Here is a 55,723-nt window from a genome sequence, read left to right on the forward strand (position 1 = left end):
CGCCGAGTCGCGCACCCGCTGAGCCCCGGCCCGCGGCGCCCCCGCCCGCCGGCCGGTTTGTGCGAACGCCGCGCGGGCCGGCCGGCGCCCGCCGGCAAACCGCCCCGGAGCCTTCGCCCCTCGGCGCGCGGCGCCACCGTTGACGCCGCGCGCCGCAGGCGGGCAATTCCAGGCCGGGACACCACCGCATACGGGAAAGGGAGGGGCGCCGATGCCCGACAGCGACACGCTGATCGCGGTCAAGCCCGAGATCGCCGCGCGAGCCCATGTGGATGCCGCCCGCTACCGGGCGATGTACGACGAGGCCGCGCGCGACCCGGAGGGCTTCTGGCGCCGCGAGCTGCGCCGCATCGCCTGGATCGAAGAGCCGACGCGGATCAAGGACGCGGACTTCACCGGCGAGGTCCGCATCCGCTGGTTCGAGGACGGCGTGCTCAACGCCTCCGTCTCCTGTCTCGACCGCCACATCGCGGCCGGGCGCGGCGACCAGGTTGCCATCATCTGGGAGGGCGACGACCCCGGCACCGACGCGAAGGTCACCTACCGGGAGCTGCACGAGCGCGTCTGCCGCCTGGCCAACGCGCTGAAGGCGCTCGGCGTCAGGAAGGGCGACCGCGTCTGCATCTACCTGCCGATGATCGTCGAGGCGGCGGTCGCCATGCTCGCCTGCGCGCGCATCGGGGCGATCCATTCCGTGGTGTTCGGCGGCTTCTCGCCCGACAGCCTCGCCTCGCGCATCCAGGACAGCGAGTGCTCGATCCTGATCACGGCGGACGAGGGCCGGCGCGGCGGGCGCACCGTGCCGCTCAAGGCCAATGCCGACGAGGCGCTCGCGACCTGCCCCTCGATCCGGCACGTGGTGGTGGTGCGCCACACCGGCGCGCCGGTGCCGATGCGCGCCGGGCGCGACCTGTGGTGGCACGAGCTGTGCGCCGAGGCCGCGCCGCACTGCGCGCCGGAGCCGATGGGCGCCGAGGACCCGCTGTTCATCCTCTACACCTCGGGCAGCACGGGCAAGCCGAAGGGCGTGCTGCACACCACCGGCGGCTACATGGTCTGGGCCAGCTTCACCCACGAGCTGGTGTTCGACTACCACCCGGGCGAGATCTACTGGTGCACCGCCGATGTCGGCTGGGTGACGGGCCACACCTACATCGTCTATGGCCCGCTCGCCAACGGCGCCACCACGCTGATGTTCGAGGGCGTGCCGAGCTGGCCCGACAGCTCCCGCTTCTGGCAGGTGGTGGACAAGCACCGGGTGAACATCTTCTACACCGCGCCGACCGCGATCCGCGCCCTGATGCGCGAGGGCGAGGGACCGGTGAGGCGGACCAGCCGCAGGTCGCTGCGCATCCTCGGCACCGTCGGCGAGCCAATCAATCCCGAGGCCTGGCTCTGGTACTACCGCGTGGTGGGGGAGGAGCGCTGCCCGGTGGTGGACACCTGGTGGCAGACCGAGACGGGAGGGATCCTGATCTCGCCGCTGCCGGGCGCGACCGCGCTCAAGCCCGGCTCGGCGACGCTGCCGCTGCCCGGGGTGAAGCCCGGGATCGTGGACGGCGAGGGCCGCCTCCTCGAGGGCGCGGCCGAGGGCAACTTGGTGCTGCTCGACTCCTGGCCCGGCCAGATGCGCACGGTCTATGGCGACCACGCGCGCTTCGTGCAGACCTACTTCTCGACCTTCCCCGGCATGTACTTCACGGGCGACGGGGCGCGGCGCGACGCCGACGGCTACTACTGGATCACCGGCCGGGTGGACGACGTGATCAACGTCGCCGGCCATCGCCTCGGCACGGCGGAGATCGAGAGCGCGCTGGTGGCGCACCCCAAGGTGGCGGAGGCCGCGGTGGTCGGCATGCCGCACGACATCAAGGGCCAGGGGATCTACGCCTACGTCACGCTGAAGGCCGGCGTGGAGCCCTCGGAGGAGCTGCGCAAGGAACTGATCGCCTGGGTGCGCAAGGAGATCGGGCCGATCGCCACCCCGGACGCGATCCAGTGGGCGCCCGCCCTGCCGAAGACGCGCAGCGGCAAGATCATGCGCCGCATCCTGCGCAAGATCGCGGCCAACGAGACCGAGAACCTGGGCGACACCTCGACCCTCGCCGACCCGGCGGTGGTGGGCGAGCTGGTGGCGAACCGGGTGCGCTGAGCGCCGGCGCGGAGAGCCCCGGGGTCGCGGACGCGGGCGGGCCGGGGCTCCGCGCTGCCGGTGCCCGGTCTTCCCCGTCTGCCGGCGGACCGCGCGCGGGGCGGACGGGCGGGGGGCGGGCAAAGGGCGGCGGGCCGGCAGCCGTGAGCCGGGCGGCCGGCGTCCGCGCCCGGGTCAGGCGGCCCGCTGCGCCGCGGCCAGCGCCCGCCACACCGCCTCCGGCGTGGCCGGCATGTCCAGATGCCGCACCCCGTCGGCGGCGAGGGCGTCCACCAGCGCGTTGACCACCGCAGGCGTCGCGCCGACCGCCCCGGCCTCGCCCGCGCCCTTCACGCCGAGCGGGTTGGTGGTGCAGGGGATCTCGAGCAGCTCCACCTCGATGTTCGGGAGGTCGTCGGCGCGCGGCAGCGCGTAGTCCATGAAGCTCGCCGAGAGGAGCTGCCCGCTGTCGCGGTCATAGACCGTGCGCTCGAGCACCGCCTGGCCGATCCCCTGCGCCACCCCGCCATGCACCTGCCCGCGCGCGATCAGCGGGTTGAGGACATGGCCGAAATCGTCGGCGACCACGTAGCGCACGACGGCGGTGCGCCCGGTCTCCGGGTCCACCTCGACCTCGGCGACATGGCAGCCGTTGGGGAAGGTGTGGGCGGGGACCGGCGCCTCCTCGGCGGCGTCGAGCAGCGTCGCCGCCTCGCCGCGCGCCGCCTTCTCGCGCTGGATGCGGGCGAGGGTGAGGATGTCTACCGCGCGGTCGGTGCCGGCGACGGCGAAGCGGCCGACGCCGCCGGCGGTGGAGAACTCGATGTCCGCCACCGCCGCCTCGAGGTGCTCGGACGCCGCCTGCTTCCCCTTCTCCACCACCGAGGCGGTGGTGGCGAGGATCGCCTGGCCCTCGGAGTAGAGGCTGCGCGCCCCGCCGGTGCCGCCGCCGCTCGGCAGCGCGTCGGAATCGCCCTGGATCACGCGGATCCGCTCGATCGGGATGCCGAGCTCGTGGCTGGTGAGCATGGCGTAGGCAGTCTCGTGCCCCTGGCCGGTGCTCTGGGTGCCGACCACGACCTCGACCATGCCGTCCTCGGCGAAGCGCACGGCGGCGCGCTCGCTCGGGGCGCCCCCCGTGGCCTCGAGGTAGTAGGCGAGGCCGATGCCGCGCCGCCTGCCGCGCCGCGCCGCCTCCGCCCGGCGCGCCGGGAAGCCCGCCCAGTCGGCCCGGGCAAGGGCGGTTTCCATCACCCGCACGAAGTCGCCCGAGTCGTAGCGCTGCCCCATCGCGCTGACGTAGGGCATGGCGGAGGGCGGCACCATGTTGCGCCGGCGCAGCTCGATGCGGTCGAGGCCGAGCTCGCGCGCGGCGGTGTCGATCAGCCGCTCGACCAGGTAGTTGCTCTCCGGCCGGCCGGCGCCGCGGTAGGCGTCCACGGGGACGGTGTTGGTCAGCACGCCGATCACCCGCGCGTGCACCGCCTGGAAGCCGTAGACGCTCGCCAGCACCTTGGTTCCCGCCCCGGTCGGGATGAAGGGGGCGAAGGTGGAGAGATAGGCGCCCATGTTGGCGTAGTTGCGGGTGCGCAGCGCAAGGAACCGTCCGTCCTTGTCGAGCGCGAGTTCGCCCTCGGTGACGTTGTCGCGGCCGTGGGTGTCGGAGAGGAAGGCCTCGGTGCGCTCGGAGGTCCACTTGACGGGACGCCCGAGGCGGCGGGCGGCGAAACAGACCAGCACATGCTCGGGATAGAGGAAGAGCTTCATCCCGAAGCCGCCGCCGACATCGGGGGTGAGGACGCGGAAGCGGTCCTCGGGCAGCCTGAAGACGGCGTTGGCAAGCAGGCCGCGCACCAGCCACGAGCCCTGGGTGTTGGTGTGGAGGGTGAAGCGGCCCGTGGCCTGGTCGTAGTGGGCGAGCGCGGCGCGCGCCTCCATGCTGGCGACGACGACGCGGTTGTTGACGACGCGCAGCCGCGTCACGTGCGCGGCCTGGGCGAACAGCGCATCGGCCTTCGCCTTGTCGCCCACCTCCCAGTCGAAGCAGACGTTGTTCCTGGCCGCGTCCCAGACCTGCGGCTGGCCGGGCTCGGTGGCGGTGGCGAGGTCGGTGACGGAGGGCAGGACCTCGTAGTCCACCTCCACCGCCTCCGCCGCGTCGCGCGCCGCCTTGGCGGTCTCGGCGACAATGAAGGCGACCGGGTCGCCGACGTGGCGCACGCGGTCCTCGGCCAGCGCGTAGTGCGGCGTCTCGGCGCGCGGCGTGCCGTCGGCGTTCTTCAGCGGGACGGCGCAGGGCAGCTCGCCCAGCCCCTCCTCGCGCAGGTCCTTGGCGGTGAAGACGCCGAGTACCCCGGGCAGGGCGCGCGCCGCCGCGACGTCGAGGCGCAGGATCCGGGCGTGTGCGTGCGGGCTGCGCAGCACCACGCCGTAGGCCTGGCCGGGCAGGGCGATGTCGTCCGTGTAGCGCCCGCGGCCGAGCAGGAGCCTCGGGTCCTCGATGCGCCGCACCGGCTGGCTCAGGCCGAACTTCGCCATGTTCGCTCGCTCCCCGCGTTGGGCTCTGGTCTCTGTCGCGCGCATCATCCGCCAAGTCCGGCGGCGCCGCCAAGGGGGCATGCGGAGCGGACGGCACGCCGCCCGCGATTCGCGCGCCGCCCCGCAGCCGTTGCGCCTCCGCCGCGCGTCATTCGGCCGAGACGCGCCCGCGCCCGGGCCGCCGCAGCCCGCGCTTGACCCGTTCGCGTGCGGCCTGGAACGTCACGTAGAGCATGGGGATGAAGAAGATACCGACCAGCGAGGCGGCCAGCATGCCCCCGAACACCGGGGTGCCGACCGCCCGGCGCGACAGCATCGCCGCCCCCTGCGCGAGGACGAGCGGCAGCAGCCCCAGCACGAAGGCGATCGAGGTCATCATCACCGCGCGGAACCGGATCCGCGCCCCGGCCACGGCGGCCTCCCGGATGCCGAGGCCGCCGCGCTCCCGCGCCTCCTTGGCGAACTCCACGATCAGGATGCCGTTCTTCGCCGCCAGCGCGATCAGCACCACGAGCCCGATCTGGGCATAGACGTCGAGGCTGAGCCCGGCGGCGAGGATGGCGAGGAACGAGCCGAGCCCGCCCACCGCGACCGAGAGCAGCACCGGCACCGGGATGGTCCAGCTCTCGTAGAGGGCGACCAGGAAGAGGTAGGCGAACAGCACCGCGAGCGCGACCAGGATCCCGGTCTGCCCCGCCGCCTGCTTCTCCTGGTAGGCGGTGCCGGTCCACTCGAAGCCGTAGCCCGCCGGCAGCACGCGGGCGGAGATCTCCTCCATCGCCGCCAGCGCCTCGCCGGAGGAGACGCCCGGCCGCGGCGCGCCGTTGATCAGCACGGAACGGTAGTTGTTGTAGCGGCCGATCGTCTGCGGGCCCACCACGACGCGAACGTCCGCGAAGGCGCGCAGGGGCACCATCTCGCCGCTGCGGTTGCGCACGTGGATGCGCCAGATGTCCGGCACGTCGTCGCGGTCCTGCGCCTCGGCCTGGACATTGACCTGCCAGGTGCGGCCGAAGAGGTTGAAGTCGTTGACGTAGAACCCGCCGAGCGTCGCCTGCAGCGTGGTGAAGATGTCGGCGATGCGCACGCCGAGCGCCTGCGCCTTGTCGCGGTCGACCTCGAGGAACAGGCTCGGCGTGGTGGGCGAGAAGGTGGAGAAGACGGCGGTCAGGCGCGGGTCCTGGTTCGCCGCGACGATCACGCCGAGCATGGTGGCGCCGAGCTCGGCAGGGTCGCGCCCCTCGAAGTCCTGCAGCTGGTAGTCGAAGCCGCCGCCGGTGCCGAGGCCGATGATGGGGGGGATGTTGAAGGCGAAGACGTTCGCCACCCGGATCCCCTGCGCGGCGCCGAAGACCCGCCGGATCGCGGCGAAGACCGAGTCCTCCGCCCGCGTGCGATCCTCGAACGGCCTCATCCGGGCGACCATGAAGGCGGAGTTGGGCTGCGCGCCCTGGTCTATCAGGCTGAAGCCGACGATCGCGAGGATGTGCTCGATCGCCGGGTTCTGCCGGAGGATCGCCTCCACCTGCCCGACCGCGGCGCTGGTGCGCGCGACCGACGCGCCCTGCGGGAGCTGGACCTGGATGAAGAAGGCGCCCTGGTCCTCCTGCGGCAGGAAGCCCTGCGGCGTGCGGGCGGCGAGGCCCCAGATGCCGGCGCCGACCGCCGCCACCAGCAGCAGCGAGAGCGCCGCGGCGCGCACCAGCCGCGCCACGATCCAGGCATAGCCGTCGCGCACCGCGTCTATGCCGCGCAGCACGTAGCGTATCGGACCGCGCCGCGGTCCGTGGCTCGGCCGCAGCACCAGCGCGCAGAGGGCGGGCGAGAGAGTGAGCGCGTTGACCGCCGAGATCAGCATCGCCACCGAGATCGTCACCGCGAACTGGCGGAACAGCACGCCGGAGACGCCGGGGATGAAGGCCACCGGGACGAAGACCGAGAGCAGGACGAGGGTGATGGCGACGATCGGCGCCGTGATCTCGCGCATCGCCTGGCGGGTCGCCTCGGCCGGGGAGAGATCGGGACGCTCCGCCATCACGCGCTCGACGTTCTCGACTACCACGATCGCGTCGTCCACGACGATGCCGATGGCGAGGACCAGGGCGAGGAGGGAGATGGTGTTCGCCGTGTAGCCGACCAGGAGCAGCGCGGCGAAGGTGCCGATCAGGCTGACCGGCACCGCGATGGTCGGGATCAGCGTCGCGCGCAGGGTGCCGAGGAAGAGGTAGACCACCAGGACGACCAGCACGAAGGCCTCGAGCAGGGTCTTGAGGACCTCCCGGATCGTGTCGGAGACGAAGGTGGAGGTGTCGTACACGACCAGGTGGCGCAGCCCCGGCGGGAAGCGCTGCGACAGCCGCTCCAGCGTCTCGCGCACCGACCGCGCCACCTGCACGGCGTTGGCGCCGGGCGAGAGGTAGATGCCCATGGTCACGGTGGGGCGGCCGTTCAGGCGGCTCTCGGTGTCCATGGTGGCGGCGCCGAGCTCGACCCGCGCCACGTCGCGCAGGCGCAGGACGGAACCGTCGGGGTTGGCGCGGATGACGATCGCGCCGAACTGTTCCGGCGTGGAGAGGCGGCCCTGTGTCTGGATGTTGAGCTGGAACTGCTGGCCCTCTCCGGTCGGCCGCGCGCCGATGCGCCCGACTGCGGCCTGCACGTTCTGCGCCTGGATCGCCGCGATCACGTCCTGCGGCGTGACGTTGAGGCTGATCAGCCGGTCCACCTCGAACCAGATGCGCATCGAGTAGTCCATCGCGCCGAACAGGTTGACCTGGCCGACGCCGGGCACCCGCGCGATGGTGTCGAGGATGTTGATCGTCGCGTAGTTGGACAGGAACAGCCGGTCGTGCTCGCCGCTCTCCGAGTAGAGGGCGAGGAACTGCAGCACCGCGGAGGACTGCTTGCGCACCGTCACGCCGTTGCGCTGCACCTCCTGCGGCAGCTTCGCCATCGCCGCCTGCACCCGGTTGTTGACGTTGACGGTGTTGATGTCCGGGTTGGTGCCGAGGGCGAAGGTGACGGTGAGGGTGTAGCTGCCGTCGTTGCCGCTGTTCGAGCGCATGTAGAGCATGCGGTCCACGCCGTTGACCGCGCTCTCGAGCGGCTGGGCGACGGTCGCCTCGACCACCGCGGCCGAGGCGCCGGGATAGCGCGTGGTCACCGAGACCTGCGGCGGGACGATGTCGGGGAACTGGCTGACCGGGATGCGCAGCATCGCGATCAGGCCGGCGAGCGTCGTCACGATGGCGATGACGACCGCGAGCCGCGGCCGGGCAATGAAGACCGAGGAGAGCATCGGCGCGCCGCCTCAGCCCCGGCCGCCGCTCGCACCGGCGGGAGCGCCGGCCGGCCGCGGCCCGCCGCCGACGGGTGGCGCCGCGGCGGGGGCGGGATTGACCGGCTGGCCGGGGCGGACGCGCTGCAGGCCCTCGACGATCACGGTCTCGCCGCCCGCAAGTCCCTCCTCGATCACCGCGACCTCCGCCGGGCTGCGGCCGAGGCGAACGTTGCGGCGTTCGGCGCGGTTCCCCTCGCCGAGGACGAAGACGAAATTGCCGCCCTGGTCCTGCAGCACCGCCGCGCGCGGGATGACGACGGCCTGCACCGGCTCCGCGCCCTCGACGAAGACGGTGACGAACTGGCCGTCGATCAGCTCGCGGGCGCCGGCGGCCCGGACCGGCCCGGCCGGCGACGCCTGGTATGGCGGATTCGGGATCACGGCGCGCACCAGGATGGTGTCCGTGTTGCGGTCCACCTGGGTGTCGATGAAGTCGATCCGGCCCGCATGGGGATAGAGCGTGCCGTCGGCGAGCTGCACCCGCACCACCGTCGCCTCGATCCCGCCGCGCGCGTCGTAGCGGCTGCGCAGCTCCAGCGACTGGCGCTGGCTGACATGGAACGCCACGCGCATCGGATGCTGGCTGACGATGGTGGCGAGCGGTTCGCTCTGCGGCCCGACGACGTTGCCCACCGAATAGGTCGCGCGGCCGATCTTGCCGTCGATCGGCGCGGCGATCTCGGTGTAGCCGAGGTTGATCTCGGCGACGCGCACCGCCGCCTGGGCGCCGAGGACGCCGGCGCTGGCGGTACGCTCCTGGGCGATGGCGTTGTCGAGCTGGGCCTGGGTGCCGGCGCCGCTCGCGCGCAGCTCGCGCGCGCGGGCCAGCGCGACGCGCGCGTTCTCGAGCGTCGCCTGGGCGGAGGCGAGGTTGGCGCGGGCCTGCTCGAGCTGCGCCTCGTAGGGCGCGCGCTCGATGCGGAACAGCAGGTCGCCGGCCTGCACCTCCTGCCCCTCGTCGAACAGGCGCTCCTGGAGGAAGCCGGTGACGCGAGCGCGCAGGTCCACGCGGTTGATCGCCTCGATCCGGCCGACGAACTCGGCCCGCTCCGTCACGGGCTGGCGGATCGCGGTGACGACCCCGACCGCGGGCGGCCCTGCCGGACCGAACTGCGCCGCGGCGGGGAGCGCAGCGATGCCCGCGGCGCCGGCCAGGGCGGTACGGACGAGCAGCGCGCGAAGCAGGGCGCGTGGCGAAACCGGTGGCATGGCCCAGGCTCTCCGAGACTCTCCGGAGTACGTGCCGCGCCATGTTGCGGTGCGGCAGAAAAGGTCAAGCGCCCCCGCGCAACGGGGGGCGGCGCCGCCGCGCCGGCCGGTCAGTGATGCAGGAACAGCGGACAGGGCGAATCCTGCAGCAGCCGCCGGGTCGTCGAGCCGAGCAGCAGGCTGCGCAGGAGCCCGGCGTGGCCGAACGCACCGAGCACCATCAGCCCCGCCGGCAGGGCGCCCGCCTCGGCCAGCAGCCGCTCGGCCGGCGCGTCCCCGGCGAGGCCGCAGGGCTCGGCGCGGAAGCCATGGCGGTGCAGGAAGCGCGCCGCCTCCTCCGCGCGGCGCGCGGCCTCCGCCGGCTCGTCGGCGAGGGAAACGACCCGGGCCGGTCCTGCCGCGCACAGGCCGAGCAGCGCGAAAAGCTGCAGCGCCCGCATCGCCGGCCGCGAGCCGTCGTAGCCGACCAGCACCGACCCGGCGAGATCGGCCTGGGCGCCCGGAGGCACGACGAGGAGGGGCCGTGCGCCGTCGCGCAGCAGCACCTCGATCGCCGGCGCGACACCGTTCTCGGTCTCCTCGAAGCCGAGCGTCGAATCGCGGCCGATGACGACGAGGTCGTGCGCCGGCTCGGCGCGCAGCAGCGCCTCCTCCGGGGCGTCCTCCAGCCGCAGCGCCTCGAAGGCGAGATCGCCCGCCGCCGCGGCGAACTCGGCGAGGGCGCGCTCGGCCTCGGCCTCGGCCCGACGCAGCCGGGCCGCGTCGCAGCGCAGCTTGAACGCGCTGGCGCCGAGCGGCACCGGCTCGTGCTCGTCGGCCGCATGGGGGCGGTCCAGTACCACGGCGGCGGTCAGCGCCGCGCCGCAGCGCCGCGCCAGCGCGATGGCGAGGCCGCGCGCGGCGAGCGCCCCCGGCGTGTCGTCGAGCGCGAGCAGGAGGCTGCGGATCATCGGTGCGTTCCCTCGTTGGATGGGCGCGACAGCATCAGGAAGGCCGCCGTGCATAGCACGAGGGCGAGGACGAAGCTCGCGATCGCCGCGCCGGCCCCGCCCGCCGCAGCGGCCGCGCCCGAGACGGCCTGCAGCGCCGCCGCGCCGCCGAAATAGGCGATGTTCATGGCCGACAGCGCGCGCCCGGTCTGTTCCGGCACCACCGCCGCGCGCACCATCGGGAAGGCCAGAACCTGGAAGCCGATCGCCAGGCCGAAGGCGGCGAGCAGCGCCGCGTCGAGCGCCGCCGGGAAGGCGCCGAACGGCCCGCCCGGTCCGCCCAGCAGCAGCAGCGCGAGCAGCCCGGCCGCGGCGAGGTGCCCGCCGGCGAGCAGCGTCCGCTCGCGCCCGCCGGCCTGCCGCGCCAGCCAGCCGGCGAGGGTGGGGCCGAGGGTCAGGGCGAGGGTGCAGAAGAGCAGCAGGTTGCCGGCGGCGATGCGCGGCATCCCCTTCACCTCCATCAGCCACGGCCCGCCCCACAGGCCGCGCACGCCGAGCACCGCGGCGAAGCTCGCCAGCGCCAGCACCACCGGGGCGCGCAGCCGGCGCGACAGGCCGAGCGCGACCACCTCGCGCGCGTCGGTCCAGGCCGAGGGGGCGGGATCGCGCGGCCGCGGCGGCCGCTCGCGCACGATCGCCGCGACGAGCAGCGCGGCGAGGACGGCGAAGGCGGCGGCGACGGCGTAGCCGGCGCGCCAGCCGGCCGCCTCGACCAGCCAGGCGAGCGGGCTCGCCGACAGCAGCATCCCGGTGTTGCCGGTAGTCTGGATCAGCCCGGACCACAGCGCGAAGCGCGCCGGCGGCAGCGCCTTGGCGGCGAAGGTCATCGGGCCCATCAGCATGCCCGAGCAGCCGATGCCGAGCACGGCCTGGGCGAGCGCCATGCCGAGCGGCCCCGGCGCCAGCGCCGCCGCCGCCGCGCCCGCGCTCGCGATCGCGAGCAGGATCAGCGCCACCGGCTTCACGCCGTAGCGGTCGAGCGCCACCCCCACGGGGACCATCGCCGCCGCGAAGGCGAGGGGGAAGATCCCGGTGATCGCGGCCAGCTCGTCGGCGGCGAGGCCGAGGTCGCGCTCCAGCAGGTCCGCCGCCACCGCGGGCAGGGTGCGCACGGCGTTCGAGAACACATGCCCGAGAGCGAGGGCCAGGATGGCGGGAGCCAGCGCGCGCGTCGCCGGCGCCGCCGCCGCGGGCGGGGTCATGCGGGGCGTGCGCTCAGTTGCGGAACATCTTGCCCGGGTTGAGGATGCCCTTGGGGTCGAGGGTCGCCTTGAGGCTGCGCATCACGGCGAGCGCCTCCGGCCCGTGCTCCTGCTCGAGGAACTCGCGCTTGCCGAGGCCGACGCCATGCTCGCCCGAGCAGGTGCCGCCGAGCGCCAGCGCCCGCGCGACGATCTTGCGGTCGAGCGCCCAGGCGCGCTCGATCTCCGCCGGGTCGCCGGGGTCGACGACGATGCAGGTGTGGAAGTTGCCGTCGCCGACATGGCCGACGATCGGCGCCACCAGGCCGGACTCCTCGATGTCCCGCTTGGCGCCGAGCAGCGCCTCGGCGAGGCGCGAGATGGGCACGCAGATGTCGGTGGTGACGCTGCGCGCGCCGGGGCGGAGCGCGATCGCCGCCCAGTAGGCGTCGTGGCGCGCCTGCCAGAGCCGGTTGCGGCTCTCCGCGTCGGTCGCCCAGGCGAAGCCGGTGCCGCCCGCCTCGGCGGCGATCGCCTCGACCGCCTCGGCCTGCTCCTTCACCCCGGCCGGGGTGCCGTGGAACTCCAGGAACAGGGTCGGCAGCGTCCGGAAGCCCTCGAGCCTCGAGTGGCGGATGCAGGCGGCCATCTGCACCTCGTCGAGGATCTCGATCCGCGCGACGGGGATGCCGGACTGCATGGTCGTGATCACCGTCTCGACCGCCGCCGCCAGGGTGGGGAACTGGCAGACCGCGGCGCTCATCGCCTCCGGGATGCCGTGCAGGCGCAGCCGGACCTTGGTGATGACGCCGAGCGTGCCCTCCGAGCCGATGAACAGCCGCGTCAGGTCGTAGCCGTTCGCCGCCTTGCGCGTGCGCCCTCCGGTCCGGATCACCCGCCCGTCGGCGAGCACCACCTCGAGGCCGAGCACGTTCTCGCGCATGGTGCCGTAGCGCACGGCGTTGGTGCCGGAGGCGCGCGTCGCGCACATGCCGCCGATGGTGCAGTGGCTCCCGGGATCCACCGGGAAGAACAGCCCCTGGTCGCGCAGGTGGTCGTTGAGCTGCTGGCGCGTCACGCCGGGCTCGACCAGGCAGTCCATGTCCTCGGCGTTGACCTCCAGCACCGCCGTCATGCGCGAGAGGTCGAGCGTGATCCCGCCGCGCACCGGCGTGACATGGCCCTCGAGCGAGGTGCCCGCGCCGAAGGCGACGACCGGCACCGCGTGCTGGTGGCAGAGGGCGAGGATCCGGCTCACCTCCTCCGTGCTCTCCGCGAAGGCAACGGCGTCGGGCAGGTGCGGCGCGGTGGTGTCCTCGCCGCGGCTGTGCTGCTCGCGCACCGCGGCGCCGGTGGAGAGGCGCTCGCCGAGCAGCGCGCGCAGCGCCGGGATCACGGCGTCGGCGGGGCGCGGGGGGGCGGTGGGGGTCGTGCTCATCCGGGGTCGGGCTCCTCCCGCCTGAGCGGGCAGGTGAGGCAGTGCGGGCCGCCGCCGCCCGCGGCGAACAGCGAGAGGTCGGGGTCGAGGACCTCGAGCCCCTCGGCGCGCAGCGCGGCGTTGAGGCGGGCGCTGGCGCGGGCCGATACCACGCGGCCGGCGCCGAGGGAAAGGATGTTGCCGGCGAGCGCCATCGCCTCGCGGCAGGTGGTGGGCAGGACGCGGATCGCCCGCGCGCGCAGCCAGGCGAGGAAATCGTCCGGCAGCGCCTCGGTGCAGGCGACGGCGAGGCCGGGCGCGGCCATGCAGAAGAGCAGGTCGAGGTGGAGGAAGTGCTCGTCGAAGGGCTCGATCCGCACCTCCCAGCCCTCCGCGCGCAGCCAGCCGGCGAACTGTTCCGCGCCGGCGCGGTCCGTGCGCCCGCCGGAGGCGCCGACCACGGCGAGGCCGGGCCGGAGGATGTGCACGTCGCCCCCCTCCAGCGTGCCGGCCGAGGAGAGGCGCCACATCGCCGCGCCCCGCGCCTGGTGCCAGGCGAGCAGCGGCGCGTACTCGCCGCGCCGCTCCGGGCGCGCGAGCTGGCAGAGCACCGGGCCGCGATGCGTCACCACCAGCGGATCGCGCGTGTAGGCCATGTAGGGGAGGTGCGGCCGCGGCGGCAGCCGGTGCACCGTGACGCCGGCCTGCGCCAGCGCGTCGCACAGCTCCGCATGCTGCGCGGCGAGCGCGGCGCGGTCGGGCTGGCGGCCTTCCGCGAGGGTGCGGCGCGCGACGGCGTTGATCGGCACCCAGCGGTAGTGGTCGGGCGGGCAGACCAGCACCTCGGCGAGCCGGCCGGTCTCGGAAGCGACGGTCCAGTGCGGCATGGCGGCGCGCAGGGTGCGCCGCGCGGGGGGCGCCGTCCAGCGCCGCGCGGGGGCGGGGAGGGGATGGTGCCCGTCCCCGCCGTCAGCGCGCGCGCGTCCCGGTCGCCGGCGCGATGCCGAGCGCGGCGAAGGTCGCGTCCGCCGCCTCCGCCCAGCCGCGGTTGGCCGCCGGGCTGGCCGGACTCGGATGCAGGATCTGCCCGACCCGGATCGCGCGCGCGAGCGCCGGCGCCACCGCGCCGCGCGCCAGCACCGCGCGCAGCCGCCGCTCGGCGAAGCCGCCGACCCCGATCGCCCATTGCGGCGCCAGCGCCGCGAGCGCCGCGGCGAGGTGGCGGTCGCAGGCCTCCTCCACCGCCCGGAGCTCGGCCGCCGGGAGCCGGTCCGGCGTCAGGTTGCGCCCGGACTCCTCGAGGAAGGCGAGCGGGCAGTAGTTGAGCACGAACCATTCGGCGAAGAACGCCTCCGCCGTGCCGAAGCGCGCCGCCGCCCAGCCCCACAGCCGCCGCCCGCTCACCTCGGAGCGGGGGCAGGCGAAGCCTTCGATCGGCCGCCGCGGATGCTGGCGCCCCGGCGCCGCGACCGGGGCGCGGATGCCCATCCAGTCGCGCACCGCGGCGACCTCGCCGAACGGCACCCCGGTCTGCATCATGCCGAACGGGCCCGGGTTCATGCCGAGCAGCACCACCCGCTTGCGCGTCGCGCCGTAGCGGCGGACGTATTCCTCGTAGGGCGCCCAGGCGTAGCGGAGCGGGTCGTACACGTGCGCGACCGGCGGCGCGAAGGCGAGCGCGGCGAGGGTGTCGGACAGCGCGCGGGCCGCGCCGAGCAGCGCGGCGGCGACCGGCGTGGCGGGCGGATGGCCGCCGTCCGCCGCCCCGGCCTCAGCCGCCGGAGGGCGGGACGCCGACATTGTCGAGCAGGCGCACGCGGCCGAGCCGCGCCGCCGCAACCAGCCGCGCCGGCGCGTCGCCGGGCGCGGCGAGCGGCCGCAGCGACTCCGCCTCGACCAGAGCGAAGTAGTCCACGGCGAAGCCGGCCGCGGTCAGGGCCGCGACCGCCTCGGCCAGCACCGGCGCCGCCGGCGCGCCGCGGCCCGCCGCCAGCGCCGCCGCCGCCCGGTGCAGCTCCGCCGCGAGGCGCGGCGCCCGCGCGCGCTCCTCCGCCGTCAGGAAGCGGTTGCGCGAGGAGAGGGCGAGGCCGTCCGGCTCGCGCACGGTCGGCACCGGCTCGATGCGCACGGGGAGGTCGAGGTCGCGCACCATCCGCCGCACCACCTGGAGCTGCTGCCAGTCCTTCTCGCCGAACATCGCCACCGCGGCGCCGGTCTGCAGGAACAGCTTGGCGCAGACGGTGGCGACGCCGCGGAAGTGCCCGGGGCGGTGCGCGCCCTCGAAGCCCTCGGCCGGCGGCCCGGCGACCTCGACCACGGTGACCGAGCCTGGCGGGTACATCGCCTCCACCGTCGGCAGCCAGACGAGGTCGCAGCCGGCGGCGCGCAGCTTGGCGAGATCGCCCTCCTCGTCGCGCGGATAGGTGGCGAAGTCCTCGTTGGGGCCGAACTGCTTCGGATTGACGAAGATCGAGGCGGCGACGACGGGGGCCGCCCGCCGCGCCGCCGCGACCAGCGCGAGATGCCCCGCGTGCAGCGCCCCCATGGTCGGCACCAGCGCCAGCGCGCCGCCGCCCGCCGCCGCGCGCAGCGCCGCCACCTCCCGCCGCAGCGACTCGAGATCCCGGGCAATCCGCATGATGGGCCGCACTCCTGCCGAGCGCGGCTAGATTCCCCGGCCGGCGCGCGGCGGCAAGACGCCTCCGCCGGATGCGCGCGCGGCCGCGGGGCCTTTGCAAGCCGGCGCCGCCGTGCTCTAGCGTTGCGGGCGATATCCATCCGCGGGGGAAGCGATGCCGAACAAGCTCAAGGAGGCCTGGAAGGCCGGCAAGGCCGTGATCAACGGATGGCTCGCCATCCCCAGCGCCTTCAGCGCCGAGATGTATGCCCAGGCCGGCTGGGACAGCGTGACCGTGGACATGCAGCACGGCGTGCAGGACTACCTCTCCTGCGTCGCCTGCTTCCAGGGCATGCAGCGCGTCCCCGGCCTGGTGCCGATGGTGCGCGTGCCGTGGAACGAGCCCGGCATCATCGGCAAGGTGCTCGACGCCGGCGCCTACGGCGTCATCTGCCCGATGGTGAACACCGCCGCCGAGGCGCGCGCCCTGGTGCAGTACTGCAAGTACCCGCCGCAGGGCACGCGCAGCAACGGCCCGATCCGCGCCGCCCTCTACGGCGAGGCGACCAGCTACCAGGCGACCGCCAACGACGAGGTCCTCGTCATCCCGATGATCGAGACGCAGCAGGCGCTCGACAACCTGGAGGCGATCCTCGACGTGCCGGGGATCGACGCGATCTACGTCGGCCCCTCCGACCTCGGCCTGTCGCTCGGCCTGGCGCCGAAGCTCGACCGCGAGGAGCCGGAGGTGCTGCGCATCTACGAGCGGTTGCTGAAGGAGACGGGCAAGCGCGGCATCGCCGCGGGTCTGCACAACGGCACGGCGGCCTACGCGCACCGCATGATCAAGATGGGCTTCAAGCTGGTGACGATCGCCAACGACGTCGGCCTGATGGTGAACGCGGCGCGGGCGGCGGTGAGGGAGGCGCGCGGCGGATAGGCCCGGCCGGCGCCGGTCAGCGCGGCGCGAGGCCCCGCCCGCGCACCACCGCGCCCTCGCCGAATCGCGCCCGCAGCGCCTCCACGGCCGCCCAGCGCGCGGCGCGCCGCGGCGCCTCCGGGTCCGCGAGATCGCCGCGATCCGCCTCGGCCGCCGGCGCCAGCGGCTGGGCGCCGATGCCGACCAGGCGGAAGGCCGTCCCGTCCGCCTCCTTCCGCAGCAGGGGCCGCGCCGCCTCGAACAGCGTCTCCGGCAGCCGCGTCGGCGCGGGCAGGCGGGCGTGGCGCGTGCGCAGCGCGAAGCCCGCGGTCTTGAGCTTCAGGACGACGCCGCCCGCGGCCAGCCCCTTCTCCCCCAGCCGGCGGGCCAGCTTCTCGCACAGGTGCCAGAGCGGCCGCTCCAGCTCCGCCGCCTCGCGCAGGTCGCGCTCGAAGGTGGTCTCGGCGCTGATGCTCCTGGCCTCGCGCTCCGGGCGCACCGGCCGCGGATCCTCGCCGCGGGCGCGCGCCACGAGGCTCGGCCCCTCCTCGCCGAAGCGCGCGAGCGCGTCGCGCTCCGGCAGCGCCTGCAACTGGCCGAGCCGCGTGATGCCGGCGGCCGCCAGCCGCCGGGCCAGCGCCGGGCCGACGCCGGGCAGCAGGGTCACCGGCTCCGGCGCCAGCAGCGCCGCGGCCTCCGCCCTGCCGATCACGGCGAAGCCGCGCGGCTTGTCGCGCTCCGCCGCGATCTTGGCGAGCAGCCGGTTCGGCGCGAGGCCGATCGAGACCGTCACCCCGACCTCGCGCTCCACGGCCTGCGCGAAGCGCGCCAGCACCGCGGCCGGCGGGGCGCCGTGCAGCGCCGCGGTGCCGGCGAGGTCCAGCACCGCCTCGTCGATCGAGAGCGGCTCGAGGAGCGGCGTCAGCGCCTCCATCAAGGCGCGGATGCGGCGCGCCTCGGCGGCGTACTTCGCCATGTCGGGGCGGATCACCACCGCGTCCGGGCAGGCGCGCAGCGCCTGGAACATCGGCATCGCGGAGCGCACGCCGCGGGTCCGGGCGACGTAGCAGCAGGCCGCGACCACGCCGCGCCGGCCCCCGCCCACGATCACCGGGCGGGTCAGCAGCTCCGGCCGGTCGCGCTTCTCGATCGCGGCGTAGAAGGCGTCGCAGTCCACATGCGCCACGGTGAGACGGAGAAGCTCCGGGTGCCGCACCAGACGGGGCGAGCCGCAGGGGCAGGCCGGCACGTCTTCCGCCGTGACCCGCAGGCAGTCCCGGCAGAGCGTCGCCATGTCACGGCGAGTCCCAGAGCCGCGCCGCGCCGAACACGCCGCTCGAATCGCCGTGCTTGGCCTTCAGCACCGGCGTGCGCGCGACGTCGCCGAAGACATGCGGCGCCATCAGCGGCGGCAGCCGCTCGTAGAGGTGCTCCATGTTCGACAGCCCGCCGGCCAGCACGATCACGTCGGGATCGAGGATGTTGACGATGCCGGCGAGCGCGCGCGCGAGCCGGTCCGCGTGGCGCTCCAGCGCCGCCACGGCGCACGGATCGCCGGCGGCGGCGCGCGCGGGCACGCCGGTCGCGTCGCGCGCCTCCGGCCCGTCGCACTCGCGGGCGAGCGCCGGGCCGCTGACGAAGGTCTCGATGCAGCCGAGGCGCCCGCACCAGCAGCGGCGCCCCGGGAACTCCTCCGGCGTCATCCAGGGCAGGGGGGTGTGGCCCCACTCGCCGGCGACGCGGTTCGGACCGTCGTGCAGCCGGCCGTGCATGACGATCCCGCCGCCGACGCCGGTGCCGAGGATGACCGCGAACACCACCCCGTAGCCTGCCCCGGCGCCGTCGGCCGCCTCGCTCACTGCCAGGCAGTTGGCATCGTTGGAGAATCGCAACGGACGCCCCAGCCGCGCCTGCAGGTCCTCGGCCAGGGGCTTGCCGTTCAGGGCGAGCGTGTTGGCGTTGCGCACCAGGCCGGTCGCCGGGCTCAGGCTGCCCGGGATGCCGATGCCCACGCTCGCCTCCCCGGGGGCGACGCCGAGCTCGCGCTCGGCCGCCTCGACCATGGTGGCGATCCGCTCGATCACGCCCTCGTAGGTCTGCGGGGTCGGCTCGCGGCGGCGCAGCAGGACCTCGCCCGCCGGGCCGAGCACCGCGATCTCGGTCTTGGTCCCGCCCAGATCAATGCCGATTCGGAAGCGCCGCATGGCCGGAAGGTGCGGGCGGCGGGCGGGCGGGGCAAGAGAGCCGCCTCCGGCCGGCGGAGGCTGGACGGCGCGGCGCCCGGGTGGTGGAGTCCGGCCCGCCATGTCCGAGACCGTCCTCGACGTGCGGGGCCTCACCTGCCCGCTGCCCGTGCTCAAGGCCAACAAGGCGCTGCGCGGCCTGCCGCCCGGGGCGCGCCTCACCGTGCTCGCCACCGATCCCGCCAGCGTGAAGGACTTCCAGGCCTTCTGCCGGGAGACCGGCCACGCCCTGGTCGCGTTCAGCGAGGATGCGGGGGGCGTCTATCGCTTCACCCTGCGCCGGCGCGGCGAGGACGCACCGCCGCCGGCCCCGTCCCCCGCGGAACCGCCGCCGTGAGCGTGCTGCTGCTGACCCACCGCGCCTGCCTCGACCACGACCCCGGCCCCTACCATCCGGAATGCCCGGACCGGCTGCGCGCCGTGCTGCGCGCCCTCGACGCCGAGGAGTTCTCCGGGGCGATCCGCGGCGAGGCGCCGCGCGCCAGCCTCGAGCAGCTCTGCCGCGTGCATCCGCGCCACTACGTGGAGGCGATCCTCGCCATCCGCCCCGACCCGGACGACCGCGTCGCGCTCGATGCCGACACGGTGATGTCCTGGGGCTCGGCCGAGGCCGCGCTGCGCGCCGCCGGCGCGGCCTGCGCGGCGGTGGACGCGGTGGTGGCGGGCGAGGTGCGGCGCGCCTTCTGCGCCATCCGTCCGCCGGGCCACCACGCCGAGCCCGCCCGCCCGATGGGCTTCTGCCTGTTCTCCAACGCTGCCGTCGCCGCGCGGCACGCCCAGGCGGCGCACGGGGTCGCACGCGTCGCGGTGGTGGACTTCGACGTGCACCACGGCAACGGCACCCAGGCGGTGGCCGAGGCCGACGCGACCCTGTTCTACGGCTCCTCCCATCAGTGGCCGCTCTATCCCGGCACCGGCGATCCCGGCGAGCGCGGCGTGGCGGGCAACGTGGTCAACGCCACCCTGCCGCCCGGCGCGGGCGGCGAGGCCTTCCGCGCCGCCTGGCGCGACCGCATCCTCCCCGCGCTCGACGCCTTCGCCCCCGGGCTGCTGATCGTCTCGGCCGGGTTCGACGCCCATGCGCGCGACCCGCTGGCGCAACTCCGCGTGCGCGAGCCGGACTTCGCCTGGCTGACGGAGCAGTTCTGCGCCCTCGCGGAACGCCATTGCGGGGGGCGGGTGGTGTCCGTGCTCGAGGGCGGCTACGACCTCGAGGCGCTGGCCGGTTCCGTGGCGGCGCATCTCAGGGCGCTGCTCCGGGCGTGACGGCCCGCCCCCGCGCCCTCCTCGGCCGGCGCGCCTCGTGACCGGCGGCGCGGGCCGCGCTATGCCGCCTCGCGCCTTGGCCTCGCCCGGCCCATCCCGGTATCGTCGAGGCCGCAGACGGAGATTCGGATGCAGGAGACGCCGCCCGCAAGCGCGCCACCGCGCGAGCCGCCGGACATCGCCGGGCTCTCCTTCGAGGAGGCACTGGCCGAGCTGGAAGCGATCGTGAAGACGCTGGAATCCGGCCAGGGCCGGCTCGAGGAGGCGATCGAGGCCTATGAGCGCGGCGCCGCCCTGCGGCGGCACTGCGAACGCAAGCTGGCCGAGGCCGAGCAAAAGGTGCAGGCGATCGCCGAAGGTCCCTCAGGCCTGACCCTGCGCGAGGTGGAGTAGCAAGGGCGCGATGGAGGCCATCCCAGGGGGGGCGGAGCAGGCCGCCCTCCGCGCCGCGCTGGCCGAGGCGGCGGCGGAGATCGAGCAGGCCCTCGACGCCCTGCTCCCGCCGCCGGAGGGGGCCGAGGCGCGGCTGCTCGAGGCCATGCGCTACGCCGCGATGGGCGGGGGCAAGCGGCTGCGCGGCTTCCTCGTCCTCGAGGGCGCGCGCCAGTTCGGCGTCGCCCGCGCCTCGGCGCTGCGCGTCGCCGCGGCGATCGAGATGGTGCACGCCTACTCGCTGGTGCACGACGACCTGCCGGCGATGGACGACGACGATCTGCGCCGCGGCAAGCCGACCTGCCACAAGGCCTTCGACGAGGCCACCGCGATCCTCGCCGGCGATGCCCTGCAGGCCCACGCCTTCACCGTGCTCGCCGAGGAGGACACCCACGCCGACCCGGCGGTGCGCGCCGAGCTGGTGCGCTGCCTTTCCCGCGCCGCGGGGCCGCGCGGCATGTGCGGCGGCCAGATGCTCGACATGCTGGCGGAGGAGAGCGCCGCCCCGCTCGACGAGGCGGCGATCGGGCGGCTGCAGCTCCTCAAGACCGGCAAGCTGATCGAGTTCGCCGCCGAGGCCGGCGCGATCCTCGGCAAGGCGCCGGGGCCGCTCCGCCACGCCCTCGCCGCCTACGGGCGCGAGCTCGGCGCCGCCTTCCAGATCGCCGACGACCTCCTGGACGCGACCGCCACCGCCGAGGAGACCGGCAAGCGCACCGGCAAGGACGCCGGCGCCGGCAAGGCGACGCTGGTCGGCCTGCTCGGCCTGGAGCGCGCCCGCGCCCAGGCCGAGCGCCTGGCCGAGCAGGCGCGGCGGCATCTGGACGCCCTGGGGGAGCGCGCCGATCTTCTGCGCGCGCTCGCCGCCTACGCCATCCACCGGAGGAACTGACCGGATGACCCGCCCGGCGACCCCGCTGCTCGACCGCGTCCGCACCCCCGCCGACCTGCGCAACCTCTCCGCCGCGCAGCTCCGCCAGCTTGCGGACGAGCTCCGGGCCGAGACGATCGACGTCGTCAGCCAGACCGGCGGGCATCTCGGCGCCTCGCTCGGCGTGGTCGAGCTGACGGTCGCGATCCACGCCGTGTTCGACACGCCGCGCGACCGGCTGATCTGGGACGTCGGCCACCAGGCCTATCCGCACAAGATCCTCACCGGCCGGCGCGACCGCATCCGCACCCTGCGCCAGGGCGGCGGCCTCTCCGGCTTCACCCGGCGCAGCGAGAGCGAGTACGACCCCTTCGGCGCGGCGCACTCCTCGACCTCGATCTCGGCCGGCCTCGGCATGGCGGTGGCGCGCGACCTCAAGGGCGAGGACCGGCACGTCGTCTGCGTCATCGGCGACGGGGCGATGAGCGCCGGCATGGCCTACGAGGCGATGAACAACGCCGGGGCGATCCGGGCGAAGCTGATCGTCATCCTCAACGACAACGACATGTCCATCGCGCCCCCCGTCGGCGCCATGTCGGCCTATCTGTCGCGGCTGATCTCCTCGCGCCCCTTCCTCTCGATGCGCGACCTGATGGCGCGCCTCGCCCGCCGCTTCCCGGCGCCGCTCGAGCGCGCGGCCAAGCGCGCGGACGAGTACGCGCGCGGCCTGCTCACCGGGGGGACGCTGTTCGAGGAGCTCGGCTTCTACTACGTCGGTCCCGTGGACGGGCACGACCTCGACCACCTGCTCCCCGTGCTGCGCAACCTGCGCGAGGCGGACGAGTACGGCCCGGTCCTGCTGCACGTCGTGACGCAGAAGGGCAAGGGCTATCCGCCGGCGGAGCAGAGCGCCGACAAGTACCACGGCGTCGCCAAGTTCAACGTCATCACCGGCGAGCAGGCCAAGGCCCCGCCCGGCCCGCCGAGCTACACCAAGGTGTTCGCCGACGCCCTGATCGCCGAGGCCGAGGCCGACGAACGCATCGTCGCCATCACCGCCGCCATGCCCTCCGGCACCGGGCTCGACCTGTTCGCGAAGCGGTTCCCGAAGCGCACCTTCGACGTCGGCATCGCCGAGCAGCACGCCGTCACCTTCGCCGCCGGCATGGCGACCGAGGGGATGAAGCCCTTCTGCGCCATCTACTCCACCTTCCTCCAGCGCGCCTACGACCAGGTGGTGCACGACGTGGCGCTGCAGTCGCTGCCGGTGCGCTTCGCGATGGACCGCGCCGGGCTGGTCGGCGCCGACGGCGCGACGCACGCCGGCGCCTACGACATCGCCTATCTCGGCTGCCTGCCGGGCATGGTGCTGATGGCCGCCGCCGACGAGGCCGAGCTCGCCCACATGGTCGCCACCGCGGCGGCGATCGACGACCGGCCCAGCGCCTTCCGCTACCCGCGCGGCGAGGGGGTGGGGGTGCCGGTGCCGGCGCGCGGCAGCGTGCTCGAGATCGGCAAGGGCCGCGTGCTGCGCGAGGGCACGGCGATCGCGCTGCTCTCCTACGGCGCGCGGCTCGCCGAGTGCCTGAAGGCCGCCGAGGAGCTCGCCGCGCGCGGCCTCTCCTGCACCGTCGCCGACGCCCGCTTCGCCAAGCCGCTCGATGCCGCGCTGGTCGAGCGCCTGGCGCGCGAGCACGAGGTGCTGATCACGATAGAGGAGGGCGCGATGCTCGGCTTCGGCGCGATCGTGCTGCAGCACCTCGCGGCGCGGGGGCTGCTAGACCAGGGGCTCAAGATCCGCACCCTCTGCCTGCCCGACCGCTTCATCGACCACGACAGCCCGCGCAAGCAGTACGACGAGGCCGGGCTGAATGCCCCGCACATCGTCGCCGCGGCGCTCGGCGCGCTCGGGCGGGCCGAGGCGGCGCGGCCGGCACGGGCTTGAGGGGGCGCAAGCTCCGGGCCGACCAGGCCCTGGTCGCGCGCGGCCTCGCCGAGAGCCGCGCCCGCGCCCAGGCGCTGATCCTCGCCGGCAAGGTGTTCTGCGGCGGGCGCCGCGTGGAGAAGCCCGGCGAGGCGGTGCGCGAGGACGCCCCGCTCGAGCTGCGCGGGCAGGACCACCCCTGGGTGTCGCGCGGCGGGGTGAAGCTCGCCCACGCGCTGGCGCATTTCGGCCTGTCGCCGGAGGGCCGGGTCTGCCTCGACATCGGCGCCTCCACCGGCGGCTTCACCGACGTGCTGCTGCGCCACGGGGCGGCGCGGGTCTATGCGGTGGATGTCGGCCACGGCCAGCTCGCCTGGTCGCTGCGCAACGATCCGCGGGTGGTGGTGCTGGAGCGCACCAACGCCCGCCACCTCACCGCGGCCGAGGTGCCCGAGCCGGTCGGCGCGCTGGTCTGCGATGCGAGCTTCATCGGCCTGCGCACGATCCTGCCCGCGCCGCTCGCCCTGTGCGCCCCCGGCGCCTGGGCGGTGGCGCTGATCAAGCCGCAGTTCGAGGCCGGGCCGGAGGCGGTGGGCAAGGGCGGCGTGGTGCGCGACCCGGCGGTGCATGCGGCCGTCTGCGCCGCGATCGAGGCCTGGTGGTCCGGCCTGCCGGGATGGCGTGTGCTCGGCATCACCCCCAGCCCGATCCTGGGGCCGGAGGGGAACCGCGAATTCCTCATCGCCGCGCGCCGTGCGGGCGAGGAAGGGCAGTAGGGACGGGCCGCCCCGCGCGGGGGCGGTCGCGCCTTTGCGCCTGCGCCCGCGCTACCGCTGCGCCAGGCCCTGCGCCGCGGCGCGCGCCAGCGCCGGCCGCGGCGCCGAAGCCGCCATCGGCCGCAGCCGGAGCTCGTGCGCGCTCAGCTCCGCCAGCAGCGCCCAGATGCGGTGCGGGTCCAGTTGCACATCCGGGTCGTTCAGCAGTCGGTCGAGCTCGGCGAGCTTGCTCTCGAACTCCAGATCGGTCATCGGAGATCCTCGGAACGGTGCCGCACTGGTGCGCCGCGCTGCACAATTCTCCGGGGAAACGTGGCGAAAAGCCGCCGGTTGCGTGGCGCGTCCGGTTGCATGGCGGGGCCGGAACGGTCCGGACGACGGGCCCGAGAACCGTTTCCGCTCGGCCGCGCGCGCGGCCACGGCTCCGGCCTGGTGCCTGTCGAGCGGATTCTCGCTTCCGGCTGTTTCTCGCCGTCCGCGAGCCGGCCCTAGGCGGGGGGCTGGATCGCCTCGGCCAGCACCGGATGCCGCGCCGCCGGGTGCGCCGGGTTGCGGAAGCGCAGCTCCCCTTCCGGAACCGCATCCGGCGGCGGGAGCCCGAGGAGCTCCATGCGCGAGCAGCAGGTCACCGCCGCCACCGTCCGCGCCGCCGCGGTGGTGAGGAAGCGGCGGGCCGCGCCCTCCAGCTCCAGGCTTTCCCGCAGCGCGCGCCATTCCGCGCGGTCCACGTCCTCGACCAGGACGGCGAGGATGCCGGGCAGCCCTCGCCCCGCCTCGCCGAGCCGCGTCTCCGCCGCTTGCGCGAGGCGGTGGCGGAAGGCCTCGGCGATGGCGTCCTCGCGCCCGGCCCGCGCCGCCATGACGAAGACGCTGCCGCCCGCGCGGTCGGTGGTGACGGCGAGATGCGCCTCGGGGCCGAACTGCTCGCGCAGCCGTTCCGGCAGCAGCCGGCCCTGGCCCGCCGCCTGGGCCCCGGCCAGCACCAGCGGATCGAGCTTGAGCACCGCGTCGGCGCTGGAATCCTGCCGGCGCTGCGCCGCCAGCAGCCGGCTGATGCGCCGGTGCAGCTCGGCCAACCGGCCCGGACCGGCGAGGCCCTCCGGCAAGGTCATCTTCAGCACGTAGCGGCCGGGATGCGCCGCGAGCCAGGTCTGGAGCTCCGGATGGACGCGGTCCACCAGCGCGTACCAGTCGCCGCGATGCAGCGAGCGGCCCTCCTCAGCGGAGAAGGTCTCGCAGGCCACGACCGCCTCGGCTTCGCCCCGGCGGATCAGCAGGTCGAAAGGGGCGCCCTCGGCGAGGCCGGGAAATTCCACCGCGAAGCCGCGGGCACGATACACGGCGGCGCTGCGCAGCAGGTGGAACACGGGGACCAGCGTCGCCTCGCCCTCGAGTCCCGCGGCGAGGCGCTCGCGCAGCCGCGCGCGACCGCGCGGCGGCAGGGCGTTGGCGAGGTGCACGGCCTCGGCGGCGAAGGCGAGCAGCCGGCGCTCGCCCCGACCGGCCCGGGCGAAGGCGTCGGGGTCGCCGAGCCGCGCCAGGGCCAGTTCGAGCGCATGGCGGCGCTGCGCCGCGCGGCCGCGCCAGAGGCTTCCAGGGGAGGAGCGGGCGCGGCGGCCGAGTTCCGAGAGGCGGGCGTCCCAGCGCCTCCTACCCGCCAGCGCGGCGAAGGCCGGCAGCGCGGCCGGATCGGCGCCCGGTTCGGCGAGGGGCATGGCTCGGCTCATCCTGATGTTCTTGTTGCCGCCTGCCTAAGCCGGCCCGGAGGGGGCAAGTCAAGAACCAAGCCTGCCCGCTGTTCCCTCCTCTCCCGGCTGCGGCCGGTTCCGGCGGCCCGGGCGGCCGCCCGTCTCAGGCGCGCGGCAGCCTCGCCTCGGTCGGTGCGTCCGGGTTCTGCGCCCGGTGCCGCAGCAGGTGGTCGGCGAGGACGCAGGCGAGCATCGCCTCGCCCACCGGCACGGCGCGGATGCCCACGCAGGGGTCGTGCCGGCCCTTGGTCGCGACCTCGACCTCCTGCCCGAACCGGTCCACCGCGCGCCGCGGCGTCAGGATCGAGGAGGTGGGCTTGACCGCGAACCGCACGACGATCGGCTGGCCGGTGGAGATGCCGCCGAGGATGCCGCCCGCCCGGTTGGAGAGGAAGCGCACCCGCCCGTCCGGGTCCATGCGCATCTCGTCGGCGTTCTCCTCGCCGCTGAGGGCGGCCGCGGCGAAGCCGTCGCCGATCTCCACCCCCTTGACGGCGTTGATGGACATCAGGGCGGCGGCGATCTCGGCGTCGAGCTTGCCGTAGAGCGGCGCGCCGAGGCCGGGGGGCACGCCCTCGGCCACCACCTCGACCACGGCGCCGAGCGAGGAGCCGGCCTTGCGCGCGGCGAGCAGCCGCTCCTCCCAGCGCGCGGCGGCGGCGCGGTCGGGGCAGAAGAAGGCGTTCTCCTCGACCGCGGCCCAGTCCCAGTTGGCGCGGTCCACCGCATCGCCGCCCATCGCGACCAGGGCGCCGCGGATGACGACGCCCGCGCCCAGCACCTTGCGCGCGATGGCGCCGGCGGCGACGCGCACCGCCGTCTCGCGCGCCGAGGCGCGGCCGCCGCCGCGCCAGTCGCGGATGCCGTATTTGAGATGGTAGGTTAGATCGGCGTGCCCGGGGCGGAAGCGGTCCTTGATCTCGCCGTAGTCGCGCGAGCGCTGGTCCTGGTTCTCGATCAGGAAGGCGATGGGCGTGCCGGTGGTGAGGCCCTCGAACACGCCGGAGAGGAGGCGGACCTGGTCCGGCTCCTGGCGCTGGGTGACGAATCGCGACTGGCCGGGGCGGCGGCGGTCGAGGAAGGGCTGGATGTCGGCCTCGGCGAGCGGGAGGCGCGGCGGGCAGCCGTCCACCACGCCGCCGATCGCCGGCCCGTGGCTCTCGCCCCAGGTGGTGACGCGGAACAGGTGGCCGAAGGTGTTGTGGGACATGGGCTGGAAGCCTCCGCCCGCCGCGGGCCGTCGCGGGTCCGCCTGCCCGGGCGGGAGCGCGTCAGTCCTTCACCACCGTGATGTCCGGCGCGTCCACCGCCTTCATCCCGACCACGTGATAGCCGCAGTCCACGTGGTGCACCTCGCCCGTCACGCCCGAGGCGAGGTCGGAGAGCAGGTACATCCCCGCGCCGCCCACCTCCTCGATCGTCACGTTGCGCTTGAGCGGCGCGTTGTACTGGTTCCACTTCAGGATGTAGCGGAAGTCGCCGATCCCGCTCGCCGCCAGCGTCCTGATCGGGCCGGCGCTGATCGCGTTCACCCGGATCCCCCGCGCCCCGAGGTCCGCCGCGAGGTACCGCACGGAGGCCTCGAGCGCCGCCTTCGCCACGCCCATGACGTTGTAGTGCGGCATCACCCGCTCGGCGCCGAGATAGGTCAGCGTCAGCAGCGAGCCGCCGTTCGGCATCAGCGCCGCCGCGCGGCGGCAGAGCGCGGTGAAGGAGTAGCAGGAGATGTCGAGGGTGCGCAGGAAGTTCTCCCGCGTCGTGTCCACGTAGTGGCCCTTGAGCTGGTCCTTGTCCGACCAGGCGATGGCATGGACCAGGAAATCGAGCGCGCCCCACTCCCCGGCCAGCCGCTCGAACACCGCGTCCACGCTCGGGTCGTCGGTCACGTCGCAGGGCAGCACCAGGCGGGAGCCGACGCTCTCGGCGAGCGGGCGCACGCGCTTCTCCAGCGCCTCGCCCTGGTAGGTGAAGGCGATCTCCGCCCCCTGCGCGGCGCAGGCCCGGGCGATGCCCCAGGCGATCGAGCGGTCGTTCGCCACGCCCATGATGAGGCCGCGCTTGCCCGCCATCAGCGTTCCGGTGGCAACGGCGGACGTGACAGGCGTGACGTCGGGCATCGGATCGAGACCGGATGGATGGTTGGTTGCGGGGGCCGGGCCGTGGTGGCACACCCCCGCTGCCCGGGCAAGAGGGCCGCCGCCCCGCCGCCGGGCCCCAAGCCGCCACGAGGCCGCCGAGGATGTGCGCCGCCCCTACCAGCCAGACCGCCGCCGAGGACCCGATCGCGCTGTTCGAGTCCTGGCTCGCCGAGGCGCGCCGGAGCGAGCCGGCCGAGGCGGAGGCGGTCTGCCTCGCCACCGCCACGCCGGAGGGGCGGCCCTCGGCGCGCATGGTACTGCTCAAGGGCGTGGATGCGCGCGGCTTCGTCTTCTACACCAACCTCGAGAGCCGCAAGGGGAGCGAGCTTGCCGCCAACCCGCGCGCCGCGCTCTGCTTCCACTGGAAGTCGCTGGAGCGCAGCGTGCGCGTCGAGGGGCCGGTGGAGCGCGTCTCCGACGCCGAGGCCGACGCCTATTTCGCCTCGCGCCCGCGTCCCTCGCGCATCGGCGCCTGGGCCAGCGCGCAGTCCCGCCCGCTCGAGGGGCGCTGGGCGCTGGAGAAGCGCGTCGCCGAGTACGCGCTGCGCTTCGGCCTCGGCGAGATCCCCCGCCCGCCCTTCTGGTCCGGCTTCCGCGTCCTGCCCGAGCGGATCGAGTTCTGGCGCGGCATGCCCTTCCGCCTGCACGAGCGCCGCGTGTTCCACCGCGACGCGGCGGGAGAGGGCTGGCGGGAGGAGATGCTCTACCCGTGACCATCCCGCCCTCCCAGGCCGAAGCGGCGGCGCTGCTCGCGCGGCTCACGGGGGCGGCGCCGATCGAGACCCACATTTCCGCCGTCTTCGTCGGCCGTGACGAGGCGTTCAAGCTCAAGAAGGCGGTCGCGCTCGGCTTCCTCGACTTCACCTCGCTCGCCGCGCGCGAGCGCTTCTGCCGGCGCGAGCTCGCGCTGAACCGCCGCTTCGCGCCCGGGATCTACCGCGAGGTCCTGCCGCTCACCCGCGGCCCGGACGGCGCGCTCCGCCTCGGCGGCGAGGCGGGCGCGGCAGTGGAGTGGGTGGTGCGCATGGCACGCATCCCGGACGACGCCTTCCTCGACCGCATCGCCGCGCGCGGCGGCCTGACGCCGGCGCTGCTCGACGCCCTCGCCGACGCGGTGGCGGCCATGCACGAGGCGGCGGAGCGCGTCGCGGAGCCCGATGCGCCGGCGGCGATGCGCCAGGTCCTGGAGGGCAACCGCGCCGCGGCGCTCGCCGCCGGCCTGCCCGCGCCGCGCGTCGAGGCGTGGGCGGCGGCCGCCGGAGCGGCGCTGCAGCGCCTCGCCCCGGCGCTGGCGGCACGGGCGGCGGAGGGGCGGGTGCGCCGCTGCCACGGCGATCTGCATCTCGGCAATCTCTGCCTGTGGGACGGGCGGCCGACGCCCTTCGATGCGCTGGAATTCGACGAATCCCTCGCGCGGATCGACGTCGGCTACGACCTCGCCTTCCTCCTGATGGACCTCGAGGCGCGGGCGGTGGCGGGGGCGGAGCAGGCGGAGGAGGAGCGCCGCGGCCTCGGCGGGCGCGCGGCGGCGAACCGGGTGCTGAACCGGCTGCTCGCCCGCACCGGGGACTACGGGCTGCTCGCCCCGCTGCCACTCTGGCTGTCGCTCAGGGCGATGATCCGCGCCCATGTCGAGGCGGCGCGCGGCGGCGCCGATGCCGCCTCCTACCTCGCCATGGCCGAGGGCTATCTGCGCCCGGCCGCGGCGCGCCTCGTCGCCATCGGCGGGCTGCAGGGCACCGGCAAGAGCCGGCTCGCCCGGGCGCTGGCCCCCGCGCTCGGTCCGGCCCCCGGCGCCGTGATCCTGCGCACGGACGAGATCCGCAAGCGCCGCTTCGGCGTGCCCCCGGAGCAGCGCCTGCCGCCCGCGGCCTATGCCGAGACGGTGAGCGCCGCGGTGCACGCCGAACTCTTCGCCACGGCCGAGCGGATCGCCCGCGCGGGACACGCGGTGATCGCCGACGCCGTGTTCCTCGACCCCGACAACCGGGCGGGCATCGAGGCTGCCGCCCGTGCCGCCGGCGTGCCCTTCGACGGCTTCTGGCTCGAGGCGCCGCTCGAGATCCTGCGCCGGCGCATCGGGGCGCGGCACCACGACGCCTCCGACGCCACGGCGGCGGTGCTGGAACGCGCGGCGCGGACCGATCCCGGCCCGATCGCGTGGCGCCGGACGGACGCCTCCGGCGATCCGCTGCCGGCGGTGCGCGCCGCCCTGGGCCTGCATTGATTTCGCGTCCGCTCCGGAAGCTGTGCTAGAACTCGCGGCCTGGGAGACGAAGCACGGACCGGAGGAGCCGCGGCCATGGCCTATCGCCGCATTCTGCTGCCGCTTACCAGCACCGCCGCCGGCGAGGCGGCGCTCACCACCGCGCTGATGGTGGCGCGGATCTGGAACGCCCATCTTCACTGCCTGCACGTGCGCGTGGACGCGCGCGACGTCGCCCCGCTCGCCGGCGAGGGCCTCTCGGGCGCCATGATCGAGGAGATGATGGCCGCGACCGAGCGCGAGAGCGGCGAGCGCGCCGCCCGCGTGCGCGCCCTGTTCGAGCGCTTCGCCGCCAAGGCGGGCGACGTGACCATCGCCGAGAGCGCGGAGGCGGCGCTGAAGCACGACGGCCCGACGCTCTCCTTCGCCTCGATCCCGGGGCGGGAGGAGGACGTGGTGGCCCAGGAGTCGCGCCTCTACGACCTCGTCGTGGTGCCGCATCCGGAGGCCGACGAGGACGTCTCCTCCTCCGACGCGCTGCATGCGGTGCTGTTCGATTCCGGCCGCCCGGTGCTGGTCGCCCCGCGCGTCGCGCCGACCTCGATCGGCACCCGGGTCTGCGTCGCCTGGAACGGCACGGCGGAGAGCGCGGCGGCGGTGGCGGCGGCGCTGCCCTGGCTGCGCCGCGCCGAGCGGGTGCGCATCCTCTACGCCGACGAGTACCAGCGCCGCGGGCCGCCGGCCGAAGGGCTGCGGACCTATCTGCGCTGGCACGAGATCGAGGCCGAGGCGGTGCCGTTCAAGCCGCAGACGCGCGAGGTCGGGGCCGGGCTGCTCGGCGCGGCGCGCGACTTCGGCGCCGACCTTCTCGTGATGGGCGCCTACAGCCACTCGCGGCTGCGCCAGCTCATCCTCGGCGGGGTGACGCGGCACGTGCTGGAGAACGCCGACCTGCCCGTGCAGATGTGCCGCTGAGCGGCCGCCGGGCCGGCCGCGCCAGGGCGGGGGAGGCGGCGGAAGGCCGGGCGGCCGCGCCCGGACGGACGGCGATTGCCGGCGCCGATCGCCGTCATCACCCCGCCTGCTGGCCGGCCCGGCCGCGCCGCCCCATCTCTCCTCCGGGACGCGCCGCGGCCGCAGCGGCCGCGCGCAGGCAGGAGCGCCCGGCATGATCGAGATCCGACCCTTCGCCAGCCTCGGCGGCGGCGACCACGGCTGGCTCAAAGCCCGCCACCACTTCTCCTTCGCCGACTACCGCGACCCCGCGCGCATGGGCTGGGGCCGGCTGCGCGTCTGGAACGACGACGAGATCAAGCCCGGCAACGGCTTCGCCCCGCACCCGCATCGCGACATGGAGATCGTCACCTATGTCCGCGAGGGCGCGGTCAGCCACCGCGACAGCATCGGCAACGAAGGCCGCACCGAGGCCGGCGACGTGCAGGTGATGTCGGCCGGCACCGGCGTGGTGCACAGCGAGTACAACCACGAGCCGGTGGTGACGAAGCTGTTCCAGATCTGGATCCTGCCCGATCGCCGCGGCGTCGCGCCCTCCTGGGGCACGCGGCGCTTCCCTCCCGCGGGCCGCACGGCGCGCTTCGCGGTGCTGGCGAGCGGCCGCCCGCAGGATGCCGGTGCCGATGCGCTGCCGATCAACGCCGACGCCGCGGTGATGGCGGCCACGCTCGCGCCCGGCCAGACGCTGCGCCAGGCGCTGGCGCCGGGCCGCGTCGCCTATCTGGTGCCGGCGCGCGGCGCGATCACGGTGAACGGAGTTGCCGCCGGCGCCCGCGACGGCGTCGCCATCCGCGACGAGGCGGAGATCGCGATCACGGCGCGCGAGGAGGCGGAGCTGGTGCTGGTGGAGACGGCGGCGTAGCGGCCGCCGGCCCCAGCAACCGCCGCAGCAGCCGGCGCAGCACCGCGACCGGGTCGCGCCCCGGCGCCCGGCTGACCAGGGCGCGATGCCCGCCCCGCAGCACCACCGACGGCACCCCGGGCAGCGGCGCCGAGGCGAGCGGCACCAGCCCGTCGCTCGGCCCGGCGCCGTGGCGGTCCGGCCCGCGCGCCGCCTCGTCCACGACGGTCGCAGCGCAGAGCATGGGCAGGCGCCCGGCCAGCGCCGCCACCGCCGCCGCGTGCTCGCGCATCCAGGCCGCGCGCACCGGCGCGGTCAGATCCCGGAGCCCCTGACCGGAGCCGAGGCGCAGCAGGCGCAGCACCCGGTCGGCCGCCCCGAACACGGGCCGGGAGCCGCACACCGCATCCGCCACCGGGGAGCCGAAGAAGGGCGCCTGCAGGGCGAGGAAGCCGCGGCAGCGCGCCGCGGCCTCCGCGTCGAGCAGCGCCGCCAGCACCTCCAGCCCGCCCTTGCTGTGCCCGACCACGACCGCCGGCCGGGGGTCGCTGAGCAGCGCCCGGCCCAGCCGCTGTGCGTTGTCGGCCACCGGCGCCGCGGTCGGCAGCCGCGGCAGGGCGACCGCGCGCCGCTCGCCGAGGAGGCGACGCAGCCAGCCGGCCTGCTCGCCCATGTAGTCGAGCCCGATCGGCCCGAGCGCCGCCACCACCTCGCCGAACAGGCCGTAGGCGAGCAGGACGCGATGGCCCGCCAGCGCCGCGGCGAGCGCCGCATCCTCCGCGCCGGCGCCGGCGGCCGCCACCCTCAGTCCACCTTCACCACCAGCTTGCCGAAGTTGCGGCCCTGCAGCAGCCCGATGAACGCCGCCGGCGCGTTGCGCAGGCCCTCCACCACGTCCTCGCGCCACTTCATCCGCCCCTCGCGCATCCAGGCCAGCATCCGGGCGCGGAACTGCGGATAGCGCGGCCAGCCCGTGTCGCTGACGATGAAGCCCTGGATGCGCAGGCGCTTCCTCACCACCGGCCCGAGGTTCGGCCCCGGCGGCGCGCCCGCCGCGTTGGCGCCCGGCACCTCGTTGTACTGCGCGATCATGCCGCACATCACCATCCGGCCGAAGTCGCGCAGGCGGGGGAACACCGCCGCCTGCACCGGCCCGCCGACATTCTCCCAGTAGACGTCGATGCCCTCTGGGCAGGCGGCGTCTAGCTGCGCGGCGAGGTCGCCGCGATGGTCGAGGCAGGCGTCGAAGCCGAGCTCCCGCACCACGAAGTCGCACTTCGCCGGACCGCCGGCGATGCCGATCACCTTGCAGCCGCGGATCTTCGCGATCTGCCCCACCACCTGGCCGACCGCGCCGGAGGCGGCGCTCACCACCACCGTCTCGCCCGCCTTCGGCTGGCCGATGTCCTCGAGCCCGACCCAGGCGGTCAGCCCCGGCATCCCCAGCACGCCGAGCCAGGCGGAGAGCGGCGCCTCCGACTCGTCCACCTTGATCAGGCGCTCGCCGCCCACCGCCGAGTAGCGCTGCCAGCCGTAGCCGCCGGCGACCAGATCGCCGGGCTTGAAGCGCGGATCGCGCGAGGCGACGACCTCGCCCGCCGTGCGCCCCTCCATCACCGCGCCGACCGCGACCGGCCTGGCGTAGGAGGGGGCGTCGGACATCCGCCCTCGCATGTAGGGGTCGAGCGAGAGGTAGCGCGCCCGCACCAGCACCTCGCCCTCGCCGGGCGCGGGCGGCGGCGTCTCGACGATCTCGAAATCCTCGGGCGTGGGCGCGCCGACCGGGCGGCGGCGCAGCAGCACCTGCAGATTGGTTTCGCTCATCGCACGGACTCCCTGCTCGCGCGGCGAGGATCGCGCCCGGCGCCGCGCCGCGCCAGGGGGCCGGAGGCGCGCTTGGCGGCCGGCGCCGGGCGGGGTAGGAAGCGTCCATGCGCCTGATCGGCTTCGCCGGCTGGAGCGGGGCCGGCAAGACCACTCTGCTGACGCGGCTGATCCCCCGCCTGGTCGCCCGCGGCCTCACGGTCTCGACCATCAAGCACGCGCATCACCGCTTCGACCTCGACCAGCCCGGCAAGGACTCCTACGAGCACCGTGCCGCCGGCGCCGCGCAGGTGCTGGTCAGCTCGGCCCAGCGCTGGGCGCTGATGACGGAGCTGCGCGGCGCGCCGGAGCCCGACCTGCGCTTCCTGCTCTCCCGCCTCGCGCCGGTGGACCTGGTGCTGGTCGAGGGCTTCAAGCGCGACCCGTTGCCGAAGATCGAGGTGCACCGCGCCGCCAACGCCAAGCCCTGGCTGCACCCGGAGGACCCCGCCGTGGTCGCGGTCGCGGCCGACGTCCCCCCGCCTCCCGTCGCCGGCCGCGCCCTGCCATGGGTCGGGCTCGACGACGTGGAGGGGGTGGCGGAACTGGTGCTGCGCTTCGCTGCGGCCGCCGAGACGCTGTCATGGCCCAGCTGAGCGACGACTGCTTCGCGGTCTCCGGCCCGCTCCTGCGGATCGAGCAGGCGCAGGCGCTGATCGAGGAGCGCATCCCGCCACTCGGCGGCGAGGAGGCGGTGCCGCTCGCCGCCGCGCTCGGCCGGGTGCTGGCGCGCGACCTGGTGGCGCCGGTGCCGCTGCCGCCCTTCGCCAATTCCGCGGTGGACGGCTACGCCTTCCGCCACGCCGACCTTGCCGCTGCGGGCGAGACGCGGCTTGCGCTCGTCGGCCGCGTGACCGCCGGCGCGGCGGGCGCGGCGCCGCCGGGTCGCGGCGAGGCGCTGCGCGTGCTGACCGGCGCGCCGATGCCGCCCGGCACCGATACGGTGGTGATGCAGGAGGATGTGCGGCTCGAGGCGGGCGCGGTGGTCGTGCCCGCCGGCCTCGCGCCCGGCGCCAACGCCCGCCCGGCCGGCGAGGACGTGGCCGCGGGCGCGGTGGCGCTGCCCGCCGGGCGGCGGCTCGGCCCCGCCGAGATCGGCCTCGCCGCCGCGCTCGGCTACGCGACGCTGCCGGTGCGGCCGCGCCTGCGCGTCGGCGTCTTCTCGACCGGCGACGAGCTGGCCGAGCCGGGAACCGCGCCGCTCGGCCCGGGCAAGACCTACGACAGCAACCGCTTCACCCTGCTCGCCCTGCTCCGGCGCCTGCCGGTCGAGGCGAGCGACCTCGGCATCCTGCCCGACCGCGCGGAGGCGACGGCGGCGGCGCTCGCCGCGGCGGCGCGGGCGCACGACCTGCTGCTGACCTCGGGCGGCGTCTCGACCGGCGAGGAGGACCACGTGCGCGGCGCCATCGAGCGGGGCGGGCGCCTCGTGTTCTGGCGTCTCGCGATCAAGCCCGGGCGCCCGGCGGCGATGGGAATGATCGGCGGCACGCCGGTCATCGGCCTCCCCGGCAACCCGGTGGCGGCGGTGGTGACCTTCCTCCAGCTCGCCCGTCCGCTGGTGCTGCGGCGCGCCGGCGCGCTGCCCGAGACCCTGCCGCGCTTCCCGGCCGCGGCGGCCTTCGCCTACCGCAAGAAGGCCGGGCGGCGGGAGTATGTGCGCGTCTCGCTCGCGCCGGGCGAGCCGCTGCCGCTCGCGCGCAAATTCCCGCGCGAGGGGGCGGGACTGCTCTCCTCGCTCACCGGATCGGACGCCTTCGCCGAGATTCCGGAGGAGACGGTGGCGGTGACGCCGGGCGAGCGGCTGACGGTGCTGCCCTTCGCGGCGCTGTTCTGAGGGCCGGAGCGCCGCCGGTCCGCTCGAGCGGATCGCGGCCGGCTGCAGCGGTTGCCGCGCGCGCCGCCGAGCGGAAGCACCTGCGAGCCTGCCGCTGCGCCGCGCGCGTGCTCCGGGAACCGGGCCGCCGCCGGGCCGCCCCGCCGCGCTGCGATCGGCCGCTCGCGCAGGATCGGAGGCAAGGGGGCGCCGCTGAAGCGCCGGGCGCTACCGCCGGGAGAGGGCGCCCTCAGGCGCCGGCGTGCAGGAGGGCCTCGGCCTCCGCCAGCTCCTCCGGCGTGTTGGCGTTGAAGAAGGGGTCGCAGGGCACGGTCGGCCACTCCACCTCGGCGCAGCCGTGCCGCGCGGTCCAGCGGTCGATCTTGCGCTCGCCGGCAAGCAGCGCCGCGCGCAGGTCCTCGCGCAGCCCCACCGGCCACAGCCCGACCGGCGGATGGGCGAAGCCGCCCGAACGGGCGCAGGCGAGCGGCACCCCGGCCGCGGCGCGCGCCGCGTGCAGGCGCGCCGCCAGGTCGGGAGGGATGAGCGGCGAATCGCCCGGCACCGACACCACCCAGGCGCAGTCGCGCCGTTCCGCCGCGAAGTCGAGCGCCGCCAGCACGCCGGCGAGCGGCCCGGCGGGGCCGGCCGCGCCGGCCGCCCCCACCGCCAGGCCGCAGGCCGGGAAGCGGCCCGGGGCGCCGTTGGCGTTGATCACCACCGCCGCGACCTGCGGCGCGAGACGCTCCAGCACGTGGGCGAGCATCGGCCGCCCCGCGAGCGGCCGCAGCGGCTTGTCGCCGCCGCCCATGCGCCGTGCCAGCCCGCCCGCCAGCACCACGCCGAGGGTGTCAGGCCGCATCGCCGTCCGCCGCCGCCTCCCTGCTGTTCTTGCGCCAGTGCCTGGCACTCTCCTCCGCGACATAGCGGAGGTCGGCGTCGAACACGATGCGCTCCTCGCCGGCGAGCGCGACGAAGCGCTTGCCCTTGCAGCGCCCGATCAGGGTCAGCCCCGCCTGGCGCGCCAGCTCCACCCCCCAGGCGGTGAAGCCGGAGCGCGAGACGAGGATCGGGATGCCCATGCGCACCGTCTTGATCACCATCTCCGAGGTCAGGCGCCCGGTGGTGTAGAAGATCTTGTCCTCCGGCGTCTCGCCGTGGCGGAACATCCAGCCCGCGATCTTGTCCACCGCGTTGTGGCGGCCGACGTCCTCCATGTAGACGAGCGGCCATTCGCGCCAGCACAGCGCGCAGCCGTGGATCGCCCCGGCCTCGAGATAGAGCGTGGGCAGGGTGTTGATCCGGTGCAGCAGCCGGTAGAGCCAGCTCGTGCGCAGCTCGGCGGGCGGCAGCCGCGCGTTCTCGAAGTCCTCCATCAGGTCGCCGAAGGCGGTGCCCTGGGCGCAGCCGCTGGTCAGCGTCTTCTTGCGCAGCTTCTCCTCGTAGTCGGTGGTCCGCTCGGTGCGCACCACGACCACCTGCAGCTCGTCGTCGTACTCGACCGCCGTCACCCTGTCGTCCCGCCGGAGCATCCCCTGGTTCAGCAGGTAGCCGAGGGCGAGGTCCTCCGGCCGGTCGAGGATCGTCATCATGGTGACGATCTCCTGGCCGTTGAGGTAGAGGGTGAGGGGGCGCTCCACCGTCACGCTGGTCTCGATGCGCGCCCCGGTGTGGTCCACGCCGGCGACGCGGCGCGTGAGGCGCGGATCGGCGGGGTCCGGCTGCACGCGGAGCGCCGGGGCGGATGCGGGGGCCGTCTCGTCCATGGCGGGAAGGAGGTGGCGCCGCGGCGCCGCCGGCGCAACCCGCCGCCGCGGGGCGACGTTCCTCCGGGGGGGCGGAGCGGGCGAGGAGGCACGCCGATGCCGATCTACGTGTTCCGCAGCGAGGGCGACGATCGGCCGCTGCCCGGCGCAGCGCGCATCGCGGCCATCCTGGCGCGGCTCGGCCTGTCCCCGGCCGAGGTGCGGGCGGAGCCGGCCGAGACCGGCACGCTGCGCCTGAGCGGCGAGGTGCCCGACGCCGAGACGCATGAGAAGCTGCTGGCCGCCCTCGCCAGCCTGCCGGGCGTGGCGCGGCTGGACGACCGGCTGACCGAGCGCCGCGCGCCCTCGCTGCTCGACACCTTCGGCGCCTTCGCGCGGCTCCCGCCCGGGGCGGCGGCGACCGACATGGCGGAGGAGATGGTGCACGAGGCCGCGCCGGGCCGCCGCCATGCCGACCCGATCCTGGGCCCGGCCGGCTCGGCGCTGCATGTGGTGCAGCCCGGCGAGACGCTCGACGACATCGCCCGCCTGCATCATGGCGATGCGACGGCGGCGCTGCGCATCCTCTCCGCCAACCGGCCGATGCTGGAGCGCGCGGAGGCGCTGGCGCCGGGCATGGTGCTGCGCGTGCCGCCGCTGCCGCGCGGCTGAGCGGAGGACGCCCGGCGCGCGACGCCCGCCCTTTAAGCCTTCCGCAACGCCCGTGGCGGCAGGGTGGCCGCACCCGAACCGGAACGAGGGAGGCCCCCATGTCCATCGAAGCCCAGATCCGCCAGGCCATCGGCGCGCACGGCCTGTGGAAGGCCCGGCTGCGGACGGCGATCGAAACCGGCCGCAGCGATCTCGATCCCGCCGTGGTCGCGCGCGACGACGCCTGCGATTTCGGGCGCTGGCTGCACGGACCGACGCTGCCCGAGGCGGCCCGCCGTTCGCCGCATTACGCCCGGGTGCGCGCGCTGCACGGGCGCTTCCACCTCTGCGCCTGCGCGACGCTGCAGAAGGCGCTGCGCGGCGACCGCGCCGGGGCGGAGGCCGACATGGGCCCGAACGGTCCCTTCAGCGCCGCCTCGGCGGAGCTGACGCAGGCGATGATGGCCTGGCTGGGCGAGGCCGGCGCCGCGCCCCTGGCCCGTTCCGCCTGACGCACGAAGGAGCGGCGGGCGCTACCGCTCCCGCGCCAGCGCGCTCTCGTGCCAGCGGCGCAGCAGCCGGTGCTGCAGCAGGCCGAGCAGGGCGAACAGCGCGATGCCGCAGGCCGAGATCAGGGCGAGAGCGGCGAACATGCGCGGGATGCGGAGCTGGAACGAGGCCTCGAGGATGCGGAAGGCGAGCCCCGACCCCGACCCGCCGGCGCCGGCCACGAACTCCGCCACCACCGCCCCGATCAGGGCGAGCCCGCCGGCGACGCGCAGCCCGGCCAGGAAGAAGGGCAGGGCGGAGGGCAGCCGGAGCAGCCACAGCACCTGCCAGCGCGTCGCCCCGTAGAGGCGGAACAGGTCGGCGAGGTTGCGGTCGGCGGAGCGCAGGCCGAGAACCGTGTTGGAGAGGACCGGGAAGAAGGCGACGATCCAGGCGCAGATCAGCAGCGCCACCGTCACGTTGTCCACCCAGATCAGGATCAGCGGCGCGATGGCGACGATCGGCGTCACCTGCAGCACCACGGCGTAGGGGAACAGCGCCCGCTCCAGCCAGCGCGACTGCGCGAACAGCACCGCGAGCAGCCCGCCCACCAAGACGGCGGCGGCCAGCGCCAGCACCGCGACCTCGAGCGTCACCAGGAGCGAGGCGGAGAGAAGCGGCCAGTCGGCGGCCAGCGCGCGGGCGACGGCGAGCGGGCCGGGCAGCACGTAGTCCGGCACCGCATAGGCCCGCACCAGCCCCTCCCACAGCGCCAGCACGCCGAGGCCGAGCAGCGCCGGCGCCGCCCGGCGCAGCGGACCCTCGTCGCCCCCGTTCACGCCGCCCCCTCCGTCGCCGCGGCGAGCGCGTGCGAGGCCGCGCGGCACAGCGCGGCGTAGGCGGCGGAGGTGCGGTAGTCCGGCCCGCGCGGCAGCGGCGCGCCATCCTGGCGGAGCTCCGCCGCCACGCGGCCCGGCCGCGCCGACAGCACCGCGATGCGGGTCGAGAGATAGACGCTCTCGAACACCGAATGCGTCACGAACACCACCGTCACCCCGCTCTCCGCCCACAGCGCGAGCAGATCGTCGTTCAGCCGGTGGCGCGTCGGCTCGTCGAGCGCGGCGAAGGGCTCGTCCATCAGGAGCAGCGAGGGCCGCGTCACCAGCGCCCGGGCGAGCGAGACCCGCATGCGCATGCCCCCCGACAGCTCGCGCGGCCAGGCGCGCTCGAAGCCGGCGAGCCCGACGCGGGCGAGGGCCGCCGCCGCGCGTGCCTCCGCCTCGGCGCGCGGCACGCCGGCCAGGCGCAGCGGCAGCCGCACATTGTCGAGCGCGCTCGCCCAGGGCATCAGGGTCGGGTCCTGGAAGACGAAGCCGATCTCGCGCCGACGCTCCTCGTGCCCCGGCGCCCAGGCGACGCGGCCGGCGGAGGGCGCCGCGAGCCCCGCGAGCAGCCGCAGCAGCGTGGACTTGCCGCAGCCGGAGGGGCCGAGCAGGGAGAGGAACTCCCCCGGCGCGATGTCGAGGTCCACGCCTGCCAGCGCGAGCGTGCCGCTGGCGAAGCGCTTGGCGACCCCGCGCAGCGCGACCAGCGGCGCCGCGGCCGCCGGCGCGTCCCCGCGCGGCGCGGGGGCGGCGAGCGCGGTCACGCCCGGCCGATCCCCTTGTTGACGAAATCGAGCGCGAAGGCGCGCCGCCAGTCGAGGTCCTGCGGCAGCACGCCGACCGTGGCGACGGCGCGATAGAAGCGCTCCCAGCGCGCCTCCGTCATGGCGCCGATGCCGAGCGTCAGCGCGTCGCCGGAGCGCACGATGCCGGCTTCCTTCATCATCCGCGTGCCGTAGGCGATCAGGTCGTCGGTCATCTCCGGGTTGTCGCGCTTGATCAGCGCGTTGGCCCCGCTCGTGTCGAAGCCGCCCGCCGGGCCCTTGAGGTACTGGTCCCAGCCCTCGAGCGTGGCATCCATGAAGCGCGCGATCACCTCGCGCCGCTCCACCATGGTGCGGCGGCCGATGTGGATGGTGGTGCCGTAGTTCTCGAAGCCGGCGTCGTGGATCAGCAGCGTCACCGGCTCCACCCCGGCCTTGCGGATCGAATAGGGCTCGCTGCCCAGGTAGCCCTGCTGGATCAGCATCCGGTCGGCGAGGAACGGCTGCAGGTTGAAGGTGTAGGGACGCACCTGCTCGTCGCGCAGCCCGTACTTGTCGCGGAGGAAGGGCCACCAGGTGGCGCGCGCCTGCGTGCCGAGCAGCAGGGTGCGGCCGCGCAGCGACTCGAAGCCGGTCACGCCGGTGTCCGGGTGCGCGATCAGCACCTGCATGTCCTTCTGGAAGATCGCGCCGATGCAGAGGAAGGGCAGGTTCTCGCGCACGAAGTAGAGCGCCTCGATGCCGTTCGACATCGCCATGTCCACCCGCCCGCCGAGCAGGAGCTGCGCCGGGTTGAGCTGCGGTCCGCCCTGCCGCAGCTCGACCTCCAGCCCCCTGGCGCGGTAGAGGCCCGCAGCCTGCGCCTGGTAGAAGCCGCCATGCTCGGCCTGGGCGCGCCAGTTGGTGAGGAAGCTCACCCGGTCGCGCCGCGGCTGCGCCCGCGCCGGTCCCGCCGGCACCAGGAGCGGCGCCCCGGCGCCGAGCAGGCCGAGCGCCGCCCGGCGCGAGACCACGTAGCGGATGCGGCGGCCGCCTTGCGTCATCGTCGTTTCCCCCTTGCCCATGAGCGCCGCGACCGGCATGGCGCGCGCGGCGCGAGCCTTCAGCCCGCGCCGCGACGCCGGCGGAATGGCAGCAGCAGCACGCCGGTCCCGAGGCCCCAGGCGCCGTTGATCACGGTGCTGCGCCACCAGCGGTTCGGGTCCCAGCCGCCCATCAGCGGCTGGCCGCGCAGCGCCGCCACCACGGTGAAGCCCGCCAGCACGCACGCGACGGCGCCGACCAGGAATCCGACGAGCACCGGGTTCCAGGCCGGCCGCATCCACAGGATGGCGGCGACCGCCACGCCCCACACCCCGCCCCAGAAGGCGAGGCTGTAGATCTGCGGCACGCCGAGGGGCGGCACCGGACGCAGCGGGAAGGGCGCATTCGCCAGCACCCCGGCCGCGTGCAGCAGCCAGATCGCCCCCTGGTGGAACACCAGCACGGAGAGAAATCCCGCGGCGAAGCCGAGCATCAGGAACGGCCCGAGGCCGGCCCGTCCCCGGCCGCCGCGCGCCACGACCGCCTGTTGGCCCGTGCATGCGTCGTTCATGCCGCCGCTCCCGCGCCGCTGCCCGCGTCGGCGCGACGATGCCGAGCCCGGAAGGGGGCCGCAAGCGCCTCGCGGCGCCGCCCCGGCTTGCGGCCAGGCTCCGGCCCCGCCACCCTGCGCCCCCGGCCGCCAGCGCCAGAGGAGAACACGGTGAACGGAGCCGAGAGCCTTGTCCACACCCTGCTCGGCAGCGGGGTGGATGTCTGCTTCGCCAATCCCGGCACGAGCGAGATGCACTTCGTCGCCGCGCTCGACCGCATCCCGGGGATGCGCTGCGTGCTCGGCCTGCAGGAGAACGTCGTCACCGGCGCCGCCGACGGCTACTGGCGCATGGCGCGCAAGCCGGCGGCGACGCTGCTGCATTGCGGCCCCGGCCTCGCCAACGGCCTCGCCGGCCTGCACGACGCGCGGCGGGCGCGCAGCGGCATCGTCAACATCATCGGCGACCAGGCGACCTATCACCGCCCGCACGACGCGCCGCTCACCGCCGACACCGAGGGCTGGGCGCGCGGCGTCTCGGCCTGGGTGCGCACCTCGGCGACCGCGGCCGAGGTCGGCGCCGACGCCGCGGTGGCGGTGCAGGTCGCGCGCACCGCGCCGGGCCAGGTGGCGAGCCTGATCCTGCCTTCCGACAGCTCGTGGAACGAGGGCGGGGCGGTCGCGCCGGCGCTGCCGGTTCCCGCCGTCCCGCAGGCCGATCCGCACGCGGTCGAGACCGCGGCGCGCGTGCTGCGGGAGAAGCGGAACGTGCTGCTCCTGCTCGGCGGCATGGCGCTGACGGAGGGCGCGCAGCGCCAGGCGCAGCGCATCGCCGGCGCGACCGGAGCGCGGCTGATGTGCGAGGGCTCCAATCCCCGCATCCAGCGCGGCCGCGGCCGCCTGCCGCTCGAGCGCGTGCCCTACGTCGTCGAGCAGGCGGTCGCCGCGCTGGGGTGGGTGGAGCACCTGATCCTGGTCAACGCCAGGGCCCCGGTCGGCTTCTTCGGCTATCCCGGCAAGCCTTCGCTCCTCTACCCGCCGGGCGCCGGCGTGCATGTGCTGACGCGCGTCGAGCAGGACGCCGAGGAGGCGCTGCGCGCGCTCGCCGACGCGCTCGGCGCGCCGCGCCAGGCGCCGATGCCCGATCCCGGCCCGCGGCCGGAGCCCCTGCGCGGCCCGCTCTCGCCCGAGGGCCTTGCCCGCACCGTCGCCGCCGTGATGCCGGAGGAGGCGATCGTCGTGGACGAGTCGGTCAGCTACGGCCGCGGCTTCTTCCCCCACACCCACGCCGCGCCGCCGCACGACTGGCTGCAGAATTGCGGCGGCGCCATCGGCTACGGCCCGCCGGTCGCGGTGGGCGCGGCGATCGGCGCGCCGGGGCGGCGGGTGATCGCGCTGCAGGCCGACGGCTCGGCGATGTACGCCGTGCAGGCGCTCTGGACCCAGGCGCGCGAGAGGCTGCCGGTCACCACCCTGCTGCTCTCCAACCGCAAGTACCAGATCCTGCTCGGCGAGTACCGCAACGTCGGCGCCAATCCGGGGCGGACGGCGCTCGACATGCTCGACCTCGGCAACCCGGACATCGGCTGGGTGCAGCTCGCCAACGGGATGGGCGTGGAGGCGGCGCAGGCGAGCACCCTCGAGGCCTGCGCCGACCTGATGGCGCAGTCCTTCGCCCGCAACGGCCCGTTCCTGATCGAGCTGCTGATCTGAGGAGGAGCGGAGGCGACGGTGCGCTCGCCTGCTCCGGCCGAAATCCGCCCGCGCGCGGTGCGCATATCGCCGCGGTAGCCGCACGGCGCGGCCGCCTGCGCGTCCCCGTGCTCCGCGCGCGGGGAGCCCCAGCCGGCCGCTGTCCGCTGGACCGGCCTCGCAGTGTGCGGGCGGTGGATGTGGGGCCCGCCGAGGACGCCGAAGCGCGCTTGCCCTCCCCGACCTCCTGCGAGAGGCTCCGGCGGACGCCCCGGCCCGCCGCCGGCGGCCTTCGGGCGAGGAGGGGAGGGACCCGGCATGGACCTGGACCTGCGCGGCAAGCGCGTGCTCGTCACCGGCGCGTCGAAGGGCATCGGCCTCGCCTGCGCCGAGGCCTTCGCGGCCGAGGGTTGCGACCTGACCCTCGCGGCGCGCGATGCCGCGGCGCTGGAGAGGGCGGCCGCCGGCCTGCGCGGCCGGCACAATGTCGGCGTCGCCGTCCACGCCGCCGACCTCTCCGACGCTGCGGCGCGCCACAGGCTGCACGCGGCGCATCCGGAGGTCGACGTGCTGGTCAACAACGCCGGCGCCATCCCCGGCGGCACGCTGCACGACATCCCGCTCGCGCGCTGGGAAGAGGCCTGGCGGCTCAAGGTGTTCGGCTACATCCACCTGACGCAGCTCTACCTGCCGGCGATGGAGGCGCGCGGCACGGGCGTCATCCTCAACATCATCGGCATGGCGGGACGCGCGCCGCGGGCCGACTACATCTGCGGCGCCGCCGGCAACGCGGCGCTGATCGCCTTCACCAACGCGCTGGGCGCGCGCAGCGTGGACCACGGCGTGCGCGTCCTCGGCATCAATCCCGCCGGCACGCGCACGGAACGCTACGAGACGCTGGCGAGGGCGCGCGCGAAAAGCCGCTTCGGCGACGAGAGCCGCTGGCGCGAGCTGCTGACCAACCTCCCCTTCGGCCGTCCGGCGGAGCCCGCGGAGATCGCCGACCTCGCCGTCTATCTCGCCTCGGCGCGCGCCGGCTACCTGAGCGGGACGGTGGTGGACGCCGACGGCGGCGGGCAGTTCCGCGGCTGACGCCGTTTCCGCGCGGCGGCGCCTGCGGCAACCGCGCCACTCTGCCGCTGCCCCACGGACCCGGCGGCGCGGCTGTTTCGCGCTGCCTAGGCCTCCTCGCGACGCCGCTGCCCGAGGCACTGGCGCTCGCCGGTCGCGCATCCGCCCGCCTCGCCCCACTGCAACGGGCCGAAGAGGCGCGCGGGTGGTGCCGCCTTCCCGGCCGGGTGGGCGCCCCCGTACCGAACCGCCGGCGCTCACCCGCCACGACGGCCTTGTCGGGCGAGGTGCGCCCTCCGGCCCGGCTTCGCCGCGCCCCCTGCGGCAAGGCCGGCGCGCGCGGTTCCGGTTGCGGCGCCGGCGAAAACAGACCACATCCGTCGGGCATCTTCCGACCGGACCCCAGGGCCAGGACCGCCATGTTCATCGAGACCGAGAGCACCCCCAACCCCGCCACGCTGAAGTTCCTCCCCGGGCGGGAGGTCATGGGCGCCGGCCGCGGCACCGCCGACTTCACCGACGCTGCCGAGGCGGCCGCCCGCTCGCCGCTCGCCGAGCGCATCTTCCGCGTGGGCGACGTGGCGCGGGTCTTCCTCGGCGACGACTTCATCACCGTCACCAAGACGGAGGCGGCCGACTGGCAGGCGCTGAAGCCGCGCGTGCTCGGCGCCATCATGGAGCACTTCCTCTCCGGCGCCCCGGTGTTCGAGGGCGCGGAGGACGCGGCCGCGGAGGACTACGACCCGGCCGATGCCGAGATCGTCGAGCAGATCAAGGATCTGCTCGATACGCGGGTGCGGCCGGCGGTGGCGGGCGACGGCGGGGACATCATCTTCCGCGGCTATCGCAACGGCATCGTGCGCCTGCACCTGCAGGGCGCCTGCGCCGGTTGCCCCTCCTCGCGCGCCACGCTGCGCCACGGCGTCGAGACCATGCTGCGCCACTACGTGCCGGAAGTGGTGGCGGTGGAGCAGGTGGAGGCCTGACGCCGCGCCGGGCGGTGCCGACCGGCCGCGGGCCGGGCCCGGAGCCGGTTTGGTGCGCGCCCCGCCTTGCGCTATCGCTCGCGGTGCCTGCCGCCCCTGAGACGGAGCCCGCCCGATGCTCGACCTCCCCGGCGCGATCGAGGACAGCGCGCTGGACATCCTGTTCCGTGCCGCGCGCACCCACTATCGCTGGACCCCGCGCCGCATCCCGGACCGCGTGCTGCAGGAGATCTACGACACGCTGAAGTGGGGCCCGACGAGCGCCAATTCCTCGCCCGGACGCTTCGTCTTCGTCCGCACGCCGGAGGGCAAGGCGAGGCTCAAGCCGGCGCTCTCGCCCGGCAACGTCGAGAAGACGATGACCGCGCCGGTCACGGTGATCGTCGCCGCCGACGAGGCCTTCCACGAGAAGCTGCCGGCGCTGTTCCCGCACGCGCCGGACGCGCGCGACTGGTTCGCCCGCCATCCCGCGCTCGCCGAGGACACGGCGACGCGCAACGCGATCCTGCAGGGCGCCTACCTGATCCTGGCCGCGCGCGCCCTCGGCCTCGACGCCGGGCCGATGAGCGGCTTCGACCGGGCGACGGTGGACGAGCTGTTCCTCGCCGGCACCGGCTGGCGGAGCAACTTCCTGGTCAATCTCGGCTATGCCGACAAGACGGCGCCGCTGCCCCCGCGCCTGCCGCGCCTTTCCTTCGAGGAGGCGTGCCGGCTGGAATAGGCGCGCGCTGGCCGCAGCGGCGCTCGACCCCGCGCGACGCGCCGTCTGAGCGGCTCGCAGGCGGCCGGCACCTGCCTTGCGCGCCCAGCTGGGCAGGAACGCCTCCGAGGCGGCGGCGTCGCGGCGGTTGGTCAGCGGGGCTCGGTGCGGGGGGGGGGGGGGGGAAGCCGCACCCTGCCGGCGGCCCGCGCGACCGTTCGCAGGGCGCGCCGCCGCGGCCGCGGAGCACCGCCACAAGGGCGGCGTTGAACGCCTCGGCCGCTTCGTAGGCCACCCAGTGGCCGGCGCCGGGGATCACGCGGATCGCCGCCGACGGGCGCAGTTCGCGCAGCAGCGCGAGGCGCAGGTGCAGGTTGGGCCAGGCGATCGCGTCGCGCTCCCCGTAGATGGCGGCGAGCGGGGCGCTGGCCCGGGCGATGGCGTCGCGCAGCACCGGCGTGTGGGCGAGCGGGCGGCTGCGCAGCCGGGCGTGCACCGTGTTCCACTCCTGGATGACGAGGGCGAGCGCATCGATCCGTGCGGGATCGGCGAACATCAACGAGGCGAGATTGAAGCGGTGCGCCGCGACGCGCGCCCCGCCTTGCTTGTCACGCACTTTCTCGAGCGGCGTGTGGCCGCGCGGCAGGCCGAGCGCCCCGGCGCCGACAATGGTCAGGCTCCGCACCCGCTCGCCCTCGGCGGCGGCGACGTGGCCGGCGATGTTGGCGCCGTAGGAGAATCCGACAAGGTCGTAGCGCGCCGTCGCGCCGAGCAGCGCGCGCAGGCCGGCGGCGACGACCGCGGCGCTGTCGCCAGGCCCAGACGGAGACGGCGGCATGGCGGACTCGCCGAGGCCAGGAAGATCGGGGGCCAGCACGAGGCGACTGCGCGCGAAATGGGCGACGTTGCGGACCCAGTGGCGCCAGGATCCGGACCCGCCGTGAAGCAGCACCAGCGGCGGCCCCTCGCCCCAGGCGCGCCAGACCATGCGGCCCTCTCCGCAGGGCGTCTCGTGGCGCCGCGCCGCGGCGTCGAGCCGGGCCAGAACCGCCTCCGCCTCCTCCGCGCCGGTAGTCTCTCCGGCTTCCGCCGCCAGCCGGGACAAGGCGGGAGCCTCCATGGCGTTCGCTCTCCATCCTCTACGCCCCGCGCAGGGGCGCCGACGCCCTTAGGACGAGGCGCGCGCCCGGGCAATCCCGGGCACACGGCGCGCCATGCCCGCCGTGCGCCTGGGGGGGCATGCCACGACCACTTGGCAGCCGCCGAGCGCGTGAATGCCCGCCGTGCGCCTGGGGGGCGCATGCACCGATCCCCTCGATTAGGCGAGGCGCATCGGCCGGAACGACGCCGCCCGGGCCGTTCGGCGGGCCTGTCCTGCCGTGCGCCTGCTTGCGCCGAAGACGCGCCGCCGTCAGCATCGCTCCGGCCCGCGCCCGGGGCGCGCCCCGCACGCCCTCCAGGATCCGAGATGAGCCCGCTCGACGACCTCAGCCCGATCGCCGCCTGCTGCCCGGCCCTGACCGCGCGGGCCGATATCGAACCCTACGCCCGCGACTGGTCCGGGCGCTATGCGCATCCGCCGCACGCGGTGCTGCGTCCCGGCAGCACCGCGGAGGTCGCCGCTGCGCTGCGCGCCTGCGCCGCGGCGGGGTTCGCGGTGGTGCCCGCGGGCGGGCGCACCGGCCTCTGCGGCGGCGCGGTGCCGCGCGCGGACGGGCCGCCCGCGGTGGTGCTGAGCCTCGAGCGCATGAACCGCATCCGCGCCGTGGACGCGCGCGACTTCACGATCACGGTGGACGCCGGCTGCACCGTGCGCGCGGTGCAGGAGGCCGCGGCGGCCGTGGACCGGCTGTTCCCGCTCTCCTTCGGCGCCGAGGGCACGGCGCAGATCGGCGGCGCGCTCTCGACCAACGCCGGGGGCATCCGCACCATCCGCTGGGGCAATGCGCGCGACCTGGTGCTGGGGCTGGAGGTGGTGCTGCCGGACGGACGCGTGCTCGACGACCTGCGCCGCGTGCGCAAGGACAACACGGGCTACGCGCTGCGCCACCTGTTCATCGGCGCCGAGGGGACGCTCGGCGTCATCACCGGCGCCGCGCTGAAGCTCGCCCCGGCGCTGCGGGCGCGGGAGACGGCGTTCCTCGCCGTGCCCTCGCCGGCGGCGGCGCTGGCGCTGCTCGACCGGCTGGCGTCGAACGGCGCCGAGCTGATCGGCTTCGAGCTGATCGGCCGCTGGCCGCTGGAGCTGGTGCGCCGCCACGCGCCGCGCGCGCGCCTGCCCTTCGCGCTGGAATCGCCGTGGTACGTGCTGCTCGAACTCGGCACCGCCGCCGCCGCCGACCTGCGCACGCCGCTGGAGGCCGCCCTCGCCGCCGCGATCGAGGCCGGCGAGGCGGGCGAGGCGGTGATCGCCGAGAGCGAGGAGCAGCGCGCCGCGCTCTGGTACCTGCGCGAGATCATGCCGGAGTGCAACCGCGCCGAGGCGCCGAGCGTCTCGGCCGACACCTCCGTCCCCGTCTCCGCCGTGCCGGCCTTCCTCGCCGAGGTCGAGGCGGCGCTGGCCGCGCGCTGGCCGGAGGGGAAGCTGATCGCGGTCGGCCATGCCGGCGACGGCAACGTGCACATCGCGCTCCAGGCGCCGCGCGGCACGCCGCGCGAGGCGTGGCACCGCAACGCCGAGGCGATCGAGGACATGGTGAACCGCATCGCCGTCGCGCATGGCGGCAGCTTCAGCGCCGAGCACGGCATCGGCCAGTCCAAGCGCCACGCCATGGCGGCGCTGCGCGACCCGGTGGCGCTCGACCTGATGCGGACGATCAAGGCGGCGCTCGATCCGCGCGGCCTGATGAACCCGGGCAAGATGCTGCCTTGAGACGGCGCCGGCGACGCGCCCGGCCGCGAGGTCCGCAGCCCGGCTTGCCGGCGAACTCCGCGCTGCGTTAGCGTCGCGCGCATGGCCGTCCGGGCCATCGCCCGCGCTGGCCTCGAGACCCAAGGAGGAAACCCGGCATGCCCATCACCTCCCGTCGCGGACTGCTCGCGACCGGCGCCGCCGCCGCCCTGGCACGCCCGGCGATCGCCCAGGCGCGCTATCCGCAGCGGCCCGTGACCATCATCTGCCCCTGGGGCGCCGGCGGCGGCACGGACGCGACGGCGCGGATCGTCGCCGCGGTGCTGGAGAAGGACCTTGGCCAGCCCTTCAACGTGATCAACCGCACCGGCGGCTCCGGCGTGGTCGGCCACGCGGCGATCGCGCAGGCGCCGCCGGACGGCTACACGATCGGCATCATCACGGTCGAGATCGCGATGATGCACTGGCAGGGCCTGACGGACCTCACGCCGCGCAGCTACACGCCGCTCGCCCTGATGAACGAGGACCCGCCGGGCGTGCAGGTCAACGCCGCCTCGCCCTGGCAGGACATCAAGGCGCTGGCCGATGCGATCAAGGCGAGCCGCCCCGGGCAGCTCAAGGCCTCCGGCACGGGGCAGGGCGGGATCTGGCACCTCGCCCTGGTCGGCTGGCTGCAGGCGATGGGGCTGCGCGGCGACCACGTGCGCTGGGTGCCCTCGAACGGCGCGGCGCCGGCGATGCAGGACCTCGCGGCGGGCGGCGTCGATCTCGTCACCTGTTCGGTGCCCGAGGCGCGGGCGATCATCGAGGCCGGGCGGGCGCGCTCGCTCGCGATCATGGCGCCGCAGCGCAACCCGATCTTCCCCAACGTGCCGACGCTCAAGGAGACGCTCGGCATCGACTACACCACGGGCGCCTGGCGCGGCTTCGCCGGCCCGCGCAACCTGCCGCAGGAGATCGCGAACACGCTCACCGCCGCGCTCGAGCGGGTGTACAGGTCGCGCGAGTACATCGAGTTCATGGACGCGCGCGGCTTCGGCCGCACCTGGGGCAACGCGCAGGAATTCGCGGCCTTCATGGACCGCTCCGACCGCGCCATGGGCGAGGCGATGCGGGCCGCGGGCCTGGCGCGCGGCTGAGGCCCGGACGCGGGCGGGGGCGACGGCGGGTTCCGCCGCCGCCTGCCGCGCCGCTGCGTCGTCCCGGCCCGCCCGGCGACGCTATGCCGCGGCCGTCGCGCGCGCCCGCCGCCGCAGCGTCCAGGCCACCACCGGCCAGAGCAGCGCCGCGGCGGCGATCGTCGCCAGCACCGCCGCGATCGGCCGCTCGAAGAACGGCAGCAGGCTGTTGTCGGACTTGATGAGCGAGGTGACGAAGTGGGTCTCCAGCATCGAGCCCATGATGATGCCGAGCACCATCGCCGCCACCGGGTAGCCGTTGCGCTCCATCACGAAGCCGAGCAGCCCGAAGGCCGCCGCCACCACCACGGCGAAGATGTTGTTGCCGATGGCGAAGGCGCCGACGACGGAAAGCAGCACGATCACCGGCAGCACGGCGGCGCGCGGGGCGCGCAGCACGTGGGTGGCGAGGCGGATGGTCGCGATCCCGAGCGGGATCATGAGGATGTTGGCGAAAATGAAGATGAGGTAGAGCGCGTACATGCTGTCGGCGCGTTCCGTGAACAGGGTGGGGCCCGGGTTGAGGCCCTTCATGTAGAGCACCCCGATCGCGATCGCGGTGATGGTATCGCCCGGGATGCCGAACAGCAGCGCCGGCACCCAGGCCGAGGCGAGGGCGGAATTGTTGGCCGCGCCGGCCTCCACCAGTCCCTCCGGATGGCCGGTGCCGAATTTCTCCCGCTCCTTCGAGAAGCGCTTGGAGACGGAATAGCCGATCCAGGCGGCCATGTCGGCGCCGGCGCCGGGCAGCACCCCGACGAGGACGCCGAGGATGTTGCCGCGCCACATCGGCACCTGGTAGCGCCGCGTCAGCGCCCACTGCCCCCTGAGGATCGAGCCCAGGCGCCGGCGCGGGATCGGCGGCGCCTCGGCCGAGACCATCGCCCGCATCACCTCGGAGATGGCGAAGACCCCGACCAGCGCCGGGATCACCTCGATGCCGCCGAGCAGGTCGGTGACGCCGAAGGTGAAGCGCGGCGTGCCCGCCGGATTCTCGATGCCGATGCAGGAGATCAGCAGCCCGATCAGCATCGCCGCGATCGCCTTCACCGGCGAGGAGCGCGCGACCAGGGTCGCGCACATCAGGCCGAGCAGGGCGAGCCAGAAGTACTCGAAGGAGGAGAAGCTGAGCGCGATCTCGGCCAGCGCAGGGGCCATCGCCATCAGCGCCAGGGTGCCGACGATGCCGCCGATCGCGCTGAACCAGAGGCTGATGCCGAGCGCCGTCTCCGCCTGGCCCTTGCGCGTCATCGCGTAGGCCTCGTCGGTGTAGGCAGCCGAGGCGGGGGTGCCGGGGATGCGCAGCAGCGCGCCCGGGATGTCGCCGGAGAAGATCGCCATCGCCGACGCGGCGATGATCGTCGCCACCGCCGCGATCGGGGGAAGGTAGAAGGTGATCGGCACCAGGAGCGCCGTCGCCATCGTCGCCGTCAGCCCGGGCAGCGCCCCGATCACCATCCCGTAGACGGAAGCGGCGAGGATCGCCAGCAGCACGTCGAGCGCGGCGATCTGCGCGAGGGCGTCGAGAACCCCGCTCACCGGACGGTCCCTACCACGGCGCCGGCAGCATGCCGTCGGGCAGCGGCACGCGCAGCAGCTTCGAGAACACGGCGTGCACGGCGAGCGGCGCCGCCGCCGCCAGCGGCAGCGCAAGCCGCAGCCGCGCCCCGAGCGCGAGCGCCGTGACCAGCACCAGGACCGCCGCGGTCGGCAGGAAGCCGAGCCGCTCGACGACGAGCACGTAGAGGAGCAGCAGCGCCGGCGGCAGCAGCGCGCGCAGCCCGACCAGGCGCGCCGCCAGCGAGCCCGCGGCCGGGACGGCCGCGCCCGGATCCTCCTCCGGCGCCTCGAAGCTGCGGCCGATGCCGAACGCGATCAAGACTCCGCAGAGGATCAGCCCCGCGCCGACCACCATCGGGAACACGTTCGGCCCGACATCCTGACCCGGCACCGGCGGCAGCCGCGAACCGCCATAGGCCGCCAAGGCACCAAGCCCCGCGAGGATCGCCCCGCTCACCCGATCCGGCAGATGCATCGGCCTCCCCTTTCCGACCCGCTCCGGCGCGGGCGGTCTAGCCTAGCGCAGGCAGCGAAGGAAGACGGTGGAGGGATGCGCCACGTCGCCGACCTCGGCGGCGCTGCGCGGCGGCCCGGCGCTGTCGGCGAGGCGCGGCTCGACCCCGTTGCGGCGCAGGAACTTCACCGCCTCCTCGGCCTTCACCGCGAAGTTCACGTTCTGCGGGATGTCGCCGGTGCGCTGCGCCACGCGCTGGGCGTTGAGCTTGCTCACCACCACGCCGACGACGTGGCCGGACATGTCGAGCAACGGGCCCCCGGAATTGCCCGGCTGCACCGGGGCGCTGATCTGGAACTGGCGCGGATTGTCGCCGAGCCCGGCAAGCGCCGAGACCTCGCCCGTCGTCAGGGTCGGCCCGGAGGAGAGCAGCCCGGCGAGCGGAAAGCCGTAGGTCACCACGCCCTCGCCGCGGCGGACCTCGGGGCCGCGTCGGAACGCCAGCGGCGGGCCGGGGTCGCCCTCTCCCTGCACGGCGAGCAGCGCGAGATCGCGCTGGCGGTCGGAGGCGGCGACGGTGACCCGCATCTCGACCCCGGCCGCGGTGCGCGCGCGCATCTCGGCGCAGCCCTCGGTGACGTGGTGGTTGGTGAGCAGCCGGCCCGGCGCCACCACGAACCCCGTGCCGGAGGAGACGGCCCGCATCGGGCCGCCCGGCGCGGGCGGCGGCTTGGCCGTCGGTGCGGCGGCCGCCTGCGGCCCCGCGCCGCCGGCCGGCGGCGGGGCAGGCGGGGCGGCGCCGAGCGGCGGCGGCTTCCCCGCCGGCAAGGCGCCCGCCGGCTGCGGCAGGGCACCCGGAGGCCCGGCCGGAGGCGCGATGCCGGGCCATGCCGGCCGTGCCGCGCTCCCCCCGCCCTGCGGCTCGGCCCCGACCGGCGGCGGCTTCGGCTGGGCCAGCGCGCCTGCCGTCGCGGCGAGCCAGGCGACGGCGGCGGCGGCGGCCGGCAGCAGCAGGGAGGCAGAGCGGCGCATGCGCCCAGGGTGGCGCCCGCGCAGCCCGGCGGTCAACGCCCCCGGCACCGCCGCGCCGGGGCCCCGCGCCAGGCCGGCCCGCGGCGGCGCCGGACACGGCCGGCGCGATCCGGAGGTGGTCGGCTCGCGCGGCGTCCGGACCGGGGCGCACGAGCCGTCGCGCCCTTGCCGTCCCTCCGCGCGGGCGGCCCGGCGCCGCGGGCGCCGCGCGGCCCGGCTCGCGCCGCACCGGCTGGCGCGCGGCGGGAGGCACGGGGCGTGCTACGCTCGCCCGGTCCGAATCGCAGGGTTGCCCGGAGCGTGAGCAGCAGCTTCGTCCATCTGCACGTGCATTCCGCCTACTCGCTGAGCGAGGGCGCGATCAAGGCCGACAAGCTCGCGAGCCTCGCCCGCGAGGCCGGCATGCCGGCGGTGGCGCTGACCGACACCGCCAACCTGTTCGGCGCGCTGGAATTCGCCCAGGCCTGCGCGGGAAAGGGGGTGCAGCCGATCATGGGCTGCCAGCTCTTCCTCTCGCGCAGCGCCGCCGACCCGCGTCCCGAGGCCGAGCGGCTGCCGCCCGACCCGGTGGTGGCGCTGGCGACGGACGCGCGCGGGCTCGACAACCTGCAGCGCCTCTCCTCGCTCGGATTCCTCGCCGACGACCCCTCCGGCAGGCCCTGCCTCCGCCTCGACACCCTGGCCGAGCATGCGGCGGGGCTGATCCTGCTCACCGGCGGCACGACCGGCCCGATCGCCCGCCTGCTCGCCGAGGGCCGGCGCGAGGCGGCGGAACGGCTGCTGGCGCGGCTCCGGGAGGCCTTCCCCGACCGGCTCGCGGTCGAGCTGCACCGCCACGGCCTCGAGCTCGACCGCGCGGTGGAGCCCGGGCTGCTCGCCCTCGCCGATGCCGCCGGCCTGCCGATCGTCGCCGCCAACGACGTCTATTTCGCCGACCCCGCGATGCACGCCGCGCACGATGCGCTGCTCTGCATCGCCGAGGGCCGCATCCTCACCGAGCCGGACCGCCGCCGCGTCACGCCGGAGCACTGGTTCAAGCCGGCGGAGATGATGCGCGCCCTGTTCGCCGACCTGCCGGAGGCCTGCGACAACACCCTCGCCATCGCCCGCCGCTGCGCGGTCATGGTCGAGCCGCGCAAGCCGGAGCTCCCGGTCTGCCCCAAGGTCCAGCCCGGCATGACCGAGGCCGAGACGGTGCGTGCCATGGCGCGCCGCGGCCTCGAGGCCCGGCTCGACGCCATGGGCGCCGACGCGGCGACGCGCGAGCGCTACCGCGCGCGGCTGGACTACGAGCTCGGCGTGATCGAGACGATGGGCTTCTCCGGCTACTTCCTGATCGTCGCCGACTTCATCCAGTGGGCGAAGGCGCGCGGCATCCCGGTCGGGCCGGGCCGCGGCTCCGGCGCCGGCTCGGTCGCCGCCTGGGCGCTGACGATCACCGACCTCGACCCGATGCGCTTCGGCCTGCTGTTCGAGCGGTTCCTGAACCCCGAGCGCGTCTCGATGCCGGACTTCGACATCGACTTCTGCCAGGAGCGGCGCGACGAGGTGATCGAGTACGTGCGGCGCGAATACGGCGCCGACCGGGTGGCGCAGATCATCACCTTCGGCAAGCTCCAGGCCAAGGCGGCGGTGCGCGACGTCGGCCGGGTGATGGGCCTGCCCTACGGCCAGGTGGACCGCATCGCCTCGCTGATCCCCTTCAACCCGGCCAAGCCGGTCACCCTCCGCCAGGCGATCGAGGCCGAGCCGCGGCTGCAGGAGATGCAGAAGAGCGACGAGACGGTGGCGCGCCTGCTCGAGATCGCGCAGCAGATCGAGGGCCTCTACCGCAACGCCTCGACCCACGCCGCGGGCGTGGTGATCGGGCGCCGGCCGCTGATCGAGATCGTGCCGCTCTACCGCGACCCGCGGAGCGACATGCTGATCACCCAGTACTCGATGAAGCACGTCGAGCAGGCGTCGCTGGTGAAGTTCGACTTCCTCGGCCTCAAGACGCTGACGGTGATCCAGCGCACGCTCGAGATCCTGAAGGCCCAGGGGATCGCGCTCGACATCGCCCGCATCCCGCTCGACGACCCGAAGACCTACGAGATGCTGCGCCGGGGCGACGCCGCCGGGGTGTTCCAGTTCGAAGGGCAGGGGATGCGCGACTGCCTCCGGCAGATGCGCGTGGACCGGTTCGAGGACCTGATCGCCGCGGTCGCGCTCTACCGCCCCGGCCCGATGGCCAACATCCCCGCCTACTGCGCCCGCAAGCACGGCGAGCCGTGGGAGCCGCCGCACCCGAAGATCCGCCACATCCTGGAGGAGACCTACGGCATCATGGTCTACCAGGAGCAGGTGATGCAGATCGCGCAGGAGCTCGCCGGCTATTCGCTCGGCGCCGCCGACCTTCTGCGCCGGGCGATGGGCAAGAAGATCCGCTCCGAGATGGAGCAGCAGCGCAAGGTGTTCGTCGAGGGCGCGGTGGCGCGCGGGGTGGACGCCGCCAAGGCCGGCGAGATCTTCGACCTGATGGAGCGCTTCGCCGACTACGGCTTCAACAAGTCGCACGCCGCCGCCTACGCGCTGGTCAGCTACCAGACCGCCTGGCTGAAGGCGAACCACCCGG

The 55,723-nt window shown here is 75.2% G+C and carries 50 protein-coding genes (1 of these 50 cut by a window edge); 23 read left to right on the forward strand and 27 right to left on the reverse strand.

Annotated features, from left to right (window positions below):
- Positions 1-211: 211 nt before the first annotated feature.
- Positions 212-2,152 carry an acetate--CoA ligase gene (gene acs, locus K1J50_RS02865; protein ID WP_220115930.1) on the forward strand — a complete coding sequence of 647 codons (1,941 nt, stop codon included), beginning with the start codon at positions 212-214 and terminating at the stop codon, positions 2,150-2,152.
- 174 nt (positions 2,153-2,326) lie between these two features.
- Here acs and K1J50_RS02870 read toward each other — a convergent pair whose 3' ends face one another.
- The 9 genes from K1J50_RS02870 to panC form a co-directional block, all read right to left on the reverse strand.
- The gene (locus K1J50_RS02870; RefSeq protein ID WP_220115931.1) at positions 2,327-4,669 is read right to left on the reverse strand and encodes a xanthine dehydrogenase family protein molybdopterin-binding subunit; all 2,343 of its coding nucleotides are present in this window, start codon (positions 4,667-4,669) and stop codon (positions 2,327-2,329) included.
- A 148-nt stretch (positions 4,670-4,817) separates the two neighbouring features.
- A complete protein-coding gene (locus tag K1J50_RS02875; RefSeq protein WP_220115932.1) occupies positions 4,818-7,967 on the reverse strand; it encodes an efflux RND transporter permease subunit in 3,150 nt (1,049 codons plus the stop codon).
- A gap of 12 nt (positions 7,968-7,979) precedes the next feature.
- Positions 7,980-9,218 (reverse strand): efflux RND transporter periplasmic adaptor subunit, encoded by a 1,239-nt coding sequence (locus K1J50_RS02880; RefSeq protein WP_220115933.1) that lies wholly within the window; start codon positions 9,216-9,218, stop codon positions 7,980-7,982.
- Between the two features lie 110 nt (positions 9,219-9,328).
- On the reverse strand, positions 9,329-10,168 hold the full coding sequence (locus K1J50_RS02885) for a universal stress protein (RefSeq protein WP_220115934.1): 840 nt from the start codon (positions 10,166-10,168) through the stop codon (positions 9,329-9,331).
- Positions 10,165-11,409: an MFS transporter gene (locus K1J50_RS02890; protein ID WP_220115935.1), complete on the reverse strand. Its 1,245-nt coding sequence runs from the start codon at positions 11,407-11,409 to the stop codon at positions 10,165-10,167. The genes K1J50_RS02885 and K1J50_RS02890 overlap by 4 nt, the downstream gene beginning before the upstream one ends.
- 13 nt (positions 11,410-11,422) lie before the next feature.
- On the reverse strand, positions 11,423-12,826 hold the full coding sequence (locus tag K1J50_RS02895) for an FAD-binding oxidoreductase (RefSeq protein WP_220115936.1): 1,404 nt from the start codon (positions 12,824-12,826) through the stop codon (positions 11,423-11,425).
- A complete protein-coding gene (locus K1J50_RS02900; RefSeq protein ID WP_220115937.1) occupies positions 12,823-13,692 on the reverse strand; it encodes a dimethylarginine dimethylaminohydrolase family protein in 870 nt (289 codons plus the stop codon). The genes K1J50_RS02895 and K1J50_RS02900 overlap by 4 nt, the downstream gene beginning before the upstream one ends.
- A gap of 82 nt (positions 13,693-13,774) precedes the next feature.
- Complete coding sequence (locus K1J50_RS02905; protein ID WP_220115938.1) at positions 13,775-14,605, reverse strand: uracil-DNA glycosylase family protein; 831 nt, start codon at positions 14,603-14,605, stop codon at positions 13,775-13,777.
- Positions 14,577-15,443 (reverse strand): pantoate--beta-alanine ligase, encoded by an 867-nt coding sequence (panC, locus tag K1J50_RS02910; RefSeq protein WP_220115939.1) that lies wholly within the window; start codon positions 15,441-15,443, stop codon positions 14,577-14,579. The genes K1J50_RS02905 and panC overlap by 29 nt, the downstream gene beginning before the upstream one ends.
- Before the next feature lie 154 nt (positions 15,444-15,597).
- Between panC and K1J50_RS02915 the strand changes: the two genes are divergently transcribed.
- Positions 15,598-16,362 carry an HpcH/HpaI aldolase family protein gene (locus K1J50_RS02915; protein ID WP_220115940.1) on the forward strand — a complete coding sequence of 255 codons (765 nt, stop codon included), beginning with the start codon at positions 15,598-15,600 and terminating at the stop codon, positions 16,360-16,362.
- 16 nt (positions 16,363-16,378) lie between these two features.
- On the opposite strand, the gene K1J50_RS02920 is transcribed toward K1J50_RS02915, so the two are convergent.
- Positions 16,379-17,635 carry a DNA polymerase IV gene (locus tag K1J50_RS02920; protein ID WP_220115941.1) on the reverse strand — a complete coding sequence of 419 codons (1,257 nt, stop codon included), beginning with the start codon at positions 17,633-17,635 and terminating at the stop codon, positions 16,379-16,381.
- Between the two features lies 1 nt (position 17,636).
- Positions 17,637-18,545, reverse strand: coding sequence for an ROK family protein (locus tag K1J50_RS02925; protein ID WP_220115942.1), 909 nt, complete (start codon positions 18,543-18,545; stop codon positions 17,637-17,639).
- A 100-nt stretch (positions 18,546-18,645) separates the two neighbouring features.
- Here K1J50_RS02925 and K1J50_RS02930 point away from each other — a divergent pair, with 100 nt between their 5' ends.
- The 6 genes from K1J50_RS02930 to K1J50_RS02955 all read left to right on the forward strand — a co-directional run bounded on the left by K1J50_RS02930 (position 18,646) and on the right by K1J50_RS02955 (position 23,853).
- Positions 18,646-18,921: a sulfurtransferase TusA family protein gene (locus K1J50_RS02930; protein ID WP_220115943.1), complete on the forward strand. Its 276-nt coding sequence runs from the start codon at positions 18,646-18,648 to the stop codon at positions 18,919-18,921.
- Positions 18,918-19,850 (forward strand): histone deacetylase family protein, encoded by a 933-nt coding sequence (locus tag K1J50_RS02935; protein WP_220115944.1) that lies wholly within the window; start codon positions 18,918-18,920, stop codon positions 19,848-19,850. The genes K1J50_RS02930 and K1J50_RS02935 overlap by 4 nt, the downstream gene beginning before the upstream one ends.
- A 129-nt stretch (positions 19,851-19,979) precedes the next feature.
- Entirely contained in the window at positions 19,980-20,243 is a 264-nt protein-coding gene (locus K1J50_RS02940; RefSeq protein WP_220115945.1) for an exodeoxyribonuclease VII small subunit, read from the forward strand.
- A gap of 10 nt (positions 20,244-20,253) precedes the next feature.
- Positions 20,254-21,174 (forward strand): polyprenyl synthetase family protein, encoded by a 921-nt coding sequence (locus tag K1J50_RS02945; protein WP_220115946.1) that lies wholly within the window; start codon positions 20,254-20,256, stop codon positions 21,172-21,174.
- A gap of 4 nt (positions 21,175-21,178) precedes the next feature.
- The gene (gene dxs / locus K1J50_RS02950; protein WP_220115947.1) at positions 21,179-23,098 is read left to right on the forward strand and encodes a 1-deoxy-D-xylulose-5-phosphate synthase; all 1,920 of its coding nucleotides are present in this window, start codon (positions 21,179-21,181) and stop codon (positions 23,096-23,098) included.
- A complete protein-coding gene (locus tag K1J50_RS02955; RefSeq protein WP_220115948.1) occupies positions 23,095-23,853 on the forward strand; it encodes a TlyA family RNA methyltransferase in 759 nt (252 codons plus the stop codon). Before dxs ends, K1J50_RS02955 begins: the two co-directional genes overlap by 4 nt.
- A gap of 51 nt (positions 23,854-23,904) precedes the next feature.
- Here the strand turns inward: K1J50_RS02955 and K1J50_RS02960 are convergent, their stop codons facing one another.
- The 4 genes from K1J50_RS02960 to fabI form a co-directional block, all read right to left on the reverse strand.
- Positions 23,905-24,105 (reverse strand): hypothetical protein, encoded by a 201-nt coding sequence (locus K1J50_RS02960; protein WP_220115949.1) that lies wholly within the window; start codon positions 24,103-24,105, stop codon positions 23,905-23,907.
- A gap of 236 nt (positions 24,106-24,341) precedes the next feature.
- Positions 24,342-25,568, reverse strand: a complete 1,227-nt coding sequence (locus K1J50_RS02965; RefSeq protein ID WP_220115950.1) for a hypothetical protein — start codon at positions 25,566-25,568, stop codon at positions 24,342-24,344.
- 136 nt (positions 25,569-25,704) lie between these two features.
- A complete protein-coding gene (gene aroC, locus K1J50_RS02970; RefSeq protein WP_220115951.1) occupies positions 25,705-26,811 on the reverse strand; it encodes a chorismate synthase in 1,107 nt (368 codons plus the stop codon).
- 61 nt (positions 26,812-26,872) lie between these two features.
- A complete protein-coding gene (gene fabI / locus K1J50_RS02975) occupies positions 26,873-27,718 on the reverse strand; it encodes an enoyl-ACP reductase FabI (protein WP_255574861.1) in 846 nt (281 codons plus the stop codon).
- A 122-nt stretch (positions 27,719-27,840) separates the two neighbouring features.
- Here fabI and pdxH point away from each other — a divergent pair, with 122 nt between their 5' ends.
- The 4 genes from pdxH (at position 27,841) to K1J50_RS02995 (ending at position 31,821) form a co-directional block, all read left to right on the forward strand.
- Complete coding sequence (pdxH, locus tag K1J50_RS02980; protein WP_220115953.1) at positions 27,841-28,452, forward strand: pyridoxamine 5'-phosphate oxidase; 612 nt, start codon at positions 27,841-27,843, stop codon at positions 28,450-28,452.
- Positions 28,449-29,966: a bifunctional aminoglycoside phosphotransferase/ATP-binding protein gene (locus tag K1J50_RS02985; RefSeq protein WP_220115954.1), complete on the forward strand. Its 1,518-nt coding sequence runs from the start codon at positions 28,449-28,451 to the stop codon at positions 29,964-29,966. Before pdxH ends, K1J50_RS02985 begins: the two co-directional genes overlap by 4 nt.
- Before the next feature lie 75 nt (positions 29,967-30,041).
- Positions 30,042-30,920, forward strand: coding sequence for a universal stress protein (locus tag K1J50_RS02990; protein WP_220115955.1), 879 nt, complete (start codon positions 30,042-30,044; stop codon positions 30,918-30,920).
- 193 nt (positions 30,921-31,113) lie between these two features.
- Entirely contained in the window at positions 31,114-31,821 is a 708-nt protein-coding gene (locus K1J50_RS02995; protein WP_220115956.1) for a pirin family protein, read from the forward strand.
- Here the strand turns inward: K1J50_RS02995 and K1J50_RS03000 are convergent.
- Entirely contained in the window at positions 31,772-32,602 is an 831-nt protein-coding gene (locus K1J50_RS03000; RefSeq protein WP_220115957.1) for a hypothetical protein, read from the reverse strand. The two genes, K1J50_RS02995 and K1J50_RS03000, sit on opposite strands and share 50 nt — an antisense overlap.
- 2 nt (positions 32,603-32,604) lie before the next feature.
- Positions 32,605-33,624, reverse strand: a complete 1,020-nt coding sequence (locus K1J50_RS03005) for an NADP-dependent oxidoreductase (protein WP_220115958.1) — start codon at positions 33,622-33,624, stop codon at positions 32,605-32,607.
- Between the two features lie 107 nt (positions 33,625-33,731).
- Here K1J50_RS03005 and mobB point away from each other — a divergent pair, with 107 nt between their 5' ends.
- Positions 33,732-34,259: a molybdopterin-guanine dinucleotide biosynthesis protein B gene (gene mobB / locus K1J50_RS03010; protein ID WP_220115959.1), complete on the forward strand. Its 528-nt coding sequence runs from the start codon at positions 33,732-33,734 to the stop codon at positions 34,257-34,259.
- Positions 34,247-35,500, forward strand: coding sequence for a molybdopterin molybdotransferase MoeA (locus K1J50_RS03015; RefSeq protein ID WP_220115960.1), 1,254 nt, complete (start codon positions 34,247-34,249; stop codon positions 35,498-35,500). Before mobB ends, K1J50_RS03015 begins: the two co-directional genes overlap by 13 nt.
- A gap of 229 nt (positions 35,501-35,729) precedes the next feature.
- Here the strand turns inward: K1J50_RS03015 and mobA are convergent, their stop codons facing one another.
- Both mobA and fdhD read right to left on the reverse strand, forming a co-directional pair.
- On the reverse strand, positions 35,730-36,341 hold the full coding sequence (mobA, locus tag K1J50_RS03020) for a molybdenum cofactor guanylyltransferase MobA (RefSeq protein ID WP_220115961.1): 612 nt from the start codon (positions 36,339-36,341) through the stop codon (positions 35,730-35,732).
- Positions 36,331-37,206, reverse strand: coding sequence for a formate dehydrogenase accessory sulfurtransferase FdhD (fdhD, locus tag K1J50_RS03025; protein WP_456304548.1), 876 nt, complete (start codon positions 37,204-37,206; stop codon positions 36,331-36,333). The genes mobA and fdhD overlap by 11 nt, the downstream gene beginning before the upstream one ends.
- A gap of 135 nt (positions 37,207-37,341) precedes the next feature.
- Between fdhD and K1J50_RS03030 the strand changes: the two genes are divergently transcribed.
- Both K1J50_RS03030 and K1J50_RS03035 read left to right on the forward strand, forming a co-directional pair.
- Complete coding sequence (locus K1J50_RS03030) at positions 37,342-37,896, forward strand: LysM peptidoglycan-binding domain-containing protein (protein WP_220115963.1); 555 nt, start codon at positions 37,342-37,344, stop codon at positions 37,894-37,896.
- Between the two features lie 98 nt (positions 37,897-37,994).
- Positions 37,995-38,387 (forward strand): CZB domain-containing protein, encoded by a 393-nt coding sequence (locus tag K1J50_RS03035; protein ID WP_220115964.1) that lies wholly within the window; start codon positions 37,995-37,997, stop codon positions 38,385-38,387.
- A gap of 21 nt (positions 38,388-38,408) precedes the next feature.
- Here K1J50_RS03035 and K1J50_RS03040 read toward each other — a convergent pair whose 3' ends face one another.
- Genes K1J50_RS03040 through K1J50_RS03055 form a run of 4 tightly spaced genes read right to left on the reverse strand, consistent with a single transcriptional unit; the run spans position 38,409 to position 41,606 of the window.
- Positions 38,409-39,203, reverse strand: a complete 795-nt coding sequence (locus tag K1J50_RS03040; RefSeq protein WP_369413511.1) for an ABC transporter permease — start codon at positions 39,201-39,203, stop codon at positions 38,409-38,411.
- Positions 39,200-40,012, reverse strand: coding sequence for an ABC transporter ATP-binding protein (locus tag K1J50_RS03045; protein ID WP_369413512.1), 813 nt, complete (start codon positions 40,010-40,012; stop codon positions 39,200-39,202). The genes K1J50_RS03040 and K1J50_RS03045 overlap by 4 nt, the downstream gene beginning before the upstream one ends.
- A complete protein-coding gene (locus K1J50_RS03050; RefSeq protein WP_220115965.1) occupies positions 40,009-41,055 on the reverse strand; it encodes an ABC transporter substrate-binding protein in 1,047 nt (348 codons plus the stop codon). Before K1J50_RS03050 ends, K1J50_RS03045 begins: the two co-directional genes overlap by 4 nt.
- Positions 41,056-41,114: 59 nt before the next feature.
- Positions 41,115-41,606 carry a hypothetical protein gene (locus tag K1J50_RS03055; protein ID WP_220115966.1) on the reverse strand — a complete coding sequence of 164 codons (492 nt, stop codon included), beginning with the start codon at positions 41,604-41,606 and terminating at the stop codon, positions 41,115-41,117.
- A gap of 150 nt (positions 41,607-41,756) precedes the next feature.
- Between K1J50_RS03055 and K1J50_RS03060 the strand changes: the two genes are divergently transcribed.
- The 4 genes from K1J50_RS03060 (at position 41,757) to K1J50_RS03075 (ending at position 46,055) form a co-directional block, all read left to right on the forward strand.
- Positions 41,757-43,298 (forward strand): acetolactate synthase large subunit, encoded by a 1,542-nt coding sequence (locus K1J50_RS03060; RefSeq protein ID WP_220115967.1) that lies wholly within the window; start codon positions 41,757-41,759, stop codon positions 43,296-43,298.
- A gap of 297 nt (positions 43,299-43,595) precedes the next feature.
- A complete protein-coding gene (locus K1J50_RS03065; RefSeq protein ID WP_220115968.1) occupies positions 43,596-44,369 on the forward strand; it encodes a short-chain dehydrogenase/reductase in 774 nt (257 codons plus the stop codon).
- A 398-nt stretch (positions 44,370-44,767) separates the two neighbouring features.
- The gene (locus tag K1J50_RS03070; protein WP_220115969.1) at positions 44,768-45,334 is read left to right on the forward strand and encodes a NifU family protein; all 567 of its coding nucleotides are present in this window, start codon (positions 44,768-44,770) and stop codon (positions 45,332-45,334) included.
- 115 nt (positions 45,335-45,449) lie between these two features.
- On the forward strand, positions 45,450-46,055 hold the full coding sequence (locus K1J50_RS03075; protein ID WP_220115970.1) for a malonic semialdehyde reductase: 606 nt from the start codon (positions 45,450-45,452) through the stop codon (positions 46,053-46,055).
- Here K1J50_RS03075 and K1J50_RS03080 read toward each other — a convergent pair.
- The gene (locus tag K1J50_RS03080; protein WP_220115971.1) at positions 45,970-47,154 is read right to left on the reverse strand and encodes an alpha/beta fold hydrolase; all 1,185 of its coding nucleotides are present in this window, start codon (positions 47,152-47,154) and stop codon (positions 45,970-45,972) included. The genes K1J50_RS03075 and K1J50_RS03080 overlap by 86 nt on opposite strands.
- 348 nt (positions 47,155-47,502) lie before the next feature.
- Between K1J50_RS03080 and K1J50_RS03085 the strand changes: the two genes are divergently transcribed.
- Together K1J50_RS03085 and K1J50_RS03090 are read left to right on the forward strand one after the other, a co-directional pair.
- Positions 47,503-48,906, forward strand: a complete 1,404-nt coding sequence (locus K1J50_RS03085) for an FAD-binding oxidoreductase (RefSeq protein ID WP_220115972.1) — start codon at positions 47,503-47,505, stop codon at positions 48,904-48,906.
- A gap of 137 nt (positions 48,907-49,043) precedes the next feature.
- Positions 49,044-50,024: a tripartite tricarboxylate transporter substrate binding protein gene (locus K1J50_RS03090; protein WP_220115973.1), complete on the forward strand. Its 981-nt coding sequence runs from the start codon at positions 49,044-49,046 to the stop codon at positions 50,022-50,024.
- Positions 50,025-50,105: 81 nt separating this feature from the next.
- On the opposite strand, the gene K1J50_RS03095 is transcribed toward K1J50_RS03090, so the two are convergent.
- Genes K1J50_RS03095 through K1J50_RS03105 form a run of 3 tightly spaced genes read right to left on the reverse strand, consistent with a single transcriptional unit; the run spans position 50,106 to position 52,782 of the window.
- Entirely contained in the window at positions 50,106-51,602 is a 1,497-nt protein-coding gene (locus K1J50_RS03095) for a tripartite tricarboxylate transporter permease (RefSeq protein WP_220115974.1), read from the reverse strand.
- Positions 51,603-51,612: 10 nt separating this feature from the next.
- Positions 51,613-52,098, reverse strand: a complete 486-nt coding sequence (locus tag K1J50_RS03100; RefSeq protein WP_220115975.1) for a tripartite tricarboxylate transporter TctB family protein — start codon at positions 52,096-52,098, stop codon at positions 51,613-51,615.
- A gap of 42 nt (positions 52,099-52,140) precedes the next feature.
- Positions 52,141-52,782 (reverse strand): S1 family peptidase, encoded by a 642-nt coding sequence (locus K1J50_RS03105; RefSeq protein ID WP_255574863.1) that lies wholly within the window; start codon positions 52,780-52,782, stop codon positions 52,141-52,143.
- Between the two features lie 627 nt (positions 52,783-53,409).
- Between K1J50_RS03105 and dnaE the strand changes: the two genes are divergently transcribed.
- Positions 53,410-55,723 carry the 5' portion of a DNA polymerase III subunit alpha gene (gene dnaE, locus K1J50_RS03110; protein WP_220115977.1) on the forward strand. It continues 1,127 nt past the right edge of the window, so 2,314 of the gene's 3,441 nt are visible here — the first part of the coding sequence; it begins with the start codon at positions 53,410-53,412; its stop codon lies off the right edge, out of view.

The organism is Caldovatus aquaticus, from assembly GCF_019458025.1.
Taxonomy (GTDB): Bacteria; Pseudomonadota; Alphaproteobacteria; order Acetobacterales; family Acetobacteraceae; genus Caldovatus; species Caldovatus aquaticus.

Bases quoted from the DNA above. Each gene is read 5' to 3' on its own strand.
- acs (WP_220115930.1), top strand. From the start codon at position 212: ATGCCCGACAGCGACACGCTGATCGCGGTCAAGCCCGAGATCGCCGCG.
- K1J50_RS02870 (WP_220115931.1), bottom strand. From the start codon at position 4,669: ATGGCGAAGTTCGGCCTGAGCCAGCCGGTGCGGCGCATCGAGGACCCG.
- K1J50_RS02875 (WP_220115932.1), bottom strand. From the start codon at position 7,967: ATGCTCTCCTCGGTCTTCATTGCCCGGCCGCGGCTCGCGGTCGTCATC.
- K1J50_RS02880 (WP_220115933.1), bottom strand. From the start codon at position 9,218: ATGCCACCGGTTTCGCCACGCGCCCTGCTTCGCGCGCTGCTCGTCCGT.
- K1J50_RS02885 (WP_220115934.1), bottom strand. From the start codon at position 10,168: ATGATCCGCAGCCTCCTGCTCGCGCTCGACGACACGCCGGGGGCGCTC.
- K1J50_RS02890 (WP_220115935.1), bottom strand. From the start codon at position 11,409: ATGACCCCGCCCGCGGCGGCGGCGCCGGCGACGCGCGCGCTGGCTCCC.
- K1J50_RS02895 (WP_220115936.1), bottom strand. From the start codon at position 12,826: ATGAGCACGACCCCCACCGCCCCCCCGCGCCCCGCCGACGCCGTGATC.
- K1J50_RS02900 (WP_220115937.1), bottom strand. From the start codon at position 13,692: ATGCCGCACTGGACCGTCGCTTCCGAGACCGGCCGGCTCGCCGAGGTG.
- K1J50_RS02905 (WP_220115938.1), bottom strand. From the start codon at position 14,605: ATGTCGGCGTCCCGCCCTCCGGCGGCTGAGGCCGGGGCGGCGGACGGC.
- panC (WP_220115939.1), bottom strand. From the start codon at position 15,443: ATGCGGATTGCCCGGGATCTCGAGTCGCTGCGGCGGGAGGTGGCGGCG.
- K1J50_RS02915 (WP_220115940.1), top strand. From the start codon at position 15,598: ATGCCGAACAAGCTCAAGGAGGCCTGGAAGGCCGGCAAGGCCGTGATC.
- K1J50_RS02920 (WP_220115941.1), bottom strand. From the start codon at position 17,635: ATGGCGACGCTCTGCCGGGACTGCCTGCGGGTCACGGCGGAAGACGTG.
- K1J50_RS02925 (WP_220115942.1), bottom strand. From the start codon at position 18,545: ATGCGGCGCTTCCGAATCGGCATTGATCTGGGCGGGACCAAGACCGAG.
- K1J50_RS02930 (WP_220115943.1), top strand. From the start codon at position 18,646: ATGTCCGAGACCGTCCTCGACGTGCGGGGCCTCACCTGCCCGCTGCCC.
- K1J50_RS02940 (WP_220115945.1), top strand. From the start codon at position 19,980: ATGCAGGAGACGCCGCCCGCAAGCGCGCCACCGCGCGAGCCGCCGGAC.
- K1J50_RS02945 (WP_220115946.1), top strand. From the start codon at position 20,254: ATGGAGGCCATCCCAGGGGGGGCGGAGCAGGCCGCCCTCCGCGCCGCG.
- dxs (WP_220115947.1), top strand. From the start codon at position 21,179: ATGACCCGCCCGGCGACCCCGCTGCTCGACCGCGTCCGCACCCCCGCC.
- K1J50_RS02960 (WP_220115949.1), bottom strand. From the start codon at position 24,105: ATGACCGATCTGGAGTTCGAGAGCAAGCTCGCCGAGCTCGACCGACTG.
- K1J50_RS02965 (WP_220115950.1), bottom strand. From the start codon at position 25,568: ATGCCCCTCGCCGAACCGGGCGCCGATCCGGCCGCGCTGCCGGCCTTC.
- aroC (WP_220115951.1), bottom strand. From the start codon at position 26,811: ATGTCCCACAACACCTTCGGCCACCTGTTCCGCGTCACCACCTGGGGC.
- fabI (WP_255574861.1), bottom strand. From the start codon at position 27,718: ATGCCCGACGTCACGCCTGTCACGTCCGCCGTTGCCACCGGAACGCTG.
- pdxH (WP_220115953.1), top strand. From the start codon at position 27,841: ATGTGCGCCGCCCCTACCAGCCAGACCGCCGCCGAGGACCCGATCGCG.
- K1J50_RS02990 (WP_220115955.1), top strand. From the start codon at position 30,042: ATGGCCTATCGCCGCATTCTGCTGCCGCTTACCAGCACCGCCGCCGGC.
- K1J50_RS02995 (WP_220115956.1), top strand. From the start codon at position 31,114: ATGATCGAGATCCGACCCTTCGCCAGCCTCGGCGGCGGCGACCACGGC.
- K1J50_RS03005 (WP_220115958.1), bottom strand. From the start codon at position 33,624: ATGAGCGAAACCAATCTGCAGGTGCTGCTGCGCCGCCGCCCGGTCGGC.
- mobB (WP_220115959.1), top strand. From the start codon at position 33,732: ATGCGCCTGATCGGCTTCGCCGGCTGGAGCGGGGCCGGCAAGACCACT.
- K1J50_RS03015 (WP_220115960.1), top strand. From the start codon at position 34,247: ATGGCCCAGCTGAGCGACGACTGCTTCGCGGTCTCCGGCCCGCTCCTG.
- mobA (WP_220115961.1), bottom strand. From the start codon at position 36,341: ATGCGGCCTGACACCCTCGGCGTGGTGCTGGCGGGCGGGCTGGCACGG.
- K1J50_RS03030 (WP_220115963.1), top strand. From the start codon at position 37,342: ATGCCGATCTACGTGTTCCGCAGCGAGGGCGACGATCGGCCGCTGCCC.
- K1J50_RS03035 (WP_220115964.1), top strand. From the start codon at position 37,995: ATGTCCATCGAAGCCCAGATCCGCCAGGCCATCGGCGCGCACGGCCTG.
- K1J50_RS03050 (WP_220115965.1), bottom strand. From the start codon at position 41,055: ATGACGCAAGGCGGCCGCCGCATCCGCTACGTGGTCTCGCGCCGGGCG.
- K1J50_RS03055 (WP_220115966.1), bottom strand. From the start codon at position 41,606: ATGAACGACGCATGCACGGGCCAACAGGCGGTCGTGGCGCGCGGCGGC.
- K1J50_RS03065 (WP_220115968.1), top strand. From the start codon at position 43,596: ATGGACCTGGACCTGCGCGGCAAGCGCGTGCTCGTCACCGGCGCGTCG.
- K1J50_RS03070 (WP_220115969.1), top strand. From the start codon at position 44,768: ATGTTCATCGAGACCGAGAGCACCCCCAACCCCGCCACGCTGAAGTTC.
- K1J50_RS03075 (WP_220115970.1), top strand. From the start codon at position 45,450: ATGCTCGACCTCCCCGGCGCGATCGAGGACAGCGCGCTGGACATCCTG.
- K1J50_RS03080 (WP_220115971.1), bottom strand. From the start codon at position 47,154: ATGGAGGCTCCCGCCTTGTCCCGGCTGGCGGCGGAAGCCGGAGAGACT.
- K1J50_RS03085 (WP_220115972.1), top strand. From the start codon at position 47,503: ATGAGCCCGCTCGACGACCTCAGCCCGATCGCCGCCTGCTGCCCGGCC.
- K1J50_RS03090 (WP_220115973.1), top strand. From the start codon at position 49,044: ATGCCCATCACCTCCCGTCGCGGACTGCTCGCGACCGGCGCCGCCGCC.
- K1J50_RS03100 (WP_220115975.1), bottom strand. From the start codon at position 52,098: ATGCATCTGCCGGATCGGGTGAGCGGGGCGATCCTCGCGGGGCTTGGT.
- K1J50_RS03105 (WP_255574863.1), bottom strand. From the start codon at position 52,782: ATGCGGGCCGTCTCCTCCGGCACGGGGTTCGTGGTGGCGCCGGGCCGG.